This window comes from Kitasatospora sp. NPDC101108 (genome assembly GCF_055584725.1).
In genome coordinates this window covers 1-55,962 of the sequence record NZ_JBVJLM010000012.1, presented here as the reverse complement: position 1 = coordinate 55,962, position 55,962 = coordinate 1, and the positions used below count along the sequence as shown (strand labels likewise).

At 72.7% G+C, this 55,962-nt stretch carries 52 protein-coding genes and 1 tRNA gene (1 of these 53 only partly in view); 17 read left to right on the top strand and 36 right to left on the bottom strand.

The features are described 5' to 3' along the window. From ACZ6Z8_RS24775 to arc, 7 genes are all read right to left on the bottom strand, one after another. On the bottom strand, positions 1-157 hold the 5' portion of the coding sequence (locus ACZ6Z8_RS24775) for an FKBP-type peptidyl-prolyl cis-trans isomerase (RefSeq protein ID WP_465612262.1). Its footprint begins 833 nt before the window's first position; the window shows 157 of its 990 coding nt (coding positions 1-157); it begins with the start codon at positions 155-157; its stop codon lies beyond the left edge, outside the window. Positions 158-284: 127 nt separating this feature from the next. Next, positions 285-1,646, bottom strand: coding sequence for a Pup--protein ligase (gene pafA / locus ACZ6Z8_RS24770; RefSeq protein WP_396537950.1), 1,362 nt, complete (start codon positions 1,644-1,646; stop codon positions 285-287). Positions 1,647-1,767: 121 nt separating this feature from the next. Beyond that, entirely contained in the window at positions 1,768-2,523 is a 756-nt protein-coding gene (gene prcA, locus ACZ6Z8_RS24765) for a proteasome subunit alpha (RefSeq protein ID WP_465612261.1), read from the bottom strand. A 31-nt stretch (positions 2,524-2,554) separates the two neighbouring features. Beyond that, positions 2,555-3,397 (bottom strand): proteasome subunit beta, encoded by an 843-nt coding sequence (gene prcB / locus ACZ6Z8_RS24760; RefSeq protein ID WP_465612260.1) that lies wholly within the window; start codon positions 3,395-3,397, stop codon positions 2,555-2,557. Between the two features lie 161 nt (positions 3,398-3,558). Then, positions 3,559-3,777, bottom strand: a complete 219-nt coding sequence (locus tag ACZ6Z8_RS24755; protein ID WP_030286125.1) for a ubiquitin-like protein Pup — start codon at positions 3,775-3,777, stop codon at positions 3,559-3,561. Between the two features lie 184 nt (positions 3,778-3,961). Continuing rightward, the gene (gene dop / locus ACZ6Z8_RS24750) at positions 3,962-5,473 is read right to left on the bottom strand and encodes a depupylase/deamidase Dop (protein ID WP_465612259.1); all 1,512 of its coding nucleotides are present in this window, start codon (positions 5,471-5,473) and stop codon (positions 3,962-3,964) included. Between the two features lie 228 nt (positions 5,474-5,701). Continuing rightward, the gene (arc, locus tag ACZ6Z8_RS24745; protein WP_465612258.1) at positions 5,702-7,468 is read right to left on the bottom strand and encodes a proteasome ATPase; all 1,767 of its coding nucleotides are present in this window, start codon (positions 7,466-7,468) and stop codon (positions 5,702-5,704) included. A 286-nt stretch (positions 7,469-7,754) separates the two neighbouring features. Here arc and ACZ6Z8_RS24740 point away from each other — a divergent pair, with 286 nt between their 5' ends. Next, positions 7,755-8,060, top strand: a complete 306-nt coding sequence (locus tag ACZ6Z8_RS24740) for a ferredoxin (protein ID WP_402816290.1) — start codon at positions 7,755-7,757, stop codon at positions 8,058-8,060. An 11-nt stretch (positions 8,061-8,071) separates the two neighbouring features. Here the strand turns inward: ACZ6Z8_RS24740 and ACZ6Z8_RS24735 are convergent, their stop codons facing one another. The 3 genes from ACZ6Z8_RS24735 to ACZ6Z8_RS24725 all read right to left on the bottom strand — a co-directional run bounded on the left by ACZ6Z8_RS24735 (position 8,072) and on the right by ACZ6Z8_RS24725 (position 11,034). After that, a complete protein-coding gene (locus tag ACZ6Z8_RS24735; RefSeq protein ID WP_465612257.1) occupies positions 8,072-8,734 on the bottom strand; it encodes a hypothetical protein in 663 nt (220 codons plus the stop codon). A gap of 80 nt (positions 8,735-8,814) precedes the next feature. After that, positions 8,815-9,774, bottom strand: coding sequence for a tRNA (adenine-N1)-methyltransferase (locus ACZ6Z8_RS24730; RefSeq protein ID WP_465612256.1), 960 nt, complete (start codon positions 9,772-9,774; stop codon positions 8,815-8,817). Between the two features lie 48 nt (positions 9,775-9,822). Then, on the bottom strand, positions 9,823-11,034 hold the full coding sequence (locus ACZ6Z8_RS24725) for a site-2 protease family protein (protein WP_465612255.1): 1,212 nt from the start codon (positions 11,032-11,034) through the stop codon (positions 9,823-9,825). Positions 11,035-11,265: 231 nt separating this feature from the next. On the opposite strand from ACZ6Z8_RS24725, the gene ACZ6Z8_RS24720 reads away from it, so the two are divergent. Together ACZ6Z8_RS24720 and ACZ6Z8_RS24715 are read left to right on the top strand one after the other, a co-directional pair. Beyond that, positions 11,266-12,183 carry a RecB family exonuclease gene (locus ACZ6Z8_RS24720; protein ID WP_465612254.1) on the top strand — a complete coding sequence of 306 codons (918 nt, stop codon included), beginning with the start codon at positions 11,266-11,268 and terminating at the stop codon, positions 12,181-12,183. Then, entirely contained in the window at positions 12,183-12,854 is a 672-nt protein-coding gene (locus ACZ6Z8_RS24715; protein WP_396537929.1) for a response regulator, read from the top strand. Before ACZ6Z8_RS24720 ends, ACZ6Z8_RS24715 begins: the two co-directional genes overlap by 1 nt. A 64-nt stretch (positions 12,855-12,918) precedes the next feature. Here the strand turns inward: ACZ6Z8_RS24715 and ACZ6Z8_RS24710 are convergent, their stop codons facing one another. The 3 genes from ACZ6Z8_RS24710 to metH form a co-directional block, all read right to left on the bottom strand. Then, positions 12,919-14,538: an ABC transporter substrate-binding protein gene (locus ACZ6Z8_RS24710; protein WP_465612253.1), complete on the bottom strand. Its 1,620-nt coding sequence runs from the start codon at positions 14,536-14,538 to the stop codon at positions 12,919-12,921. A 255-nt stretch (positions 14,539-14,793) separates the two neighbouring features. After that, on the bottom strand, positions 14,794-15,498 hold the full coding sequence (locus ACZ6Z8_RS24705) for an HAD family hydrolase (RefSeq protein ID WP_465612252.1): 705 nt from the start codon (positions 15,496-15,498) through the stop codon (positions 14,794-14,796). 152 nt (positions 15,499-15,650) lie between these two features. After that, positions 15,651-19,160 (bottom strand): methionine synthase, encoded by a 3,510-nt coding sequence (gene metH, locus ACZ6Z8_RS24700; protein WP_465612251.1) that lies wholly within the window; start codon positions 19,158-19,160, stop codon positions 15,651-15,653. 142 nt (positions 19,161-19,302) lie between these two features. Here metH and ACZ6Z8_RS24695 point away from each other — a divergent pair, with 142 nt between their 5' ends. Next, complete coding sequence (locus ACZ6Z8_RS24695; protein ID WP_465612250.1) at positions 19,303-20,397, top strand: glycoside hydrolase family 18 protein; 1,095 nt, start codon at positions 19,303-19,305, stop codon at positions 20,395-20,397. Positions 20,398-20,421: 24 nt separating this feature from the next. On the opposite strand, the gene ACZ6Z8_RS24690 is transcribed toward ACZ6Z8_RS24695, so the two are convergent. Continuing rightward, entirely contained in the window at positions 20,422-20,943 is a 522-nt protein-coding gene (locus ACZ6Z8_RS24690; protein ID WP_465612249.1) for an SRPBCC family protein, read from the bottom strand. A gap of 357 nt (positions 20,944-21,300) precedes the next feature. On the opposite strand from ACZ6Z8_RS24690, the gene ACZ6Z8_RS24685 reads away from it, so the two are divergent. Beyond that, positions 21,301-22,254, top strand: coding sequence for a PAC2 family protein (locus ACZ6Z8_RS24685; protein WP_402816281.1), 954 nt, complete (start codon positions 21,301-21,303; stop codon positions 22,252-22,254). Between the two features lie 77 nt (positions 22,255-22,331). Here the strand turns inward: ACZ6Z8_RS24685 and mshC are convergent, their stop codons facing one another. The 6 genes from mshC to ACZ6Z8_RS24655 form a co-directional block, all read right to left on the bottom strand. Next, entirely contained in the window at positions 22,332-23,561 is a 1,230-nt protein-coding gene (mshC, locus tag ACZ6Z8_RS24680; RefSeq protein ID WP_465612248.1) for a cysteine--1-D-myo-inosityl 2-amino-2-deoxy-alpha-D-glucopyranoside ligase, read from the bottom strand. Positions 23,562-23,767: 206 nt separating this feature from the next. After that, on the bottom strand, positions 23,768-24,610 hold the full coding sequence (locus ACZ6Z8_RS24675; RefSeq protein ID WP_465612247.1) for a dioxygenase family protein: 843 nt from the start codon (positions 24,608-24,610) through the stop codon (positions 23,768-23,770). 127 nt (positions 24,611-24,737) lie between these two features. After that, positions 24,738-25,667, bottom strand: coding sequence for a helix-turn-helix transcriptional regulator (locus tag ACZ6Z8_RS24670; protein ID WP_465612246.1), 930 nt, complete (start codon positions 25,665-25,667; stop codon positions 24,738-24,740). A gap of 112 nt (positions 25,668-25,779) precedes the next feature. Continuing rightward, a complete protein-coding gene (locus ACZ6Z8_RS24665; protein WP_465612409.1) occupies positions 25,780-26,589 on the bottom strand; it encodes an SCO1664 family protein in 810 nt (269 codons plus the stop codon). Positions 26,590-26,621: 32 nt separating this feature from the next. After that, positions 26,622-27,188 (bottom strand): DUF3090 domain-containing protein, encoded by a 567-nt coding sequence (locus ACZ6Z8_RS24660; protein WP_465612245.1) that lies wholly within the window; start codon positions 27,186-27,188, stop codon positions 26,622-26,624. A gap of 222 nt (positions 27,189-27,410) precedes the next feature. Continuing rightward, positions 27,411-28,103: a histidine phosphatase family protein gene (locus ACZ6Z8_RS24655; RefSeq protein WP_465612244.1), complete on the bottom strand. Its 693-nt coding sequence runs from the start codon at positions 28,101-28,103 to the stop codon at positions 27,411-27,413. 139 nt (positions 28,104-28,242) lie between these two features. Here ACZ6Z8_RS24655 and ACZ6Z8_RS24650 point away from each other — a divergent pair, with 139 nt between their 5' ends. Then, entirely contained in the window at positions 28,243-29,232 is a 990-nt protein-coding gene (locus ACZ6Z8_RS24650) for a magnesium and cobalt transport protein CorA (RefSeq protein WP_465612243.1), read from the top strand. Positions 29,233-29,256: 24 nt separating this feature from the next. Here the strand turns inward: ACZ6Z8_RS24650 and ACZ6Z8_RS24645 are convergent, their stop codons facing one another. Next, positions 29,257-30,306 carry an LLM class F420-dependent oxidoreductase gene (locus tag ACZ6Z8_RS24645; protein ID WP_402816274.1) on the bottom strand — a complete coding sequence of 350 codons (1,050 nt, stop codon included), beginning with the start codon at positions 30,304-30,306 and terminating at the stop codon, positions 29,257-29,259. A gap of 242 nt (positions 30,307-30,548) precedes the next feature. Here ACZ6Z8_RS24645 and ACZ6Z8_RS24640 point away from each other — a divergent pair, with 242 nt between their 5' ends. Together ACZ6Z8_RS24640 and ACZ6Z8_RS24635 are read left to right on the top strand one after the other, a co-directional pair. Further along, positions 30,549-31,529: an aldo/keto reductase gene (locus ACZ6Z8_RS24640; protein ID WP_465612242.1), complete on the top strand. Its 981-nt coding sequence runs from the start codon at positions 30,549-30,551 to the stop codon at positions 31,527-31,529. 57 nt (positions 31,530-31,586) lie between these two features. After that, positions 31,587-33,776, top strand: coding sequence for a helix-hairpin-helix domain-containing protein (locus ACZ6Z8_RS24635; RefSeq protein WP_465612241.1), 2,190 nt, complete (start codon positions 31,587-31,589; stop codon positions 33,774-33,776). A 73-nt stretch (positions 33,777-33,849) separates the two neighbouring features. On the opposite strand, the gene ACZ6Z8_RS24630 is transcribed toward ACZ6Z8_RS24635, so the two are convergent. Then, positions 33,850-34,449, bottom strand: coding sequence for a hypothetical protein (locus ACZ6Z8_RS24630; RefSeq protein ID WP_465612240.1), 600 nt, complete (start codon positions 34,447-34,449; stop codon positions 33,850-33,852). Positions 34,450-34,812: 363 nt separating this feature from the next. Here ACZ6Z8_RS24630 and ACZ6Z8_RS24625 point away from each other — a divergent pair, with 363 nt between their 5' ends. Then, positions 34,813-35,022: a DUF5703 family protein gene (locus tag ACZ6Z8_RS24625; RefSeq protein WP_380421224.1), complete on the top strand. Its 210-nt coding sequence runs from the start codon at positions 34,813-34,815 to the stop codon at positions 35,020-35,022. 127 nt (positions 35,023-35,149) lie between these two features. Here the strand turns inward: ACZ6Z8_RS24625 and ACZ6Z8_RS24620 are convergent, their stop codons facing one another. The 3 genes from ACZ6Z8_RS24620 to ACZ6Z8_RS24610 form a co-directional block, all read right to left on the bottom strand. Then, on the bottom strand, positions 35,150-36,022 hold the full coding sequence (locus ACZ6Z8_RS24620; protein WP_465612239.1) for a chaplin: 873 nt from the start codon (positions 36,020-36,022) through the stop codon (positions 35,150-35,152). A 325-nt stretch (positions 36,023-36,347) separates the two neighbouring features. Further along, positions 36,348-36,593, bottom strand: coding sequence for a chaplin (locus ACZ6Z8_RS24615; RefSeq protein WP_402816269.1), 246 nt, complete (start codon positions 36,591-36,593; stop codon positions 36,348-36,350). 275 nt (positions 36,594-36,868) lie between these two features. Further along, positions 36,869-38,200: a M20/M25/M40 family metallo-hydrolase gene (locus ACZ6Z8_RS24610; protein WP_465612238.1), complete on the bottom strand. Its 1,332-nt coding sequence runs from the start codon at positions 38,198-38,200 to the stop codon at positions 36,869-36,871. Positions 38,201-38,491: 291 nt separating this feature from the next. On the opposite strand from ACZ6Z8_RS24610, the gene ACZ6Z8_RS24605 reads away from it, so the two are divergent. Then, positions 38,492-38,579 (top strand) — tRNA-Leu (locus ACZ6Z8_RS24605). A gap of 87 nt (positions 38,580-38,666) precedes the next feature. Here the strand turns inward: ACZ6Z8_RS24605 and ACZ6Z8_RS24600 are convergent. From ACZ6Z8_RS24600 to ACZ6Z8_RS24565, 8 genes are all read right to left on the bottom strand, one after another. Then, positions 38,667-40,064 (bottom strand): FAD-binding oxidoreductase, encoded by a 1,398-nt coding sequence (locus ACZ6Z8_RS24600; protein ID WP_465612237.1) that lies wholly within the window; start codon positions 40,062-40,064, stop codon positions 38,667-38,669. Between the two features lie 50 nt (positions 40,065-40,114). Then, entirely contained in the window at positions 40,115-40,351 is a 237-nt protein-coding gene (locus ACZ6Z8_RS24595) for an acyl carrier protein (protein ID WP_465612236.1), read from the bottom strand. Positions 40,352-40,425: 74 nt separating this feature from the next. Beyond that, a complete protein-coding gene (locus ACZ6Z8_RS24590; RefSeq protein ID WP_465612235.1) occupies positions 40,426-41,442 on the bottom strand; it encodes a beta-ketoacyl-ACP synthase III in 1,017 nt (338 codons plus the stop codon). A gap of 146 nt (positions 41,443-41,588) precedes the next feature. After that, positions 41,589-42,611 carry an AvrD family protein gene (locus ACZ6Z8_RS24585; RefSeq protein ID WP_465612234.1) on the bottom strand — a complete coding sequence of 341 codons (1,023 nt, stop codon included), beginning with the start codon at positions 42,609-42,611 and terminating at the stop codon, positions 41,589-41,591. 370 nt (positions 42,612-42,981) lie between these two features. Next, positions 42,982-43,809: a thioesterase II family protein gene (locus ACZ6Z8_RS24580; protein WP_465612233.1), complete on the bottom strand. Its 828-nt coding sequence runs from the start codon at positions 43,807-43,809 to the stop codon at positions 42,982-42,984. Continuing rightward, positions 43,793-44,986: a ParB/RepB/Spo0J family partition protein gene (locus ACZ6Z8_RS24575; protein WP_465612232.1), complete on the bottom strand. Its 1,194-nt coding sequence runs from the start codon at positions 44,984-44,986 to the stop codon at positions 43,793-43,795. The genes ACZ6Z8_RS24580 and ACZ6Z8_RS24575 overlap by 17 nt, the downstream gene beginning before the upstream one ends. Positions 44,987-45,242: 256 nt before the next feature. Next, positions 45,243-46,031, bottom strand: coding sequence for an HAD family hydrolase (locus tag ACZ6Z8_RS24570; protein WP_465612231.1), 789 nt, complete (start codon positions 46,029-46,031; stop codon positions 45,243-45,245). Between the two features lie 23 nt (positions 46,032-46,054). Further along, a complete protein-coding gene (locus ACZ6Z8_RS24565; protein WP_465612230.1) occupies positions 46,055-46,762 on the bottom strand; it encodes a ScbR family autoregulator-binding transcription factor in 708 nt (235 codons plus the stop codon). Positions 46,763-46,919: 157 nt separating this feature from the next. On the opposite strand from ACZ6Z8_RS24565, the gene ACZ6Z8_RS24560 reads away from it, so the two are divergent. The 6 genes from ACZ6Z8_RS24560 (at position 46,920) to ACZ6Z8_RS24535 (ending at position 52,794) form a co-directional block, all read left to right on the top strand. Beyond that, a complete protein-coding gene (locus ACZ6Z8_RS24560) occupies positions 46,920-47,912 on the top strand; it encodes a ScbA/BarX family gamma-butyrolactone biosynthesis protein (protein WP_465612229.1) in 993 nt (330 codons plus the stop codon). Then, the gene (locus ACZ6Z8_RS24555) at positions 47,909-49,075 is read left to right on the top strand and encodes an acyl-CoA dehydrogenase family protein (protein ID WP_465612228.1); all 1,167 of its coding nucleotides are present in this window, start codon (positions 47,909-47,911) and stop codon (positions 49,073-49,075) included. The genes ACZ6Z8_RS24560 and ACZ6Z8_RS24555 overlap by 4 nt, the downstream gene beginning before the upstream one ends. A 151-nt stretch (positions 49,076-49,226) precedes the next feature. Beyond that, positions 49,227-49,814: a TetR family transcriptional regulator gene (locus tag ACZ6Z8_RS24550; protein ID WP_465612227.1), complete on the top strand. Its 588-nt coding sequence runs from the start codon at positions 49,227-49,229 to the stop codon at positions 49,812-49,814. Between the two features lie 333 nt (positions 49,815-50,147). Continuing rightward, complete coding sequence (locus ACZ6Z8_RS24545; protein WP_465612226.1) at positions 50,148-50,897, top strand: AAA family ATPase; 750 nt, start codon at positions 50,148-50,150, stop codon at positions 50,895-50,897. A 17-nt stretch (positions 50,898-50,914) separates the two neighbouring features. After that, positions 50,915-51,568 (top strand): NADPH-dependent F420 reductase, encoded by a 654-nt coding sequence (locus tag ACZ6Z8_RS24540; RefSeq protein ID WP_465612225.1) that lies wholly within the window; start codon positions 50,915-50,917, stop codon positions 51,566-51,568. Between the two features lie 59 nt (positions 51,569-51,627). Next, complete coding sequence (locus tag ACZ6Z8_RS24535) at positions 51,628-52,794, top strand: NADH:flavin oxidoreductase (RefSeq protein ID WP_465612224.1); 1,167 nt, start codon at positions 51,628-51,630, stop codon at positions 52,792-52,794. Positions 52,795-52,834: 40 nt separating this feature from the next. On the opposite strand, the gene ACZ6Z8_RS24530 is transcribed toward ACZ6Z8_RS24535, so the two are convergent. Then, positions 52,835-53,188, bottom strand: a complete 354-nt coding sequence (locus ACZ6Z8_RS24530) for an ArsR/SmtB family transcription factor (protein WP_465612223.1) — start codon at positions 53,186-53,188, stop codon at positions 52,835-52,837. 199 nt (positions 53,189-53,387) lie between these two features. Between ACZ6Z8_RS24530 and ACZ6Z8_RS24525 the strand changes: the two genes are divergently transcribed. Next, positions 53,388-54,836, top strand: coding sequence for an MFS transporter (locus tag ACZ6Z8_RS24525; RefSeq protein WP_465612222.1), 1,449 nt, complete (start codon positions 53,388-53,390; stop codon positions 54,834-54,836). A 199-nt stretch (positions 54,837-55,035) separates the two neighbouring features. On the opposite strand, the gene ACZ6Z8_RS24520 is transcribed toward ACZ6Z8_RS24525, so the two are convergent. Together ACZ6Z8_RS24520 and ACZ6Z8_RS24515 are read right to left on the bottom strand one after the other, a co-directional pair. Beyond that, positions 55,036-55,722, bottom strand: coding sequence for a TetR family transcriptional regulator (locus tag ACZ6Z8_RS24520; protein WP_402816816.1), 687 nt, complete (start codon positions 55,720-55,722; stop codon positions 55,036-55,038). A 144-nt stretch (positions 55,723-55,866) separates the two neighbouring features. Continuing rightward, the coding region (locus tag ACZ6Z8_RS24515) for an acyl-CoA dehydrogenase family protein (protein WP_157849844.1) at positions 55,867-55,962 on the bottom strand (96 nt) is incomplete at its 5' end.

The following is a 55,962-nucleotide window of genomic DNA, read 5'->3' as shown; positions in this document are numbered from 1 at the left end:
GAGTGGGCATCGGGGAGGCCTCCGCCACCGGCGGGGGCACCGTCGGCGCGGCGCTCACCGTGGACGGCGTCGCCGGCCCGGCCGCCTTGGGGGAGCTGCTGCAGGCCACCGCGAGCAGCAGCGGCAGGGTGAGAAGCAAACCGGCGGTGCGGCGCACGGTGGTCCTTACTGTCGGTCGAAGTCGGCTCTCCTGACTCGACGGACAGCGTATGCCCGGCACGCGTCCGGCCCCGGTAGACACCACCGGGGCCGGACGCGTGCCGGCGATCGGACGGATCGGGCGATCACATGCCGGCGATCAGCTTCTCCACCCGCTCGTCCACCGAACGGAACGGGTCCTTGCACAGCACCGTGCGCTGCGCCTGGTCGTTCAGCTTCAGGTGCACCCAGTCCACCGTGAAGTCCCGGCGCTGCTCCTGCGCCCGGCGGATGAAGTCCCCGCGCAGCCGGGCCCGGGTTGTCTGCGGCGGGATCGACTTGGCCTCGAAGGTCTTGAGGTCGGTGGTCACCCGCTCGGCCTGGCCCTTGCCCTGGAGCAGGTAGAACAGGCCCCGCCGACGGTGGATGTCGTGGTACGCGAGGTCGATCTGGGCGACCCGCGGGTTGGACATCGTCATCTGGTGCTTCTCGCGGTAGCGCTCGATGAGCTTGTACTTCATGATCCAGTCGATCTCGGTGGCCACCCCGTCCAGCCGCTCGCTGCGCACGGCCTCCAGGGTGCGGCCCCACAGGTCGAGGACCCGGGCGATGGTGCCGGTGTTGATGCCCTTGCGGTCGGCGAACTCCAGGGCCTTGGTGTAGTACTCCTCCTGGATGTCCAGCGCGCTGGCCTCCCGGCCGTTGGCGAGGCGCACCTGGTGGGTGCCGGTGAGGTCGTGGCTGACCTCGCGGATCGCCCGGATCGGGTTCTCCAGGGTGAGGTCGCGCATCACCACGCCGGCCTCGATCAGCCGCAGCACCAGGTCGGTCGCACCGACCTTGAGCAGGGTGGTGGTCTCGGACATGTTGGAGTCGCCGACGATCACGTGCAGCCGGCGGTAGCGCTCGGCGTCCGCGTGCGGCTCGTCCCGGGTGTTGATGATCGGGCGGGAGCGGGTGGTGGCGGAGCTGACGCCCTCCCAGATGTGCTCGGCCCGCTGGCTGACGCAGTACACCGCGCCGCGCGGGGTCTGCAGCACCTTGCCCGCGCCGCAGATCAGCTGGCGGGTCACCAGGAAGGGGATCAGCACGTCGGCCAGCCGGGAGAACTCGCCGTGCCGGGCCACCAGGTAGTTCTCGTGGCAGCCGTAGGAGTTCCCGGCCGAGTCGGTGTTGTTCTTGAAGAGGTAGACGTCCCCCGCGATGCCCTCCTCGTGCAGCCGCCGCTCGGCGTCCACCAGGAGCCCTTCGAGGATGCGCTCGCCCGCCTTGTCGTGCGTCACCAGCTCGACCACGTCGTCGCACTCGGGGGTGGCGTACTCGGGGTGGGAGCCGACGTCGAGGTAGAGGCGGGCACCGTTGCGCAGGAAGACGTTGCTGCTGCGGCCCCAGGAGACGACCCGGCGGAACAGGTACCGCGCGACCTCGTCCGGCGACAGCCGCCGCTGCCCGCGGAACGTACAGGTCACGCCGTACTCGTTCTCCAGCCCGAAAATCCGGCGGTCCATGAGCACTCCATTCCGTGTCGGAGCTGTCCGAAACCGCCTCCACGACGACTGGGCCGCCGCAGGGGCACCGGGGTCCCGTACGACGGCGGTCCGGCCGCCGTACGGGACCCCGCAGGCACTGCTACTCCGGCGTGGTGTCCGCCGGGCCGTCCTCGTCGTCCGCCTCGGCGGACTGGTCGCCGTCGAGCAGGCGACCGAGCTGGTTGCCGAGGATCCGCTTGAACTTGCGCTGCTGGAACCGCTGGCGGTCGAGGACCGCGACCTCCAGCTGTTCCGGGGTGAGGGCCCGCGGGCTGCCGCCGTTGGGGTCGCGGGCGAGCGAGTCCACCGCGACCTTCACGGCCTCGGTCAGGCTCATGCCCACGCGGTGGCGCTGGCCCAGGTAGTTGCCGATCGAGTCGGCGTTGCCGCCGACCACCACGTAGTTCTTCTCGTCGACGACCGAGCCGTCCGGGGTGAGCCGGTAGATCTGGTCGTTGTCCGCGGTCCGGCCGACCTCCGCGACGATCAGCTCGACCTCGTACGGCTTCTCGCCGACCGAGGAGAAGACGGTGCCCAAGGTCTGGGCGTACACGTTGGCGAGGCCCCGGGCGGTGACGTCGGCCCGGTCGTAGGAGTAGCCGCGCAGGTCGGCGTAGCGGACGCCGCCGATGCGCAGGTTCTCGAACTCGTTGTAGCGGCCGACCGCCGCGAAGGCGATCTTGTCGTAGATCTCGGAGACCTTGTGGAGCGCCCTGGAGGTGTTCTCCGCGACGAAGACGATGCCGTCGGCGTAGGTGAGCACGACCACACTGCGGCCGCGAGCGATGCCCTTGCGGGCGTACTCCGCGCGGTCCGCCATGGCCTGCTGGGGCGAGACGTAGAACGGTGTCGACACCGGCGGTCGTCCCTTTCCTGTGAGGTGATGGCTAGATCAGCGGGGCCTGCGGACCGTTGGGCCGGGTCAGGCGCTCGTCGGTGATGGCGACCGCGGTCTCGGCGACCTCGGCCTCGGTGAGCCGGCGGAAGCCGTCCTCGGTGATCACGGAGACGATCGGGAAGATCTTGCGGGCCAGGTCCGGCCCGCCGGTGGCGGAGTCGTCGTCCGCCGCGTCGTAGAGCGCCTGGACGACCAGGGTGACGGCCTGTTCGGCCGTCAGGTCCTCGCGGTACAGCTTCTTCAGCGAGCCGCGGGCGAAGACCGAACCGGAGCCGGTGGCGGCGAAGCCGCGCTCCTCGGAGCGCCCGCCGGTGACGTCGTAGTTGAAGATCCGGCCGCGGCCCCGGTCGAGGTCGTAGCCCGCGAAGATCGGGACCACCGCGAGGCCCTGCATCGCCATGCCCAGGTTGCCCCGGATCATGCTGGTGAGGCGGTTGGCCTTGCCCTCCAGGGAGAGCGTGGTGCCCTCGATCTTCTCGTAGTGCTCCAGCTCCAGCTGGAACAGCCGCACCATCTCGACCGCGAGGCCGGCGGTGCCGGCGATGCCGACCGCGCTGTACTCGTCGGCCGGGAACACCTTCTCGATGTCGCGCTGGGCGATGACGTTGCCCATGGTCGCCCGGCGGTCACCCGCGATCACCACACCGCCGTCGAAGACCGCGGCCACGATCGTGGTCCCGTGCGGGGCCTCCACCACGGATCCCTCGGGGAGCCCGGTGCGGCCGGGGAGCAGCTCCGGCTTGTGCTCGGCGAGGAAGTCGAGGAACGAGGAGGACCCCGGGGTCAGGAAGGCAGCCGGTAGACGCCCGGTGCCACGAGTGTTGGCTTCCACACGATTCCTTCCAGGTAGCTTGAAGCGCGCAATGCCCGCACCCTACCCGCCGACGATCACTGTCCACGCGTGGAGGGGCCGGTGCCGGGCGGTCGGACGGCCACTGCCGTCCGACCGCCCAGGACGGTCGCGACCGTGAATTCCCGAATACCGGGGAAGGGCTATTGCCCACCCTTCTGCACAAAGCCGCGCACGAAATCTTCCGCGTTCGACTCCAGGACCTCGTCGATTTCGTCCAGCACCGCGTCGACGTCGTCGCTCAGCTTTTCCTGGCGTTCCTTGAGGTCGTCGGAATTCTGGGTTTCCGCGACCTGCTCCTCGACCTCCTCGGAGGAGCGGTTTGCCCGCTGCTGGCCGCCGCCGGTGTCCTTGCTCGCCATTTCCCTCACCCCGCTCGAATCGTCTGGCACGGTTTGGTCGGTCGGTCGTTGCCGGTTGGCACCGACCCTATACACAAGGTGCGACTGCCGCTCCCGGTTTGCCGGTGGCGCTCCCTGTCCAACACCCGCTGCCACCCCGGATGATTCCCATTCGGCGGGACGTTCACCCGTGGTGATCGAAAAGTTACCCGCCGGACAGCACGCGCAGCAGGTCCTCCGCCGTGCGGCAGCGGTCCAGCAGCTCCTTGACGTGGTTGCGGGTGCCGCGCAGCGGCTCCAGCGTGGGCACCCGCTGCAACGAGTCCCGGCCCGGCAGGTCGAAGATCACCGAGTCCCAGGAGGCCGCCGCGACGTGCTCGGCGTACTGCTCCAGGCAGCGCCCGCGGAAGTACGCCCTGGTGTCCTCCGGCGGCTTGGTGACGGCCCGCTCGACCTCCTCCTCGGTCAGCAGCCGGTCGAAGCGGCCACGGGCCACCAGACGGTTGTAGAGGCCCTTCTCGGCCCGCACGTCGCTGTACTGGAGGTCGACCAGGTGCAGCCGCGGGTTGTCCCACTCCAGGGCGTCCCGGCTGCGGTAGCCCTCCAGGATCTCCCGCTTGGCGATCCAGTCCAGCTGCTTCGAGAGCGACATCGGGTCGCGCTCCAGGCGCCCGAGGACGTCCTCCCAGCGCGTGAGCACGTCCACGGTCTGCTCGTCGGCGTCGTTGCCGAAGCGGTCCTCGACGTACTTGCGGGCCAGCTCGAAGTACTCCAGCTGCAGCTGGACGGCGGTGAGCTTGCGCCCGTTGCGCAGCGTGATCAGGTGCTTGAGGGTCGGGTCGTGGGAGACCCGGTGCAGGGTGCGCACCGGCTGGTCGACGGCGAGGTCGGAGGCGATGAAGGAGTCCTCGATCATCGCCAGGACCAGCGAGGTGGTGCCTAGCTTGAGGTAGGTGGAGATCTCGGAGAGGTTCGCGTCCCCGATGATCACGTGCAGCCGGCGGTACTTCTCGGCGTCGGCGTGCGGTTCGTCCCGGGTGTTGATGATCGGCCGCTTGAGGGTGGTCTCCAGGCCGACCTCGACCTCGAAGTAGTCCGCCCGCTGGCTGATCTGGAAGCCGTGCGCCGAGCCGTCCTGACCGATGCCGACCCGGCCGGCGCCGGTGACCACCTGGCGGGAGACGAAGAACGGGGTGAGGTGGCGGACGATGTCGGCGAACGGCGTCGCCCGCTTCATCAGGTAGTTCTCGTGGGTGCCGTAGGAGGCGCCCTTGTTGTCGGTGTTGTTCTTGTAGAGGTGGATGTTCTGCCCGTTGGGCAGTTCCAGCGCGCGCTGCGCGGCGGCCGCCATGATCCGCTCGCCGGCCTTGTCCCACAGCACCGCGTCGCGCGGGTTGGTCACCTCGGGCGAGCTGTACTCGGGGTGCGCGTGGTCCACGTAGAACCGGGCCCCGTTGGTCAGGATGACGTTGGCGAGGCCGATGTCCTCGTCGGTCAGCTGGCTCGCGTCCGCCACCTCGCGCGCGAGGTCGAAGCCACGTGCGTCGCGCAGCGGGTTCTCCTCCTCGAAGTCCCAGCGGGCCCGCCGTGCCCGGTGCATCGCCGCCGCGTAGGCGTTGACGATCTGGGACGAGGTGAGCATGGCGTTGGCGTTGGGGTGCCCGGGCACGGAGATCCCGTACTCGGTCTCGATGCCCATCACGCGCCGTACGGTCATGCGGCCCTCCTTGCCCGGTGCACCGCCCCCGACGGGCGGCACACGCTGACGTACAGCTGAACGACACCGGCGCCGGCGGTCTGCCCGCGAACGGTGGGTCGAGCCTAGAACCCGGCGCCGACCGGCGGGCCCCGAGACGCGCCGTCCGGCTGCGGGGCCGCGAGGCGCCACAGCCGGACGGTGTGCGTACAGCTCCGGGGACCGCTGCCGGCCCGGACAACCGCGTGCTTACAGGTACTGCCCCGTGTTGGCGACAGTGTCGATCGAGCGGCCGGACTCGGCGCCCTGCTTGCCGGTGACCAGCGTGCGGATGAAGACGATCCGCTCGCCCTTCTTGCCGGAGATGCGGGCCCAGTCGTCCGGGTTGGTGGTGTTCGGCAGGTCCTCGTTCTCCTTGAACTCGTCCACGCAGGCGGCGAGCAGGTGGGAGACGCGAAGACCGCGCTGACCGTGGTCGAGGAAGTCCTTGATGGCCATCTTCTTCGCGCGGTCGACGATGTTCTGGATCATGGCGCCGGAGTTGAAGTCCTTGAAGAACAGGACCTCCTTGTCACCGTTGGCGTAGGTGACCTCCAGGAAGCGGTTCTCCTCGGTCTCGGAGTACATCCGCTCCACGACCGACTGGATCATCGCCGCCACCGTGGCCTCGACGGAGCCGTCGTGCTCCTTGAGGTCGTCCGGGTGGAACGGCAGCGAGTCCCTGAGGTACTTGGAGAAGATGTCCTTCGCGGCCTCGGCGTCCGGGCGCTCGATCTTGATCTTGACGTCCAGGCGGCCGGGCCGCAGGATCGCCGGGTCGATCATGTCCTCGCGGTTCGAGGCGCCGATGACGATGACGTTCTCCAGGCCCTCCACGCCGTCGATCTCGGCGAGCAGCTGCGGGACGATGGTGTTCTCCACGTCCGAGCTGACGCCCGAGCCGCGGGTGCGGAACAGGGACTCCATCTCGTCGAAGAAGACGATGACGGGTGTGCCCTCGCCCGCCTTCTCCCGGGCCCGCTGGAAGACCAGGCGGATCTGCCGCTCGGTCTCGCCCACGTACTTGTTGAGCAGCTCGGGGCCCTTGATGTTGAGGAAGTAGCTCTTCCCCTGAGGGCGGCCGGTGACCTCCGCGACCTTCTTGGCCAGGGAGTTGGCGACCGCCTTGGCGATCAGCGTCTTGCCGCAGCCGGGCGGGCCGTAGAGCAGCACGCCCTTGGGCGGCCGCAGCTCGAACTCCTTGAAGAGGTCGGCGTGCAGGTAGGGCAGCTCGACCGCGTCGCGGATCTGCTCGATCTGGTTGCTCAGGCCGCCGATCTGGCGGTAGTCGATGTCCGGGACCTCTTCGAGGACCAGCTCCTCGACCTCGGACTTCGGCACGACCTCGTACACGTAGCCGGAGCGCGGCTCCAGCAGCAGGGCGTCCCCCGCCCGGATGGTGACCTCGCGCAGCGGTTCCGCGAGGCGCACCACGCGCTCCTCGTCGGTGTGGCCGATGACCAGGGCGCGCTCGCCGTCCTCCAGGATCTCCTTGAGGGTGACGATCTCGCCGATGCGCTCGAAGGCCATCGCGTCCACGATGTTGAGGGCCTCGTTGAGCATCACTTCCTGGCCGCGCCGCAGTTCGTCGAGGGCGACGTTCGGGCTGACATTGACGCGGAGCTTGCGACCGCCGGTGAAGATGTCGGCGGTACCGTCCTCGTTCGCCGCGAGGAAGGTGCCGAACCCGGCCGGGGGCTGTGCCAGCCGGTCCACTTCCTCCTTGAGGGCCACGATCTGGTCGCGGGCCTCGCGCAGGGTGGAGGCGAGTCGTTCGTTCTGGGCGGTCACGCCGGCCAGGTTGGTCTGGAGCTCGACGATCCGCTCTTCGAGGATTCTCGAATTGCGCGGCGAGTCGGCGAGCTTGCGGCGCAGTACGGCGATTTCCTGCTCAAGGTACGAGACCTGAGCGGCCTCGTCGGAACCACGAGCGGGCCTGCCGGTGCTGCGGTTGTAGTCGTCATCGTGGGCTGCCACGGTCCTCACCTCCTCCGGGGAGCTGGACGCTTCCAGACCCTACCTGGGACCAGGGGTCCGTAAACCCCTAGATCAAGAAAGATGGAACGGGCGTGTCCGATCTTCGCCCCAGCGTGCTTCCCCTCTGCTAAGGGGATACCCACCGCGCACCACCCAAAGCGGGCCAGATGTATCGTCGAGCGAAGTGATATCCGATCGCGACCGCGGTGCTTGGGTCCGATCGTTGTACGAATGGCGGGATTGCTCCAGGAATAGGGGCGACCCGGGACAGAAACGGCAGGGGACCATGTCGGTGAGCGAGCAGACCGCGGCAGCGACCGAGGAGCTGGAGGTGTGGATCGACCAGGATCTGTGCACCGGCGACGGCATCTGCGCCCAGTACGCGCCCGAGGTCTTCGAGCTGGACATCGACGGACTCGCGTACGTGAAGGGCCCGGACGACGAACTGCGCCAGCAGCCCGGGGAGACCGCCCCGGTGCCGCTGACGCTCCTTCAGGACGTGGTGGACTCGGCCAAGGAGTGCCCCGGCGACTGCATCCACGTGCGCCGGGTCGCCGACCGGGTCGAGGTCTACGGGCCTGACGCCGAGTAGGCCGGCTCCGCCTAGGCGGAGCCGGCCGGGGCGGCGGACTGGGAACGCTCCCAGCCGCCGCTCTTGCGCGTCCAGGTGAGGTCGAGTGAGACGTCGGGGCGGAAGCGCGGCACGTCGTCGCTGGAATACCCCTGCGCGCGGCCGGTGATGACGCCGTCGGAGCGCACCGCGAGCCTGCTGAGGGTGAGGTTCGCGCGCTCGGTCAGCAGGGTGGCCACCACCGCCGGGTGCCCGCCCGGGCCGAAGCCGAGCAGGTAGACGGAGTCCGGGGGGTTGCCGGTGTCGGTGGCGCAGTGCGCGGCGACGACCGTGCCGGGGTGCCCGTCGCCCAGGTCGGCGGGCACGCTGAGCACCGTCTTGACCGGGAAGGGGCCGCAGTCCATGGGCAGTTGGGCCGCCGCGGGGTCGGGGGCGGCGCTCGCGGCGAGGGCCCTGGGGGTGCCGCCGGCGGCCAGCGGGGTGCCGGTGGCCGGGGAGGCGGCGAGCCCCGCGGCCACCACCGCGCCGCAGCCGACCAGGGCAACGGCCCAGTGCCAGGGGGCGGTTCGCGCGTGCCCGGGGCCGGAGCGGCCCCGCGGTGTCTGCTGTCCAGCCGTCGCCGTCGTCGTCCCGACCCCGGTCTCCACCAGGCGTCCCCTCCAGAGCTCCAGGAGCTGGTCTGCGTGAGCGAGCATCGTCCCACACCCCGGCGGACGGAAGACGGAAGGGGTGGTGCGAACGTGACGCTCGCACCACCCCTTCTCCAGGTACTGGCTCAGCCCAGGTCGGGCTGCTCGGCCTCGACGTCGCGGGCGGCCTTGCGGGCCGCGGCGCGCTCCTGCAGGGTCGGCTCGGGCGACCCGCTGTCGTAGTCCTCGCCGTAGGCGCCCTTGGCCGGGCGGCGGCGGCGCAGCGGCGGCTCCACGCCGTCCGCCAGGCGGCGGGCGGTGAGCAGGAAGCCGGTGTGGCCGATCATCCGGTGGTCCGGGCGGACGGCCAGGCCCTCCAGGTGCCAGGTGCGGACCATGGTCTCCCAGGCCTGCGGCTCGGTGAAGGTGCCGTGATCGCGCAGCGCCTCGACGGTCTTGGACATCTGCGTGGTGGTGGCCACGTAGCAGCAGATGAGGCCGCCGGGGACGAGCGCCTTGGAGGCGACGTCCAGGCACTCCCAGGGGGCCAGCATGTCGAGGATGACGCGGTCGACGTCGGTCTCGACCAGGTTGTCCTGGAGGTCGCCGACGGTCAGCTTCCACGCCGGGTGCGGGCCGCCGAAGTAGCGCTCGACGTTGCCCCGGGCGATGTCCGCGAAGTCCTGCCGGCGCTCGTAGGAGGCCAGCGAGCCCTGCTCGCCGACGGCGCGCAGCAGGTAGGTGCTGAGCGCTCCGGAGCCGACACCCGCCTCGACCACGCGGGCGCCCGCGAAGATGTCGGCCATCGCCAGGATCTGCCCCGCGTCCTTGGGGTAGATCACGGCGGCGCCGCGCGGCATGGAGAGGACGTAGTCGGGGAGCAGGGGGCGCAGCGCGAGGTACGGGACGTTCCCCGTGGTGCGCACGACCGTGCCCTCGGGAGCGCCGATCAGCTCGTCGTGCGGGAACGCACCCTTGTGGGTGTGGAACTGGTTCCCGGCCTGGAGCGTGAACGTGTAGTGGCGACCCTTGGGGTCGGTCAGCTGGACCTGGTCCCCGACCTGGAAGGGCCCGCGTCGGCGGGCGGCACCGGTCGGTTCGGACATGCGGCCAATCCTAAGGGAAGCGGGCCGCCCCGCCTCACCAGGGCCTGGTCACCTGCCCGAGACGGCGGCGGTGAGGCGCCGCTCGATGTCGGCGAGCGCGGCCACGCCGTACACCCGGCCGTCCGCCTCGACCACCAGGTACTCCCCCGCCGGGGTGGCCTGGACGGCCCGCAGCAGGTCCTCGCCGCCGAGGTCGGCGTCCAGTCGCAGACCGGGTTCGAGGTCGCGGGCGAGCGGGCCCACGGCCACCCAGGGGCGGCGGTGCTCCGGTACGGCGCGTACCGCGGACTCGCGGACGATGGCGATCGGGTCGCCCCGGCCGTCCACCACCACGACCGCGCCGGCCTCGGCCTCGCGGGCCCGGCGCATCGCCTCGCCGAGCGGGGTGTCGGCGGTGACCTCGACGGTGCGGCGGGCGAGGTCGCGCAGCCGCAGCTCGGGCAGCGCCTCCTTGAGCCGGGCGTTGCGCAGGCTGCCGGTGGCGCCGTTCCAGATGATCGCGGCCAGCACGGCGGCGAGCACCGCGTCGACCAGGGAGTCGGTGGTGGTGCGATCGCCGCCGCGGGAGGCGCTGACCAGCGGCAGCCCGACCAGCACCGCGATCGCCAGCGCCCGGCCGATCCAGGCGGCGGCCACCGTGCCGGTCATCGCCCTGCCGGTGACGGCCCAGACCACGGCGCGCAGCATCCGGCCGCCGTCCAGCGGCAGGCCGGGCAGCAGGTTGAAGGCGGCGACCACCAGGTTGGAGACCATCAGGCCGGTCAGCAGCACCCCGGGGACGCTGGACAGCTCGACGGCGCGCAGCGCGAGGTAGAAGACGCCGCCGAGCACCAGGGACAGCAGCGGGCCGACGAAGGCCAGCCAGAACTCGCGCCAGGGGCTCTCGGCCTCGTTCTCGATCTCGGAGACGCCCCCGAAGAACTGCAGCTGGATCCGCCGCACCCCGAGCTTGTAACGCAGCGCGACCAGGGTGTGGGCGAGTTCGTGGACCAGGACGGAGGCGTAGAAGGCGACCGCGAAGAAGAAGGCCAGCAGGTAGCGCACGCCGCTGCCGAGTTCGGGCAGGACGTCCCCGAGCTGCCCGCCGAACACCCAGGTGATCAGCGCGGCGATGACGAACCAGGACGGGGTGACGTAGATGGGCACGCCGAAGGGGCGCCCCATCAGGAGACCGCCGCCGCGCTCCGGGCGCGGCCCGGTCGGGCGCCCGCCGTCCTGCGGTGGCTGGTCGGAGGTCTGCTGCCCCCTGGTGTCGCTCACCGTGATCCCTTCGGTCGTCCGCCCGTCGTGCCCCCGGTGCGCCCACGCTACGTGATCGCGGCCACTCGGTGCCGTGCGCCCCTCTGTCAGGCTTCATACCCACTGGACCGGCGCTGGACCGGCCCGGACCGGCCCGGACCGGCTCGGGGCCGCCGGGGCCGTCGGCCGGTCCGGGAGCCGTGGCAGCACGGTGGCAGCGCGATGACAGCGAAGGGCAATAGGGTCGTAGCCATGCAGCAGACCGACACCAGCAGTGCCGCCGGGGCCCCGGCGCGCCCGGCGGCGCCCCCGACCGGGCTGTCCCCGTCCCGCGCGGGGGACTTCCTCACCTGTCCCCTGCTGTACCGGCTGCGGGTGATCGACCGGCTGCCCGAGCCGCCGAGTCCGGCGGCGACCCGGGGCACCCTGGTGCACGCGGTGCTGGAGCGGCTGTTCGACAGCCCGGCGGCCGAGCGGACGCCGGAGCGGGCGCTGGGCCTGCTGCGGCCGCAGTGGGAGCGGCTGCTGGGCGAGCGCCCGGAGCTGGGCTCGCTGTTCCCCGACGACCCGGACGGCGCGGCGCTGACCCGCTGGCTGGCGGACGCCGAGAAGCTGGTCGGCCAGTGGTTCCGGCTTGAGGACCCGACCCGGCTGCACCCGGTGGAGCGGGAGCTGTACGTGGAGACGGCCCTGGAGTCGGGGCTGCTGCTGCGCGGCTACATCGACCGGGTGGACGTCGCCCCCACCGGTGAGGTCCGGCTGGTGGACTACAAGACCGGCCGGGCGCCCTCGCGGGACTTCGAGGGCAAGGCGATGTTCCAGATGAAGTTCTACGCGCTGGTGGTGTGGCGCTGGAAGGGCGTGATCCCCAAGCGCCTCCAGCTGGTCTACCTCGGCGGCGGCGGGGACGTGGTCAGCTACGACCCGGACGAGGCCGACCTGCTCGCCGTGGAGCGCAAGCTGCAGGCGCTGTGGGAGCGGATCAGCCACGCGGTGGCCACCGGGGAGTTCCCGGCCACCCGCAACCGGCTGTGCGACTGGTGCGACCACCAGGCCAGCTGCCCGGAGTTCGGCGGCACCCCGCCGCCGTACCCGCTGCCCGTGCCGGCACAAGCCCGTACGTCGGATGAGAGCGATCCCACGGGGGATCCGATGAGCAAGGAGTCCTAGTGACGATCCGAGTGCTGCTGGTCGACGACCAGCCGCTGCTGCGCACCGGTTTCCGGATGATCCTGGAGGCCGAGTCCGACCTGGTGGTGGTCGGTGAGGCCGGCGACGGTCAGCAGGCGCTGGACCAGGTGCGGGCGCTGCAGCCCGACGTGGTGCTGATGGACATCCGGATGCCGAGGATGGACGGCGTCGAGGCGACCCGCCGGATCGCCGGCCCGGGGCGGGACGGCCCGGCCAAGGTGCTGGTGCTGACCACCTTCGACCTGGACGAGTACGTGGTGGAGGCGCTGCGCGCCGGTGCCAGCGGCTTCCTGCTGAAGGACGTCCCGGCGGAGGAGCTGGTGCAGGCGATCCGGGTCGTCGCGGACGGCGCGGCGATGCTGGCGCCGAGCATCACCCGACGACTGCTGGACATGTACGCCACCAAGCTGCCCTCGGGCGAGGATGCGCCGCCGCAGGCGCTGAGCGCGCTGACCGAGCGGGAGTTGGAGGTGCTGAAGCTGGTGGCGCGCGGGCTGTCGAACGCGGAGATCGCGGCCGAGCTGTTCGTCAGCGAGACGACGGTGAAGACCCATGTCGGGCACGTGCTGACCAAGCTCCAGCTGCGCGACCGGGTGCAGGCGGCGGTGTACGCCTACGAGAGCGGGCTGGTGCGGCCGGGCACCCTGTAGACACCGCGGCGGCCCGCCGCCTCTCCCGGTCCGGGGGAGGCGGCGGGCCGCCGTGCGCGGGGCGCTACTTCCTGTTGCGGCCGATCTCCCAGAAGCGGAAGACGCCGGTGGTGTCGATGGTCGACTCGACGCCGGTGACGTACGGCTTGGCCGCGAAGAAGGCCTTGGTCTGGAACATCGGGATCAGCGGCACGTTCTCCGCGACGATGCCCTGGACCTGGTTGTAGATCCCGGTCACGGCGCCGCGGTCGGCCTGCTTGAGGCCTTCCGGCAGCAGCTTCTGACTGACCCGCTCGTCCACCCAGCCGGTGCGGTAGACGCTGTCCTCGGCGACCAGCGGCCCGACGTAGTTGTCGGGGTCCGGGTAGTCCGCGGTCCATCCGACCAGGTACGCCTGGTACTTGCCCTCGCTCCGGCCCTTCTGGTAGGCGGCCGAGTCGTTCTCCACCTGGGTGGTGACCTGGAACAGGCCGCCGGTCTCCAGCTGGCGCTTCAGGGTGTCGATCTCGCTGGTGCCGGTGCGCGAGCGCCCCGAGGCGAGATTGAGCTTGACCGGCAAGGGGACCTTGGCGGCTGCGAGGATCGCCTTGGCCTTGGCGACGTCGGGGTCGCCGTACTTGTCGTAGAAGACGGTGTTGTGGCCGGCGATGCCGGTCGGGATCATCGAGTACAGCGGCTGGACGGTGCGCGCGAAGACGTCGCGGGCGAGGGCCTTCCGGTCGACCAGCTGCGCCACGGCCTGACGGACGGCGACGTTCCCGGTGGTGGCGTCCTTGGTGTTGAAGGCGATCGAGTTGGTGTCGGAACTCTCGCCCTGAACGACGGTCAGGTCGCCCTTGCCGCCCTGCTGGTCGTCGAGGATCCGGGCGGCGGTGTTCGGCTCCAGGCTGTTGTCGGTGAGGTCGACACCGCCCTTGTCCAACTCGTCCTTCAGCGCGGTGGGGCTGTCGAAGTACCGCACGGTGAACTTGTTGTTCTGCAGCTTGGCGTCGCCGGCGTACTTGCCGTTGGGAGTCAGCACGACCTTGGCGAGGACCTTGGCGCTGCCGCCCTCGGGGGTCATGGTCTCGACCGAGTCGATCTTGTACGGACCGGAGCCGACGACCTTGTCGTTGTCGAGCAGCTTGTCGGCCGGGTAGACCTCGTGGTCGACGATGGCGCCGGCCGGGGTGGCCAGCTTGGCCGGCAGGGTCGCGTCGGGCGCGGAGAGGTGGAAGACCACCTCGTTGTCGCCCTTCGCCTCGACCGACTTGATCGTGTCCAGCAGGCCGCCCGGACCGTTCGGGTCCTTGATCTTCTTGGTCCGCTGGATCGAGAACACGACGTCGGCGGCGGTGAGGGCGTGGCCGTTGGCGAACTTCTGATCGGGGCGGAGCACGCAGTGGTACTGGGTGGTGTCCCCGCTGACGAACTCGCAGGACTGGGCGGCGTCCGGGGTCGGGGAGCTGGCGGCGGGAGGGAAGGCCAGCAGCGACTGGAACGTGTTGGAGAGCACCAGCCACGAGCCGGTGTCGTAGGCGCCGGCCGGGTCCAGGACGCTGGTAAGACCGCGGGTGCCCATGGTGATCGCCTTGCCGCCGCTGTCCCCCTTGACGGCGTCGGTGACCGATCCGCAACCGGCCACCGTCACGGCGACCAGACCGGCGCAGCCGAGTGCTGCCAGGCGTTCAGCTGAAGTCTTCACGGGAGCGTCCTTCGGGGGTGTCACGAACCCGAGTAGCGTGCCATATCGAACACGCACGACCGCTACCCGTGCAGATGACGTTTGGGACACGGTGCTGGGGGGCATCGCGGCACACCCGACGAGTTGTCAGCCAATGCCCGATTTCTCCCCCGCCGACCGTCCGCAGATTCGGGGCGGGGCCGCCTACCGGCCGGTAGCAGTGATGCGCAATGAGACGACAATCACATCAAGCGCTCGCTGCTCCGCTCGCCCCGGCTACACCCGCGAGGCGACCAGCGAGCGCAGCAGTTCGAGATCGACCTGCTCCAGCGAGGGCAGCACCAGCCGCCCGGGCGCCGCCTCGATCGGCGCCACCGAGGGAACCGCGATCACCGGACAGCCGGCCGCCTCGCCCGCGCGCACCCCGGTCGGCGTGTCCTCGACGACCACGCAGCGGGCCGGCTCCGCGCCCAGCCGGCGGGCCGCCGCCAGGTACGGGTCCGGGAACGGCTTGGTGCGCGGCACCTCGTCCCCGGCGATGCTGAAGGCGAAGCGCTCGGCGCCCAGCGAGCGCAGCACGATGTCGATCACGTGCCGGTGAGAGGCGGACACCAGCGCGGCCGGGACGCCGTGCGCGGCGAGGGTGTTGAGCAGCCGCTCGGCGCCGGGCATCAGCGGCACCCCGCCGGCCAGCAGGTCGACGAAGCGCTGGTTGACCAGCACCCCCAGGTCCGCCGGGGCGATGTCCACCCCGGTCCGGGCGACCAGGTAGTCCATCACCCGGGTCATCGGGCCGCCGACCACGTGCGCCCGGTCCTGCTCGTCCAGCTGGTGGCCCAGCTCGGCGAAGAGCGTGACCTCGGCCTGCCACCAGAAGTCCTCGGTGTCCACCAGCGTCCCGTCCATGTCCAGCAGCACCGCCTGCAGGCCGCGGCCGTCCCCGTGGTCGAGCGAGAGGGCGGTGGTGGAGCTGGTGGTCATGGCGAGTCCTTCCGGCAGTACCCCGCGGTGCGTCCTGGGACGCCCCCGGGGATGGCACAGGCCGGCCCGCTGGTGAGCGGACCGGCCCGTTCAGGATCATCAAGGATACGCCCGCTCCGCCCGGAAAGAGCGAACGCAGAAGGGCATCCGGATTACCGGGCGTTGAAGTACTTCGCCTCCGGGTGGTGGATCACGATGGCGTCGGTGGACTGCTCGGGGTGCAGCTGGAACTCCTCGGAGAGCACCACGCCGATCCGCTCGGGCTTCAGCAGCTCGGCGATCTTGGCGCGGTCCTCCAGCTCGGGGCAGGCCCCGTAGCCGAGCGAGAAGCGGGCGCCCCGGTACTTGAGCGCGAACATGTCCTTGACGTCCTGCGGGTCCTCGCCGGAGAAGCCCAGCTCGTAGCGGACCCGGGCGTGCCAGAACTCGGCGAGCGCCTCGGCCAGTTGCACCGACAGGCCGTGCAGCTCCAGGTAGTCGCGGTAGGAGTTCCCGGCGAACAGCTCGTTGGCCGCCTCGGAGATCCGGTTGCCCATGGTGACCACCTGGAGGCCGACCACGTCCCGCTCGCCGGACTCCTCCGGGCGGAAGAAGTCCGCCAGGCAGAGCCGGCGGCCGCGGCGCTGGCGGGGGAAGGTGAAGCGGGTCCGCTCGGTGCCGTCCTCGTGGAAGACGATCAGGTCGTCGCCCTTGGAGTTGGCCGGGTAGTAGCCGTAGACCACGGCCGCCTCCAGCCAGCCCTCGGTCTGCAGCCGGTCCAGCCAGGCCCGCAGCCGCGGCCGGCCCTCGGTCTCCACCAGCTCCTCGTAGGACGGGCCCTCGCCGTTGCGCGCGGCCTTCAGACCCCACTGGCCCTTGAACAGCGCGTCCTCGTCCAGCCAGGAGGCGTAGTCCGCGAACGGGATGCCCTTGACGATCCGGTCGCCCCAGAACGGCGGGGTGGGCAGCGTGTTGTCCAGCGCGACGTCCGAGCGGATCTGGCCGAGGTTGACCTCGGGCTCCGGCTCCGCCACCTCGACCCGGGCGTGCCGGCGCTGCTTGAGCTCCGGCAGGGTCGCACCGGGCACGCCGCGCTTGACCGCGATCAGCGCGTCCATCAGCCGCAGGCCCTCGAAGGCGTCCCGGGCGTAGCGGACCTCGCCCTCGTAGATCTCGTGCAGGTCCTGCTCGACGTAGGCGCGGGTCAGGGCGGCGCCGCCGAGGATCACCGGGTAACTGGCGGCCAGCTTGCGCTGGTTCAGCTCCTCCAGGTTCTCCTTCATGATCACGGTGGACTTCACCAGCAGGCCGGACATGCCGATCACGTCCGCGTTGTGCTCCTGCGCGGCGTCCAGGATCGCCGAGACCGGCTGCTTGATGCCCAGGTTGACCACGTTGTAGCCGTTGTTGGACAGGATGATGTCGACCAGGTTCTTGCCGATGTCGTGGACGTCGCCCTTGACGGTGGCCAGCACGATGGTGCCCTTGCCCTCGCTCTCGGACTTCTCCATGTGCGGCTCCAGGTGGGCCACCGCGGTCTTCATCACCTCGGCGGACTGGAGCACGAACGGCAGCTGCATCTGGCCGGAGCCGAACAGCTCGCCGACCACCTTCATCCCGGCGAGCAGGGTGTCGTTGATGATCTCCAGCGCCCGGCGCTCGCCCAGCGCCTCGTCCAGGTCGGCCTCCAGGCCGTTGCGCTCGCCGTCGATGATCCGGCGCTGCAGCCGCTCCTCCAGCGGGAGCGCGGCCAGCTCCTGCGCCTTGGAGGCCTTGACCGACGCCGTGGAGACGTTCTCGAACAGCTCCAGCAGGCGCTGCAGCGGGTCGTAACCGTCCCGGCGGCGGTCGTAGACCAGGTCGAGGGCGGCCTCGCGCTGCTCCTCGGGGATCCGGGAGATCGGCAGGATCTTGGAGGCGTGCACGATCGCCGAGTCCAGGCCGGCCTCCACGCACTCGTGCAGGAAGACCGAGTTGAGCACCACGCGGGCGGCCGGGTTGAGGCCGAAGGAGATGTTCGACAGGCCGAGGGTGGTCTGCACCCCGGGGTGGCGGCGCTTGAGCTCGCGGATCGCCTCGATGGTCTCGATGCCGTCCCGGCGGGACTCCTCCTGGCCGGTGGCCAGGGTGAAGGTCAGGCAGTCGACCAGGATCGAGCCCTCGTCGATGCCGTAGTCGGTGGTCAGCTCGGCGATCAGCCGCTCGGCGATCTCCACCTTCTTCTCGGCCGTACGGGCCTGGCCGTGCTCGTCGATGGTCAGCGCGATCAGGCCTGCGCCGTGCTCGCGGGCCAGCGAGGCGATCCTGGCGAAGCGGGAGTCGGGGGCGTTGCCGTCCTCGTAGTTGACCGAGTTGAGCACCGCGCGGCCGCCGAGCGCCTCCAGGCCGGCCTGCAGCACCGGCGGCTCGGTGGAGTCCAGCACGATCGGCAGGGTGGAGGCGGTGGCCAGCCGGCCGGCGATCTCCTTCATGTCGGCGACGCCGTCGCGGCCGACGTAGTCCACGCACAGGTCCAGCAGGTGCGAGCCGTCCCGGATCTGGTCACGGGCGATCTCCACGCAGGCCTGCCAGTCGCCGGCCAGCATCGACTCGCGGAACTTCTTCGAGCCGTTGGCGTTGGTGCGCTCGCCGATCGCCAGGTACGAGGTGTCCTGGCGGAACGGCACCGACTGGTAGAGCGAGGCAGCCGCGGGCTCCGGCTGCGGCTCGCGCCGGGCGATCGGGCGGCCCTGGACCTTCTCGACCACCTGGCGCAGGTGCTCGGGGGTGGTGCCGCAGCAGCCGCCGACCAGCGAGAGGCCGTACTCGCGGGTGAACACGTCGTGCGCCTCGGCCAGTTCGGCCGGGGAGAGCGGGTAGTGGGCGCCGTCCTTGCCGAGCACCGGCAGGCCCGCGTTCGGCATGCAGGACAGGCCGATCCTCGCGTTCTTGGCGAGGTAGCGCAGGTGCTCGCTCATCTCGGCCGGGCCGGTGGCGCAGTTGAGGCCGATGTAGTCGACGCCGAGCGGCTCCAGCGCCGTCAGCGCGGCGCCGATCTCGGAGCCGAGCAGCATGGTGCCGGTGGTCTCCACCGTCACCTGCACCAGCACCGGGAGGTCCAGCCCGGCCTCGGCCAGGGCGCGCTTGGAGCCCAGGATCGCGGCCTTGGTCTGCAGCAGGTCCTGGCTGGTCTCCACCAGCAGCGCGTCGGCGCCGCCCGCGATCAGACCGGCCGCGTTCTGCTGGAAGCCGTCGCGCAGCGTCTCGTACGGCGCGTGGCCGAGGGTCGGCAGCTTGGTGCCGGGGCCGATCGAGCCGAGCACCCAGCGGGTGCGGCCGTCGGCGGCGTGGGCGTCGGCCACCTCGCGGGCGATCCGTGCGCCGGCCTCGGAGAGCTCGAAGATCCGCTCGGAGATGTCGTACTCGCCCAGCGCGGCGAAGTTGGCGCCGAAGGTGTTGGTCTCCACGCAGTCCACGCCCACCGCGAAGTAGGCCTCGTGGACGGAGCGGACGATGTCCGGGCGGGTGATGTTGAGGACCTCGTTGCAGCCCTCCAGATCCTGGAAGTCCTCCAGGGTCGGGTCCTGCGCCTGGAGCATGGTGCCCATCGCACCGTCGGCGACCACCACCCGGGTGGCGAGCGCTTCGCGCAGCGCGTTCGCGCGGCTCTGCTGAGTGGTGGACGGGTCGGCTGCAGTGGCCATGGGGCGTCTCCCTGGTGCGACGGCTGTCGGCTTTGCGAACCCGCTTCGTCGGGCCCGCACGTCGTCAGGGTATCCGGCCGACGGCCCGCCACGCGGGCCCATTCCGTATCCTGAGCGCTCGACCGCAAGGGGGAGCGATCGCGTGGCAGGCTTTCGGGCCGCCGCGCGGCGCGTGGGGCGGGCCGTCTCGGCCCCGTTCCGGGCGCTGCGCGAGCGTTGGAGGGGCTGGTCCTGGTGGCGCCGGGCGCTGCTGGCGCTGGGGCTGGCGGTGGCCGTCCCGGTCGCCGCGCTGGGCTCGGTGTTCGTGGCGATCCGGCTGCACTACACGGGTGAACCCGCCGCCGAGGCGCGCACCCGGGGCCGGGACGCGGTGTGGCTCGGCCACGCCTGGGTGGACGGCCGCAAGACCGACGCGGACGTCGCGGCGCTGGCCCGGCAGCTGGCCGGCACCGGGGTGCGCGACCTGTACGTCCACACCGGCCCGCTGGAGCACGACGGCTCCCTTCCGGCGTCCGTCCACCCGCGGGCCCGCTGGTTCACCGAGGCCGCCCACCGGGCGCTGCCGGGGGTCCGGGTGCAGGGCTGGCTGGGTGACGAGGTCAAGCCGGAGCGGGACGCCCTGGACCTGGACGACGCGCCCACCCGGGAGCGGGTCACCGCCTCCGCCCGACAGGTGCTGGACCAGGGCTTCGACGGCGTGCACTTCGACATGGAGCCGATCCGCCCCGGCTCGGCCGGCTGGCTCGCCCTGCTGGACCAGGTCCGCCCGGTGACGGCGGCGCGTCACGCCGTGCTGTCGGTGGCGGCCCCGCAGATCGACCCCGTCCCCGGACTGCACACCGCGGGCATCCTGCTCACCGACCACGGCAAGTGGTGGGACCAGGCGTACTTCCGGGAGACCGCCCGCCGGGTCGACCAGATCGCGGTGATGGCGTACGACACCTCGATGCCCACCGAGCCGCTGTTCGGCGGGTACGTCGCCCAGCAGACCGAGCTGGCGCTGCGGGCCACCCCGCCGCAGGTCGACCTGCTGATCGGCCTGCCGTTCTTCTGGGACGACAAGTGGGGCCACTGGGGCGACGCGGAGACCGTCCCGGCGGCCGTCCGGGGCGTGCGGCTCGGCCTCGGCCACCAGGACCCGGGGCGGGCCAACTTCGGCGTCGCGCTGTACGTGGACTTCGCCGCGACGCCGGAGAACTGGGCGGTGTACCGGGGCGGCTGGGTGGACCCGGCCTGAGCGGCGCCCCGCGACGGGCGGGGCTCAGGCCGCCATGCGGTGGGCGAGGGCGCCCAGGTAGCGGTGGACGCCGGCGTCCTCGCCGGTCAGGTAGTGGGAGACGGCCCGGTCCAGCGGCCTGCGGACCTCGCCGCGCTCGGTGACGGTCAGCGAGCAGCCGGCCCCGGCCGGGGTGAGCCGGTACGTCCAGGTGCCGCCGTAGGGCAGGTCGGGGTCGGCGATGCCGGTGACCAGGCGGTGCGGGGCCTCGCTGGCGACCACCTCGTAGGTGGTGTGCCCGTGCCGGTCGTACTCGCGCCAGCGCGGGCGGCCGCCGGCCCCGGCGGGCAGCCGTTCGACGTGGGTGAGGCCCGGGCGCCAGGCCGGGTAGAGGTCGATGTCGGTGAGCACGTCCCAGACCGCGCCGGGCGGCTGGGCGAGCTCCAGCCCGCCTTCGGTCACGTGCTCCACCGGCAGCCGGCGTCCGGCGCGGTCCGCCGCCAGCAGCGCGGCCCCGAGCAGCGCCGCCGCGGCCGTACCCGCGCCGATCCACAGCCATCGGTTCATCGGTCGGCCCCTTCCGCCCGGCCCCGTCCACCATCATCGCGCCGCCGGTGCCCGGGCGGCACTCCTGTGCGCTCCGTCGCCGGCCGGGCACCCTGTGCCGCCGTCCCCGGGCGAGCTGACGGGGAGTCAGCCGTCACGGTGCGGATATCCGCTGGATCGCGGCGGCCCGCTCCCCCAGACTGTCCCGGTGCCCGGCCGCCATGCGCATCAAAGCCCGTAGGCTGGGCAGGTAGGGACCATGGGGCGAGCTGTTCCATGGGAGACGAGAGGTTCGACAGGCGGGAGCCGGCCCGTCGGTGCCCCGGCTGGCCAGCCGGGGCGGTGCCGGTCCGACCGCCGACCGGAGGGAGACGCTGGGTGATCGAGCTGGAAGATGTTCCCGAGTTGATCGACCCGGTGATGGTCTGCGCCTTCGAGGGGTGGAACGACGCGGGTGACGCCGCCTCCGCGGCTCTGGCACATCTGGACGACACCTGGGGCGGCAAGGTGTTCGCCGCCCTGGACGCGGAGGACTACTACGACTTCCAGGTCAACCGGCCGACGATCTGGCTGGACGGCGGCGTCCGCCGGATCACCTGGCCGACCACCAGGCTCTCGGTGGTCCGGGTGACCGAGCCGGTGACCAGGGACGTGGTGCTGGTGCGCGGCATCGAGCCGAGCATGCGCTGGCGCTCGTTCTGCAACGAGCTGCTCGGCTTCGCGCACGAGCTGGGCGTCGAGCTGGTGGTGATCCTGGGCGCGCTGCTCGGCGACACCCCGCACAGCCGCCCGGTGCCGGTCAGCGGGGTCACCTCCGACCCGGAGCTGGCCCGCCGGCTGGATCTGGAGGAGAGCCGCTACGAGGGCCCGACCGGGATCGTCGGGGTGCTGCAGGAGGCCTGCACCCACGCCGGGGTGCCGGCCGTGACGCTGTGGGCCGCGGTGCCGCACTACGTCGCGCAGCCGCCCAATCCCAAGGCCACGCTGGCGCTGCTGAACAAGCTGGAGGACCTGCTGGACCTGCGCATCCCGCCGGGCGAGCTCGGCGAGGACGCCCGGGCCTGGCAGCTCGGCGTGGACCAGCTGGCCGCCGAGGACAGCGAGGTGGCCGAGTACGTCCAGCAGCTGGAGGAGGCGCAGGACACCGCCGAGCTGCCGGAAGCCTCCGGGGACGCGATCGCGCGCGAGTTCGAGCGCTATCTGCGCCGCCGGGAGAACGTCGGCCCGACCGGCGAGAAGCCGGTGTCCGGGCACGCGACGGCCGAGCGGCCCGCCGAGCCGGAGTCGCCGGGCACCACCCGGGAGAGCCAGGAGGGCGCCGAGGACGAGTAGTCCTCCCCCGCCGACGCCGAAGGGGCGTCAGGACTTCGGTCCTGACGCCCCTTCGGCGTGGTTGCGGGCGGGCCGGACTACAGCGCGACGCCGAGCAGGGCGTCCACCGTCCGGGTCACCAGGCCGGGCGCGCCGGTGTCGGTGCCGCCCTCGTTCTCCTGCTGGGCGGCCCAGCGGTCGACGGCGGCCAGCGCGGCGGGCGCGTCCAGGTCGTTCGCCAGCGCCGCCCGGACCTCGGCGAGCAGCTGCTCGGCCGCCGGGCCGTCCGGCCGGGAGACCGCGGCCCGCCAGCGGGCGAGGCGCTCGACGGCCTCGTCCAGGACGGACTTGGTCCACTCCCAGTCCTCGCGGTAGTGGTGCGAGAGCAGGGCCAGGCGGATCGCCGCCGGGTCGACCCCGTCGCGGCGCAGGGCCGAGACGAAGACCAGGTTGCCGCGGGACTTGGACATCTTCTTGCCGTCCAGGCCGACCATGCCCGCGTGGACGTACGCCTTGGCGTACGGGTGGGAGCCGGTGGCGACCTGGGCGTGCGAGGCGCCCATCTCGTGGTGCGGGAAGGACAGGTCGCTGCCACCGCCCTGGACGTCGAAGGTCATGCCCAGGTACCGCAGCGCGATGGCCACGCACTCGATGTGCCAGCCGGGGCGGCCGTGGCCGAGCTCGGTGTCCCAGGCGGGCTCGCCCGGGCGGGCGGCCAGCCAGAGCAGGGCGTCCAGCGGGTTGCGCTTGCCGGGGCGGTCCGGGTCGCCGCCGCGCTCGGCGAAGACCGGGCGCATGGCCTCACGGGTGAGGCCGGAGACCTGGCCGAAGTTCGGGTCGGCGTCGACCGAGAAGTAGATGTCCTCGTCCACCTTGTAGGCGGCGCCGGAGGCCAGCAGCTTCTGGACGATCGGGACGATCCACGGGATGGACTCGACCGCGCCGACGTAGTGGGCCGGCGGGAGCAGCCGCAGGGCGGTCATGTCCTCGCGGAACAGGGCCGTCTCGCGTTCCGCCAGGGCCACCCAGTCCTGGCCGGTCTGGACCGCGCGCTGCAGCAGCGGGTCGTCCACGTCGGTCACGTTCTGGATGTAGAGGACGTCGTGACCGGCGTCCTTCCAGACCCGCTGGACCAGGTCGAAGGCGTTGTACGTGGCGGCGTGGCCCATGTGGGTCGCGTCGTAGGGGGTGATGCCGCAGACGTAGATCCGGGCGGTGCCGTCCTGCGGCACGACCTCGCGGATCTTGCCCGCTGCGGTGTCGAAGATGTGGAGGGGGAGCCCCTGACCAGGCAGGGCGGGAACCTCGGAGGCGGGCCAGGCATGCATGGGATCGACTTTAACCTTGAGAACATTTGAAAGCCTAACCAGTCAACAAGATCGACTGATTTCTGATCCTGTCGTTGCCTGAGTGCTTTCCGACTGATAGTGAGCGTTCGGGCCCGGGTGAGCGGGCCGGTCGGACAGGGGTGAGCGCCCGGTCGACCCTGCCGCCGACCGGGCGCCCGGCTCCCCCGGGGAAGCGGCCGGAGCCGCTACGACCGCTGCCAGAGGGCCGGTACGTTCGGCGGCTCCCAGCCCACCATGGCGGTGTGCGCCTGGAGGCAGACGTAGGAGGCGCCGGAGTAGGTGACGCGGTCGCCCGCGCTGTACGACCGGCCCGGGGTCCAACTGCCGCTCGGGGGCGTGGTGGGCCCGCCGGTCGGTCCACCGGTCGGGGTGGCGGTGGCCGTCGGGCTCGGGGTGCCCGGGCTCTGCGGCACGTCCAGCACGAAGTCGTAGGTGGCCGTCTCGCCGGACCCGTTCTGCTGGACGTTCATCAGCAGCCGGGCGTCGTAGATGGTGTCGGTGCTGTTGCGCGGCTCGCCCGGGAAGTAGAGCTGGGTGGTCAGGACCGGGCGGCCGGGGGCCTGGAGCTTGACGTGCAGGTGCCGGGTGCGGCCCGGGTAGAGGCCGGGGACGATGGTGTCCAGCTTGTACGCGCCGTTGGCGTCGGTGAACTGGTGGCCGCGGAAGGTGTAGCCGACGTTGTCGTAGTTGCCGCCGTCGTCGGCCTGCCAGAAGTCCAGCAGGACACCGGAGACGGGCCGGCAGGCTCGGCCGAAGACGTAGCCGCTGACGGTCAGCCGGGTGCCCGGGCCGTCACTCACCATCGAGCTGCGCAGCGGGGAGTTGGGCTTGAAGTAGGGGCCCTCGATCTGCTCGACGGTCGGGTCGTCGCCGTCGTGGCACTCGGGGGTCAGTCCTGGGGTTCGGCCGGTGCCGACCTGCTCCCGGGCCAGTGCGACCCCGCCGCCGACCAGCAGCGGTGCGGCCCCGAGCGCGGCGGCGGCCTTCAGGACGGTCTTGCGGCTGATCATGCCGTCGGACGGGGGCATGCGCCGTCTCCTTCCGGTGGGTTCCTCCTGGGGGTGGGGGTCGGCCCTTGCCATGGTGGGGGCATGACAAGGGCCGAACCGGCCGCCGTCCGCGCGCTGGATCGACCGCCGGTGGCCAGCAGTAAATCTACGGACCGTCCGGTGCGACGGCGATGGACATGATCCGGGGATCGTGGTGATTTCCGTCGACCCGGGACCGGAACTCCCCCGGGGTCATCCCGGTCTCCCGCCGGAAGAAGCGGCAGAAGTACGCCGGGTCGGCGAAACCCGCCTCCTTCGCCACCTGGCGGATCGTCAGATCCGTGCAGGCGAGCAGCCGTTTGGCCTCCAGGGTCTGCTGCCGGCGGATCAGTCCGCCCGGGGTACGGCCGGTGGCCTGCTTGACCAGGGTCTGCAGGTGCCCCGGGGAGACGCCGAGTTCCTGGGCGGTGGAGGCCACCGAGCGCCGCACCCCGCCCGGCTCGGCGATCAACCGGGTGAAGGCGGCGGCCAGTTCGGCCGGACGGGTGGGCACCGCGGGCCGGTCGTCCGGGGCGCAGGCGCGCAGCGCCCGGACGATCAGGATGTGCAGACTGGCCCGCAGCACGCCCTGGTAGCCGGGCGCCCGCGTCCGGTACTCCTGCTCCATGTCGGCGAGCAACCGGGCGACCGCGCCGGCGTGTTCGCCGAGCCCGATCCCGGGGCGGGTGGCCAGGGCGCGCAGCGCGGCCAGGTCCTGGGGGTGGCTCAGCAGGAAGTCCTCGTTGAACAGGACGACCCGGCCGGCCAGCTCCTCGGTGTCCGCCCAGTAGTGCACCTGGCCGGGCGCGATCACGCACAACTGCGGTGGCGCCAGCGGCTGGTGGACCAGGTCCAGGACATGGGCGCCACGGCCTCCGGTGACCAGGACGATCTCGTGGAACGAGTGGCGGTGGGGGAAGTTGGCGCGGGAGAGCGCGCCGATCGCGTCGAAACTGCCGATGGCGAAGGGCAGCAGCTGGGGCAGCGGGACCTGCAGGCGGTGCAACGGCAGGTCCGGCGCGGTCCGGGGGGTGGGGGTGGTCCGTGGCACGTCCATCGGAGCAGTGTGCGACCTGTTCCGGCAACAGGTCCAGACCACCGATCGGTAACCGTGCCGCGGCCCGGGCCCGGACGACCGCACCCCGTCGGACGGGCCCCGAGGACGGGCCCTAAACGGGCGGCCAGGGGATCGCCGGCCAGTCCGCGGAGGGCAGCGGGTGCCGGCCCGAGCCGCGCAGTGCGGCCACCCGGGCGCGGGTGGCGTCCAGTTCGGCGCCGGTCAGGTGCGGGGCGAGGCGCTCGGCCAGTTCCCCGTCCAGTTCCCGGGCCAGCCGGGACAGCACCTCCAGCGCCTCGGCGGGCAGCGGGTCCCCCGCCCAGCCCCAGAGCAGGGTGCGCAGCTTGCCCTCGGTGTTGAAGGTGACGCCGTGGTCGATGCCGTACACCCGGCCGTCCGCGGCGGGGATCAGGTGGCCGCCCTTGCGGTCGGCGTTGTTGAGCACCGCGTCCAGCACCGCGAGCCGGCGCAGCCGCCGGTCGTCGTGGTGCACCAGCAGCGCGGTGCGGCCGTCCTCGATCTCGGCCCGGACGATCGGCAGCCAGCCCGCCTCCGGGCCGTCCGGGTCCTGCAGCGCCAGCAGCGGCTCGGCCTGCGGGTCCGGCTCGACCCACAGCTGCACCATGCCGGGCCCGTGCGGGCCCTCGCGCAGCACGGTGGGCGGGATCAGCTCCCAGCCGGTCGCCGCGGACAGCTCGTACGCGGCGACCTCGCGACCGGCCAGGGTGCCGTCCGGGAAGTCCCAGAGCGGGCGCTCGCCGGCCACCGGCTTGTAGACGGCCTGCGCGCTCAGCGAGCCGTGCTCGACGGTGCAGTACAGCGCGGCGTTGGAGGCCTCGGTGAGGCGGCCGTGCACCGTCAGCTCGCCCTGGCGCAGCAGCGCGAGGGCGGTCGGCACGTCGGCGGCGAGGGCGGCGGCCACCGCCGGGTCGGCCTGCGGCGGGGTCTCGGTGTTCAGCGCCGGTAGCCGTTCGCGCGCGGGCACAGGTGGCCCTCCGGGTCCAGCGGCAGGTTGCAGAACGGGCAGGGCTTGCGGCCGGCCGCGACCAGGTCCAGCGCGCGCTTGGCGAACACCCGGGCCATCGCGCCGGTCAGCCGCACCCGCAGCATGTCCGGGCCGTTCTCGTCGTCCTGGAAGACCGCCTCCTCGGCGTCCTCCTCCTCGTCCTCCACCAGCGCCTGCGCCTCGACCACCAGGCAGGCGTCCACGCTGTCCCAGGCCAGGGCCATCGTGCCGACCCGGAACTCCTGCTCCAGCGGGAGGTCCAGCGGGGCGGTGTCGAGCAGGTCCCTGGGCGCGGTGGCCGGGATCGAGGCGTCGCCGCCGCTGCGCCGCAGCGCCTCGTCCAGGACCTCCTCGATCCGCTCGGCGAGGGCGGCGACCTGGTTCTTCTCCAGCAGCACGCTGGTGATCCGGCCCCGGGCGCTGGCCTGCAGGTAGAACGCCCGGGCGCCGGGCTGGCCGACGGTGCCGGCCACGAACCGTTCGGGCTGGTCGTAGAAGAAGACCTGACGGGGCACGCTCTAGCTCCGGATCGTGTCGGTCGGCGCGGTTCCGCCGTGCGGGACCGCGGGGTTGTCCAACGGGGGCGGGTGGTTCAACGGTCGGGTGGTCGAACTACGGGGCACTCAGAACTACGGGCACTCATCAGTCACCCTACGACCTCCGGGGCCCGGCCGGGGAGCCGAGCCGGAGGCCGCCGGGCGGGGTGGCACCCGCGGGCCCGGGCCGTGCCGCGCAGCTCAGGCCGTTCCGCCGACCACCGCGTCGCCGGCCGGGGTGACCGGGTCGGCGGAGGGCTTGGGCGCCAGCGAGGAGAGGTCGCCGGTGTCGCCCATCCTGAGGACGAAGGGCCGCTGTGGGGTGTAGCGGATCGCGGTGACCGAGCAGGGCTCGACGCTGATCCGCTGGAAGTGGTCCAGATGCAGGCCGAGCGCGTCGGCCACCACCGCCTTGATCACGTCCCCGTGCGAGCAGGCGACCCAGACCGCGTCCTCGCCGTGCTCGGCGGCGATCTTGGCGTTCCACTCGCGGACCGCGGAGACCGTGCGGTGGCTCAGCTCGCGCAGCGACTCACCGCCGGGGAAGGCCGCGGCGGCGGCGTGGTCCTGCACCGTGCGCCAGAGCGGCTCCTTGGCCAGTTCGGCCAGCGGACGGCCGGTCCACTCACCGTAGTGGCACTCCCCCAGCCGTTCGTCCTCGGCCGGCGGGCCCAGCTCCGGGCGGACGGCGAGCAGCGGCTCCATGGTCTGCCGGCAGCGCTCCAGCGGGCTGCTGACGGCCTGTACCAGTGGGATCGCGGCCAGCCGGCCGGCCAGCGCGGCGGCCTGGGCGCGCCCGGTGTCGTCCAGGTCCACGCCGGGGGTCCAACCGGCCAGGGTCCCGGCGGTGTTCGCGGTCGAGCGGCCGTGGCGGACGAGCAGCAGGGTGGGCATGGGGCTCAGCCTACGGCCTCCGGGCGCGGCGGTGGGGCCCGGTTCCCGGTCGAACCGCCGCCGCGAGCACTGCCCGGTCCGTTGCCGCGGCCCGGGTCCTCGCACAGGCTCCCGCATCGTCCGGCGTTCCCGGGGAACAATGGCCCGCATGATCGTCCACTGCGCCGCGTACCAGGACGGCCGCCGGCTCGGGGCCTCCGAGGATCCGACCGACGCGCTCACCGCCGCCCGCGAGGCCGGGCCGGGGGCCTTCGTCTGGATAGGCCTCTTCGAGCCCACCACCGAGGAACTCGACCGGGTCGGCAAGGAGTTCGCGCTGCACCCGCTGGCCGTCGAGGACGCCGTCAGCGCCCACCAGCGCCCCAAGGTCGAGGCCTACCAGGGCTCGCTGTTCGTCGCCCTCAAGACCCTCGGCCACCACGCCGAGACCCACGCCGTCACCAGCGGCGAGGTGATGGTCTTCCTCGGCCCGGACTTCGTGATGACCGTCCGGCACGGCGCGGACAGCCCGCTCAGCGGCCTGCGGGCCCGGCTGGAACAGGAGCCCGAACTGCTGCGGTACGGGCCCAGCTCGGTGCTGCACTCGGTCTGCGACACCGTGGTGGACGGCTACGTGGCGGTGGCCGCCGCGCTGCAGGGCGAACTGGACGAGCTGGAGGCGGACGTCTTCGCCCCCGGCCGGGTCGACCGCGACGCCGCCGGGCGGATCTACGGCTGCAAGCGCCAGGTGATGACCGTCCGGCGCGCCGCCTCCCCGCTGCTGGAGCCGATGCTGCGGCTGGAGCGCGGCGCCCCGTTCGTCCGCCCGGAGACCGCCCCCTACCTGCGGGACGTCGCCGACCACCTGGCCCGGGTGAACGACCAGGTGGACGGCATGGACCGGCTGCTGTCCGACATCCTCGGCGCCAACCTGGCGCAGGTGAGCGTGCAGCAGAACAACGACATGCGGAAGATCTCCGCCTGGGCGGCGCTGGCCGCCGTACCGACCATGATCGCCGGCGTGTACGGGATGAACTTCGACGTCATGCCCGAGCTGCACGAACCCTGGGGGTACCCGGCGGTGCTGTCGCTGATGGCGGTGGTCTGCGTGGTGCTGCACCGGGTGTTCAAGCGGCACGACTGGCTGTAGTGCCGCCCGCTCCTCATGCGGTCGTCACGACGCGAGCCCGGCCCGCTCCAGCGCCTCGACGCCGGTGCGCAGCGCCTGGATCCGCTCGTCCAGGGTGAAGCCGGCCGGGGCCAGGGTGAGCGTGGTGACGCCCGCGTCGGCGTAGGCCTGCATCCGGTCGGCGATCCGGGCGGTGTCGCCGATCAGCGAGGTGGCGTCGATCAGGTCGTGCGGGACGGCGGCGGCGGCGCCCGCGTAGTCCTTGGCCAGGTACTTCTCCTGGATCTCGTCGGCGGCCTGCTCGTAGCCCATCCGCCGGGCGAGCTGGTTGTAGAAGTTCTTCTCCTTGCTGCCCATGCCGCCGATGTAGAGCGCGGCGTAGGAGCGCTGGGAGTCGACGCCCGCCTTGATGTCCTCGCCGACGGCGATGGTGACGGTCGGGCAGAGGTCGAAGCCGTCCAGGGACTTGCCGGCCTTGGCGCGCCCGGCCCTGAGCGGGTCGAGGGAGAGCGCGGCGTGCTCGGGGGCGAAGAAGATGCCGAGCCAGCCGTCGGCGATCTCGCCGGTCTGCTCCAGGTTCTTCGGGCCGATCGCGGCGATGTACAGCGGGATGTGCTCGCGCACCGGGTGGACGGTCAGCTTGATCGGCTTGCCCGGGCCGCCGGGCAGCGGCAGGGTCCAGTGCGCGCCCTCGTGCACCAGGCGCTCGCGGGACATCGCCTTGCGGATGATCTCCACGTACTCGCGGGTGCGGGCGAGCGGCTTGTCGAACTTCACCCCGTACCAGCCCTCGGAGACCTGCGGGCCGGAGACGCCGAGGCCGAGCCGGAAGCGGCCGCCGGAGAGGGTGTCCAGGGTCGCGGCGGTCATCGCGGTCATCGCCGGGGTGCGGGCCGGGATCTGGAAGATGGCCGAACCGACGTCGATCCGCTCGGTCCTGGCCGCGACGAAGCTCAGCACGGTGGCGGCGTCCGAGCCGTACGCCTCGGCGGCCCAGCAGACCGAGTAGCCGAGCCGGTCCGCCTCCTGGGCCACCGCGATGTTGTCGGCATCCATGCCGAGTCCCCAGTAGCCGAGGTTGATGCCGAGTCGCATGTGCCGAACCTTCCAGTCGGGTGGGCTTGGTGGTCGAGCGTAACGGTGTCCGCACGGCTCGGGCTACTGACGGGTAGCAGTGGTCCGGGTCACAGCGCCGCCGTTGATCGTTCTGCGGGTCTGCGCCCCTGTCCGGGTACCGGCCGCTACGCTCAGCCGACGTGGGGAGTGCTCTCCCCACCTGCGCGTTTACTGGGCTACCGGCGCCACCGGTGCCACCCGGCCAGTGGAGGGCCCGTCCGATGGAAAAGCGTCACCTCGGCCGTACCGGCCTGCAGGTCTCCCGCCTCGGTCTCGGCACCATGACCTGGGGCCGCGACACCGACGAGCACGAAGCCGCCGAGCAGCTCAAGGAGTTCGTCGACGCCGGCGGCAACCTGGTCGACACCGCCGACGTGTACGCCGACGGCGGCGCCGAGTACCTGATCTCCCGCCTCACCGACAACCTGATCCCCCGCTCCGAACTCGTCATCGCCACCAAGGCGGGCAGCGTCCCCGAGTCCGCCCGCCGCTTCGACGGCTCGCGCGGCCACCTGCTGGCCGCCCTGGACGCCTCGCTGCGCCGGCTCGGCACCGACTACGTCGACCTGTGGCAGGTGCACGCGTTCGACCCGATGACCCCGGTCGAGGAGACCCTCAGCGCCCTCGACATCGCCGTCTCCTCCGGCCGCGCCCGCTACGCCGCGGTCTGCGACTTCAGCGGCTGGCAGCTCGCCAAGGCCGCCACCTGGCAGCACGCCCACCACGACCGGATGCCGCTGGCCGGGGCGCAGTTGGAGTACTCGCTGCTCCAGCGCGGCATCGAGCGCGAGGCGCTGCCCGCCGCGCTGGACGCCGGGGTCGGCATCCTGGCGGGCTCGCCGCTCGGGCGCGGGGTGCTCACCGGCAAGTACCGGCACGGCGTCCCGCAGGACTCGCGCGGCGCCTCGGCCTACCTGTCCGGGTTCGTCCAGCCCTACCTCGGGGAGCGCTCCCGGCGGATCGTGGACGCCGTCGCCACCGCCGCCGACGGGCTGGCCAGCAGCCCGCTCGCGGTCGCGCTGGCCTGGGTCCGGGACCGGCCCGGGGTGGCCAGCGCACTGGTCGGGGCGCGCACGGTGGCACAGCTGCAGGCGGCGCTGTCAGTGGAGGCGCTTACGCTTCCGGATGAGATCCGCGGCGCGCTGGACGACATCTCGTCCCCGGTGCACCGCTACCCGGACCAGGGGTGGACGGAGCTGTAGCCCCGGGCCGGTCGTTGAGCAGAACGTGCAGTGGAGTGACCTTTGGAGCGGACGACGATGAGTGACACGGGGAACGGCGCTCCGGAGGTGACCACCGGGGCCCAGCTGACCGCGGAGGAGAAGGCGGCGAAGTTCGCGGAGCTGGCGCAGCGGATCCGCGGCATGCAGCCGGAGGACGCCGCGGCGAGTGCCGCGCGGGCGGGGGCCGCACGGGCGCAGGCCTCGATGGCGGAGACTCCGGAGGCCGAGACGGCGGAGCCGGCCGAGCAGGCCGAGCAGACCGAACAGACCGAACACGCCGCTCCGGCTCCTGCTCCGGCGGCTCCGGCTGCCCCTGCCGCTCCGGCGGCTCCGGCTGCCCCTCCGGCTCCGGCTGCCCCTGCGGCTCCGGCCCCTCCGGCCCCGGTGGTGCCCGACCGGCGGCACGGCGACGCGCTCCGCGCCACCGCCGAGGTGCTGACGGCCGGTGGCGCCCCGGCCGAGCTGGCGGCCGCCGCCGTCGCGGAGTTCGGCGAGGACGCCGCCGGACGGCTGCGCGACGACCCGTGGGCGGTCCTCGGGCTGCCCGGCGTGCGCCCCGAACACGCGGACCGGTTCGCCCGCGGCCTGCTCGGGGCCTCGGTCGGGCCGGACGACCCCCGCCGGGCCCAGGCCCTGGTGGTCTGGCTGCTGGAGCAGGCGGCCCTGCGCGGGCACTCCGCCCAGGAGCTGTCCGAGGTGGCCGCCGGGCTCGAACGGCTCCGGATGCCCGAACCGGCCGCCGCGATCGAGGCGGCCGTCGCGGACGGGCGGGTGCTGCCCTTCCAGGAGGAGCTGGGCGGAGCCGAGGCGCACGCGGCCGGCGGCGACGAGGACGAGCCGCCGACGCGCACCCTGCTCGCGCTGGAGACGCTGGCGATGGCGGAGGACAGCCTCGCCGAGAAGCTGCTCCAGCTGATGGCCTCCTTCGTGCCGGGCGAGGACGCCGGGGTCGAGGAGACCGGGATCGAGGAGACCGGGGACGTCGAGGGCACCGAGGACCCGGAGGCGGATGGGTCCGCCGAGGCCGCGCCCGTCTCCCCCGGCCCCGCCGCCTGGGAGGCCGCCGCCGAGAGGGCGCCGTCCTCCTCCGCGACCGCCCTGATCCGGGCCGTCGCCGAGAGCGCCCTGGTGCTGCACACCGGCGGCGAGGCGGCCCGCGCCGAGCCGGCCGCGCTGCTGGCCGCCGCCACGGGGCTCGGGCTGCGCGCCTGGGCCGCCACCTGGACCGACCAGGGCAAGGAGTCCTTCGCCGCCCTCGGCGGGGCCGGGGCCCCGGTGGTGACCCTCGCCGAGCTGCTGTCCGGTACGGCCGGCCCCGGCCGCGCGGCCGACGGCACGCTCGCGCTGGATCTCCTGATCGTGCTGGACGCGCCGCTGCTGGACGTCGAGCTGGCCGCCACCGTGCTGGAGTCGCTCGCCGACGGCACCCGGCTGGTGCTCAGCGGGGACCCGGGCCAGCTCTGGTCGGCCGGCCCCGGCCGGTTCTTCGCCGACCTGCTGGCCGCCAAGGTCTGCCCGGCGGTCGCCTCCCGCACCCCGGACTTCGGCCCGATCGGCGAACTGGTCTCGGGGGTCGGCATCGGCGAGCTGCAGCCCGTCGAGGCGCCGGACAAGGAGGTGGTCATCCTGACCGCCAAGGACGGCGGCGAGGCCGTCCACCGCGCCGTCCAGCTGCTCACCGACTCCATCCCGCGCGCCCTCGGCATCCCCGCCGAGCAGGTGGTGCTGCTCACCCCCGGCCACGGCGGACCGGCGGGTACGCGTGCGCTGAACGCCGCCGCCAAGGCCCGGCTGAACCCCGGCCCCGGACGGTTCGGCGGCTTCGACCCGGGCGACCGGGTGGTGGAGTCCCCCGCGCCCGGGGTCGTCCGCCCGGCCCGGGTGCTGGACGGCGACGCCGCCGGGCTGCACCTGGAGTACCCCGACGGCTCCCACCGGACCGTCCCGCCCGCCGAGGCCGGCCGGCTGCGGCACGGCTGGGCGCTGACCGTCCACCAGGCGCTGGGCCGTCGCTGGCCCGCCGCGGTGGTCGTGGTGCCGGAGGACGCCGGGCCGGCGCTCTCCCGGCAGTGGGTCTACACCGCGTTCGGGCGCGGCGAGCGGCACCTGTCCGTGGTCCACGCGGCGGGCCCGGCGCTCGTCCAGGCCGTCGCCGAGCGCCCGGCGCAGCCGCGCACCACCCGGCTGCGGGCGCTCCTCGCGGAGAACGCGGTCGCCGCGGACTGAGGCGCGTCCCGCGGATCACGCGCGGAGGGCGGGCCCGGAGCTCCCGGGCCCGCCCTCCGCGCGCGGGGCGACGTCAGTCGTCGGGGTCCTCGTCGTCGTAGACCTCGCTCACGTCGAACCGGCAGATCAGCAGCTGCGGGTCGGCGTGCTCGAAGGGCTCCGGCAGCCACTCCCCCGGCTCGCTCGGCTCGGTCGCCGCGACCCAGAGCGTCGAGTCCGCCTCCTCCAGGCCGAACTCCTCGCTGCGGGCGGCGATCTCGTCCGGTTCGTACTCGCCGAACAGCACCCCGATCGCGGCGTTCACGCCGCCGGCGCCGCCCGGGGTCAGCGACTCGTCGAGCCGCTCGGCCTGCGCGCGCAGCCGCTTGGGGTCGACCACGTGGTAGTCGCGGCGGATCAGCACGCTGATCGCCTCGGGCTGTTCCGGGCCGTGGTAGCCGCCCGGGCCCTCATCGCCGGGGATCTCGAAGGGAGTGACCTCGTCGTAGACCTCGTACAGGAGTTGGTCGTAGGCGATGGCCGCCGTCGCGAGCTGCTCGTAGGCAGCGGGCACGGCGGGATCATCGGCTGCGTTGGGGCTTGACACCGCTTCCAGATGACGGTCGATGGCGGCCTTGACCGCCTCAGCGGCGGCGCGTACCTCGGCAATGGTGGGCTGCGCGGCATCAGACATGGTGCAGACGCTATCTCCCCTCGGCGCCGGTACGCACAGCGGTTGTCACCTACACCCGCGATTTCACCGCAACTTCCCCCCTGATGTCCGATTCGGGGGTTTCTGTCCACCGGCAGAACCGGCGCGGGCCGGGCGCGAAGAGCGTACGGCCGGTCCGCCGGGGCCGTCCGGGTGCGGCCGCGCGCGCCGGTATCGGGATATTCGCTCCACAACGGCAACAGAACTGATGGACTGTCAGACGAGTGCCCGGGGCGAGGGCCGTCGGACCGCAGCGGCGGGGCGGGAGGACGGCCGGAAATCTTCGGGCCGACTGTCCGGGGCAGGCCGTAGGCTTGCGTGCAGGTGATCCTCAGGAGGAGCGTTTTGACCCCACCGAAGCCGGTCCGGCAACCGGAGTACGAGTACCAGTCGCTGCGCATGCCGCGCGGGACGTCGCGCAACGCGGCACGCCAACTGCTCACCGAGCACGCCGAGTACGGGCACTGGGAGCTCGACCGGCTGCGGCTGTTCCCCGACGGGAGCCGGACGGTCCGGCTGAAGCGGCGGATCATCCGGCAGGTCCGGAGTTGGTGACGGACGGGGCGATGGCACGACGCACCCGCGGCCGCCCGTGGAACAACGGGCGGCCGCGGGTGCGTGCCGGGGGCTTTCCGGCGGCGGGTGCCGCTGAGCGGTCGGGGAGCTCAGCCGGCGGGAGGGCTCAGCGGGCGCCGGCGCGGGCGCGGCGGTAGAGCACACCGCCGCCGACCAGCAGCGCGAGCCCGGCGGCACCGAGCACCTCGACGCCGCCGGCGCCGGTGTGGGCCAGCTGACCGCCCTCGGCGACGCTCTGCGCGGCGGGGGCGCTGGTGCGGGCGGCGGCCGGGACGGCCTGGGTGCCGTGGCCGGCGGCCGGGGCGCTCGGGGTGGCAACGGCGGACGGGCCGCCGTTGCGCGGGCCGCCCGTGCCGGTGTCGCCGGGCGGCGGGGTGGACGGGCTGTGCTCCCCGGGGCAGTCGTCGGTCGGCTTCGGGGCGGGGTGGGCGACGTTGCCGCACTCGTTCCCGAAGGCCGGGTTGCCGACGCCGACCACGTTCACGGAGTTGCCGCAGGCGTTCACCGGGACGTGCACCGGGGCCTGGACGCTGTTGCCCGAGACCACCCCGGGCGAGCCGGCGGTGGTGCCGGCGGCGGAGGAGCCCGAGGCGGAGGAACCCGAGCCGGAGGAGCCGCGGCTCGCGCCGGTGCTGGAGCTGTCGCTGCCGCCGGGGTGGCCGGTCTGGCCGCTCTGGCCGCTCTGGTCGGTCTGGCCGGTCTGGCCGGGCTTCGGGGCGGCGTGCCGGCCGCCCCCGCTGACATTGGCGCACCGGTTGCCGTAGGCCGGGTTCAGCGCGCCGACCACGTCGACGGTGTTGCCGCAGGCGTTGATCGGCACCTCGACCGGCACCTGAACCGAGTTCCCGGAGGCGACACCCGGTGATCCCACCGCGCCTCCCTGCGCCTCGGCGGCCGCGTAGGCGTAGCCGGCGGTGGAGGCCAGCACGCTGCCGGTGGCCACAGCGGTGAGGATCCCCTTCTTGGCTACATTCCTCATTTTTTCCCCTGACGTTTCGAGAAGGCGTGGCGATCTTGACGTGAACCTTATGAAAGTCGGAATTTCTGTATATCCGGCAATCGCGCAAGGTCTTTGACTGCACAGGAGTTAACGAGAGGCGAACGGCCAGGTTGGGCCGAACGAAGCAGCTTCACCCGATCGAGCGATCGGAACGTCAGGGCCTTGCCGGCCCGCGCGGCCGGACCGGGACCGGATCCGGGCACACCCCGGTCCGGAGTACGCGAAGGCCCCCGGTGCGGCGCGTCCGCCGCCCGGGGGCCGTACCGAGCCCGGCTCAACGGGCCTCGTCGGCCCGGAGGTTGACTCAGACGTTGGCGCAGTGGTTGCCGAACGCCGGGTTGATCAGACCGATCACGCTGACGGTGTTGCCGCACACGTTGACCGGCACGTGGACCGGGATCTGGATCTGGTTGCCCGCCACGACACCCGGGGAGCCCGCGGCCACGCCCTCGGCACCGGCGCCGCCGTGAGCGGACGCGACACCGGCGGCGGCGAGCACCAGGCCACCGGTGGCGGCGGTGACGGCGGCGATCTTCTTGACCTTCATCATTCCTCCTGTATGGACAACGCAACCCGTTCGGCGGGCTGCACAGGAAGAAACGACGCTGCGGCGAACGGGGTACGGAACAGATTTCCCATTCACCCGCACCGGTGATGCTTCGCACAGATAAGCGGCGCGGAATTCCGGGAAGAATCGTTTCTGTTGATCTCCTCGGACCCGTCCCACAATCATCCGCTCCGACAATGCGGTCGGCCCGCCCCCGGCAGTCCGGGAGCGGGCCGACCCAGTCGCCTGATCAGGGGCACGAAGGGATCGCCGGGCGCTCAGCAGGCGTCGATGAAGCGGTCCAGGACCCGGACGCCGAACTTCAGCCCGTCCACCGGCACCCGCTCGTCCACGCCGTGGAACATCCCGGCGAAGTCCAGCTCCGGCGGCAGCTGCAGCGGCGCGAAGCCGAAGCAGCGGATGCCGAGGTCCTGGAAGGACTTGGCGTCCGTCCCGCCCGACAGGCAGTACGGCACCGCGCGGGCGATCGGGTCCTCCGCGCGCAGCGCGGTCTGCATCGCCTCCACCAGCGAGCCGTCGAAGCTGGTCTCGATCGCCCGGTCCGAGTGCAGGCTCTCCCGCTTCACGCGCGGACCCAGCACGCTGTCCAGCTCGGCCAGGAACTCCTCCTCGTAGCCGGGCAGGAAGCGCCCGTCCACGTGCGCGGTGGCCTGACCGGGGATCACGTTCACCTTGTAGCCCGCGCCGAGCATGGTCGGCTGGGCGGTGTTGCGCAGCGTGGTGCCGATCATCTTGGCGATGCCACCGAGGACGCGCAGCGTCTCGTCCATGTTCTCCGGGTCCAGCTCGACCCCGAGCGCGTCGGACAGCTCGTCCAGGAAGGCCCGGACGGTCTTGGTGATCCGCAGTGGGAACTTGTGCCGACCGAGCCGGGCGACCGCCTCGCACAGCTCGGTGATCGCGTTGTCGTCGTTCTCCATGGAACCGTGCCCGGCCCGGCCCTCGACCGTCAGGCGCATCCAGTGCATGCCCTTCTCGGCCGTCTCCACCAGGTAGAGCCGCACCTGGTCGTTGACCGTGAAGGAGAAGCCGCCGACCTCGCCGATGCCCTCGGTCACGCCCTCGAACAGCTCGGGGTGCTTGTCCACCAGGAAGCGCGCGCCGTACGTGCCGCCCGCCTCCTCGTCGGCGAGGAAGGCCAGCACCAGGTCGCGCGGGGGCTTGCGGCCGGTGCGCAGCCGGTCACGGACGACCGCGAGGGTCATCGCGTCCATGTCCTTCATGTCGACCGCGCCACGGCCCCAGACGCAGCCGTCGGCGATCTCGCCGCCGAAGGGGTCGTACGTCCAGTCCGCGGCGTTGGCCGGCACCACGTCCGTGTGGCCGTGGATCAGCAGACCCGGGCGGGACCGGTCCTCGCCCTCGATCCGGATGACGGTCGAGGCCCGGCCCTTGGCCGACTCGAAGATCTGCGGCTCCACCCCGAACTCGGCGAGCTGCTCGGCCACGTACTCGGCCGCCTTGCGCTCGCCCGGGCCGGAGCCGTCGCCGTAGTTGCTGGTGTCGATCCGGATCAGATCGCGACAGATCTCCGCGACCTCCGACTCAGCCGTCACCTTCGGCGCCGCCGACTCGCTCCGCTCGCTCACGGTCACTCCTCGTCTTGGGCCCGCACCGACGCACCAGCGCGCCACCCCCAGGCTCTGCACCCGGGCCGTACGAGCACGTCCGCCCATCCTCCCCCAGCGCCCGATCCCGTTCCACCCCCCGTGCCGCCCCGAAACCCGCTGGTCACGCCCCCGCCACAGGCCGGCCCCCGCTCCCGCCACCGGCCCGGCCACCCGGTCCGGAGCCGTTTTGGGAGGCCCAGCCGATCTTTGCTACAGTTACATCTGTCAGCGCGACGGACGAGAGATCGGAAGCCGCGAGGACGACACCCGGTCCGGGTGGCGGAATGGCAGACGCGCTAGCTTGAGGTGCTAGTGCCCTTTATCGGGCGTGGGGGTTCAAGTCCCCCCTCGGACACCAGTGAAGGCCCCAGTTCATCTGGGGCCTTCTGCGTTTCCGGGCCGGGGCGGGAGCCACGGCCCGGAAACGTTTCGGGAGCCCGGCGGGTCAGCTGCGGGCCGGGTCGGCGGGCTTGATGTTCTGGTTCACCCGGAAGACGTTGGCGGGGTCGTACTTCGTCTTCAGTTCCGAGAGGCGCCGGTAGTGGTCGGCGCCGTAGGCCGCGACGATGCGCCGCTCACCCTCGTCGAGCAGTTCGTTGACGTAGACGCCGCCCGAGGTGAAGCGCTGCATGGCGTCGTAGACCTCGCGGCACCAGCTCGTGTTGGCCGCGTCGTCCTCCTCCTCGGTCCAGCCGCCGAGCAGGGTGACCAGGAAGCCGGGCTCGCGGTGCGGGTAGGCGGTGGCCTCCGGGGCGACCCGGGCGACCTGGCCGCCGAGGAGCATCATGCCGATCTGGGACAGCTCCGACTTCCGGGTGCGGAACCCGTCGATCAGACCGGCCAGCGCCTCGGCCGTGACCGTCTCGATCATGAAGGACCGGGTGTAGTAGCGGCGGTGGTGGGGCATGTCCGCGTCGGCGAGCTGCTGGACCTTCGGGTACGGCATGGTCTCGGAGGTGCGCAGCACCGGCTCGGGCCCGAAGCCGGCCAGCGCGTCGACGAGCAGGTCGGTGTCCTCGGCCGGCGCGGTGTCGACGTAGCGGACGGCGATGCCCGTGTCGCCGTCCTCCAGATCGAAGAGGCCGACGGCCAGGGCCAGCCGGTCCGGGGCGGTGGCGGCGAAGGCGGACAGGCCGGCGGCGACGGCCGCGTGGTCTCCGGCGCGGTAGGCGACGATGCCGGTGCGGCAGGCGCCCTGCGGGTGGAGCCGGTACTCGAAGGACGTGACGATGCCGAAGTTGCCGCCGCCGCCCCGGATCGCCCAGAAGAGGTCGGCGTCGTCCTCGGCGCTGGCCCGGCGCACCTCGCCGTTGGCGAGGACGACGTCCGCGGCGACCAGATTGTCGACGGTCAGGCCGCGGGAGCGGCACAGCCAGCCGATGCCGCCGCCGAGGGTCAGCCCGGCGATGCCAGTGTGCGAGACCTGGCCGCCGGTCACGGCGAGGCCGAACCGGTAGGTCTCGTCGTCGAGTTCGGCCAGCAGCAGGCCGGGCTCGCAGATCGCGACACCGCGCTGGAGGTCGACCCGGATACCCTTCAGCCCGCTCAGGTCGACGACCAGGCCGTCGTCGATGGTGGAGTGGCCGGGGTAGCTGTGGCCGCCGCTGCGTACGGCGAGCTGGATGTCGTGCCGGGTGGCGAAGCGGACCGCCTCCACCACGTCGGCGGCGCCGGCGCAGCGCACGATCAGGCCCGGGTGGCGGTTGAAGTAGCCGTTCCACACCAGCCGCGCCCGGGCGTAGCCCTCGTCGCTCCGGGCGAACACCTCGCCGCGCACCGTGGCGCGGAGTGCGTCGACGTGCTCGGGCGCGACGGCTTGTCCCGAACGGTTCTTCAGCGTCATGGGGAGAACTTCCTGTTCGTCAGAAGGGGGCCCGCCGGAGGGGCGGCGGGTCAGACGGCGGCGGAGTGCGCGGTGATCAGGGCGGCGACGCCGGCCGCGGTGCCGGCCTCGGCCAGGTCGTCCTCGGAGACGCGGGCGCCGTACTCGCGCTCCAGGATGACCGAGAGCTCCAGCAGGACGAGGGAGTCGAGGCCCAGGTCGGCGAAGGGGGTCGTGGGGGTGATCGTGCCGTCCATGGAGAACTTGTCCACCAGGAGGGTCATGACGCGCTCGGTGATGCGGTCCATCGGGTGTCCTTTCGCACGGGGCGGGCGGGTGGTGCGGGAGGGGCGGATTTCGTGGGCCACCGGGGCCGCGCGGGTCATACGGTCTCGATGCCGGACACCTTGAGATCGGGCCAGCTGAGCGCCGCCGAGCCCCAGCTGAGCCCGCCGCCGAAGGCGGTCAGCAGGACCCGCTGCCCGGGTTCGAGCCGCCCCGCGGCGGCGGCGTCGGTGAGGGCGAGCGGAATCGAGGCGGCCGAGGTGTTGCCGACCTTGTCGAGGTGCACCACGACCTGGTCCCGGGGCACGTTCATCACGTCGGCGACGGTGTGCAGGATGCGGACGTTCGCCTGGTGCCCGACGAACCAGTCGACGTCCTCGGAGCTCCAGCCGATCGAGTCCAGCAGGGCCTCCGAGGAGCCCGCCATCCGGTCGACGGCGTGGGTGAAGATCTCCTTCCCGCGCATGGCGAGGTAGTTGTCCTCCTCGCGCAGCGGCTCCCGGGCGGAGCGCTGGCGGGAGCCGCCGGCGGGCAGCACCGCGAGGTCGCGGTTCGCGCCGTCGCTGCCGAGGTCGAAGCCGACCAGGGCGCCCGGCTCGTCGGCCTCCCCTGCGCGCAGCACGGCGGCGCCGGCGCCGTCGCCGAAGATGATGGCGGTGGCGCGGTCGGCCGGGTCCAGCCGGGTGGACCAGATGTCCGCGCCGATCACCAGGACGCGTTCGGACAGGCCCGCCGCTATCGAGCCGGCCGCGGCGTGCAGGCCGTAGACGAAGCCGGCGCAGGCGGCCGAGAGGTCGTAGCCGGGCACCCCGGCCATCCCCAGCCGGGTGGCCACTTCCGGGGCGGTGGCGGGCATGGGCTGGTTGGGCGTGCTGGTCGCCAGGATCACCAGGTCCACCGAGTCCACGCCGGCCGACTCCAGGGCCCGTCGGCCGGCCACCACGGCGAGGTCGCCGGTGGCGGTGCCGGGGGCGGCCCAGTGGCGTCGGCTGATGCCCGTCCTGGTCCGGATCCACTCGTCGTCGGTGTCGATCGTCAGGGCGATCTCGTCGTTGTCCACGACCCGTTCGGGCACCATGGCGCCGAGGCCGGCGAGGACGGCGGTGCGGCTCACGGCCGGCTCGCCGGGGCGGTGGGGCGGGGTGCTGTCATGTCCGTGCTTCCTGTCCGTGCGGGGGCGTTGGGTGGTGGGCCTGTTGGGTGGGGCTGCCGTCGAGCGGTGGGCCTGTTGGGTAGGGCTGCCGTCGGGCGGTGGGGCCGTCAGGGCAGGCGGTGGGCGGCCGAGCACCTGACCGACAGGTGCCGCAGGCGGCCGACGATGTCGACCAGCCGCCAGGACTCGCCGTCGCGCGAGGTGAGGAGTTCGGTGCCCTCCAGGTGCACCGACAGCGGCTCGGGGGCCGTCACCGGCCGGTGCGGTTCGGCGATGTCGAGGACGGTCTGCCGCATCCACAGGGTGTTGCTCTCGGAGCGCGGCACGCCGTCGATCTCGTAGAGCAGGATCTGGCCGAGCTGGATCGTGGCGACGAAGACGTCGAGGATCGAGGTGGCCCGGTGGCTGAGGGTCTCCAGTCCGCGGACCGGGGCGTCCGCCGCCTCGCTCTCGCGGAAGTGCGAACTGACGGTGGCGGAAGCCGAGTTGGACGGGAAGTCGACCGCGAGGTGCTCGATCAGCTGGTACTTGGCCTTGTGCGCCGCGCCGTACGGGCGCAGCGCCGCGCTGCCCAGCAGGGCGTCCGGGCCGTCGTAGGCACCCGGCTCGGACCGTACGACGCCGGCCGGGTGCTCGATCTCGCACTGCACCCGCAGGGCACCGACCAGGCAGTCGGCGACCGACACGCGCATGCCCTGGTCGCTCGCCCCGTAAGGGAGTTCGGTGACGGTCGCCTCGACGGGGAACTCGTCGAGCTGCTCCTCGACCGGGCTGGTGCCGGCCTTCATCCGCACCCGGCGCAGTCGGGCGGTGCTGCGCTGCTCGGCGTCCAGGCCGAGCACGTGGGCGAGGTGGATCTCCGCGGTCTCGCCGGCCAGCAGCAGGGCGTCGATGCTGCTGAGGTGCGGGCGCTGGTTGCGCTTGCCCTTGCGCGACCAGTCGTCCGGGTAGCTGACGCCGGCCCGGGCCCGGACGTGTCCCACGCCGTCGGGGCCGACGCCGACCCGGATGTCGGTCAGCCACTGTTCCGCCCGCTTGTAGCCCTCACCGAAGAACCGTTTCTCTCCTGGCCCCAGGTAGTCGTCGACGGTGGCTCGGCGGGCACGGGTCTGCTCTGCGATGTCTGTCATGGCTTCCTCGGAGAAGGTGGCAGGGCGGGTCGGGGCGCGCCCTGGGCCCAGGTCGTGAGGCGCTTCGGCGGTTCCGGGACGACGGCGGTGTCGACGGGCAGCTCCACCGAGGACGGGACCTGACGTCGCGTCACTTCACGGGCTCGGCCTGCGGAGTGGGTACGGGCTCACGGGCGACGGCCGGCCCGGTCGCGCGGTGCCGGAGGATTTCGGCTCCCGTACGGGGATCACTCTGCCCGCCGCCCGGACCGTCAGGCAAGCCCGGAATCCCCCCACCCGTACCGGTCGGGGTGATTGCGGCACCGAAAGGCCGGAAGCGCGCGGGAAAAGGGAATGCCCGGGCCCGCGGGAACGCGCCGGGACGGCCGGTTCAGACCGTCACCGGCGGGGCGATCAGGCCGGTCAGACAGCGGAAGAAGGCGTCCTTGGATTCGGGTGACTCGCGCGGGAAGAAATGGCCGCCGGGAAGCCGGTGCAGCTGGAAGCCCCCACCCGCGTGTTCGGCCCAGGCCGCCGCGCTCCCGGCCGTCACCAGCGGGTCGTCGATTCCGGAGAACACCTCGATCGGGCACGGCAGCGGCCGGCGCACGGCGCTCCCGGGAGTCGCGTCGCACAGGCCGATCTCCGCCCGGACGAGGGCGATCCGTTCCGCCAGCCAGCGGGTGTCGGTGCGCAGCGATTCCGGCAGCGCGCCGAAGTCGACGAGCAGGCGCACCAGTTCGGCGTCGCCGAGCCGCAGCGCGCGGTGCAGCGGGTGCGGCAGGTGGGGCGCCGGGTAGGCCCCGAGCAGCAGCCGCTCGGGCAGTCGGCGGCCCTGCTCGGCTCTGCACAGGGTGAGCCGGTGGGCGAGCAGCGCACCCATGCTGTGCCCGTAGAGGAGGTACGGCCGGTCGAGCAGCGGGCCGAGGTCGCGTTCCAGGGCGGCGACCAGGCTCGGCAGGCCGGCCCGGCAGTGGGCACCGGTGGCGTCCCGGCCGGGGAGCCGGACCGGGACGACGCTCGCCCGCTCGCCCAGGGCGCGCTGCCAGCCGGTGAAGAAGGCCGTACTGCCGCCGGCCGGGTGCAGCCCCAGCAAGGTGAGCGGGGCGTCGTCCGGTCCGGGCTCCGCCGGGGCGGGGTGTGCGACCGGGGACCGGCCCCGGTTGCACACCCCGGCCGTCGTCGCACCACTGCCCGGGCGGTCAGGCTGCCGGAGCATCGGCCCTCCCGGCTCCGTGCGACCGCTCCGGCGAGGCGGCCGCGCCGGAGGCCCAGCCCTCGGGCGCGAGGTCCGGCCGGGCGGTCTCCACCAGCCGCGCGAACTCCTGCCAGGCGGCCGCGCATTCCAGGGCGAGCTGGGAGATCCGCCCGGCGCAGTGCGGCGGGACGCTGCGCACCAGTTGGTCCCGCTGCTCGACCGGGGGCAGACTGCTGGTCAGCATCCGCAGCAGGTGCCGGCCGCTCTCGGTCAGCCGGAGGGCCGGGTCGCTCATCAGGCGTTCCATGGTGCGGGCGAGGTCCTGGCCCGGCTGCTGCGGGGCGTGAGCGCGGCGGCGGTCACCGCCGCGCCGGTCGCCGCCCCGCACGTCACCGGGAAAGGATGCGGGTGCGGGTGCGGGTGCGCGTGCGGGCTCGGGCACCGGCGAAGGCGCGGGCACGGTGCGGATCGCCGTGGGGCCGGTCGGGCGACGGCCGGCGGGCACCGGGTCCTCACCCCGTCGCAGCCGGTCCCGTACGTCCCGGACCGTCCCCGGGGAGATGCCCGCCTGGTCGGCGATCGCGCGCAGCGAGGCCCGGGGGTTGGCGGCGATCAGCTCGCCGGCGCGCAGCCGGCCGGTCGCGCTGTCCAGCGGCCGGGCGCGGCCGTCCCGGCCGATCCGGGTCGCCGGGTGCGGGATCGCCCCGCCCATCTCCCGTCGCAGCGCCCGTACGGTCTTGGTGGACAGGCCGGTGACCTCGGCGATCATCCGGTCCGCCCAGTCGGCGTGGGAGCGCAGGATCCGGCCGGCCGCCGCCGTCCGCTCCGCCCGGGACAGCGGCAGGCCGTGCCGGATGTTGCTCTGGACCGAGAGCACGAAGGCGTCGCGCTCCGATCCCTCGAAGAAGCGGACGGGGATGTCGGGTCTTCCTTCGGCGGCCGCCACGCGCAGCCGGTGCATGCCGTCGATCACCCGCATGGTCGAACGGTGGACGATGATCGGCGGCAGGTCGCGGCCGAGTTCGGCCAGCGCCTTCAGGTGCTCCGGGTCCTCGCCGCGGGCGCGCGGCGAATCGGCCGGCAGCAGTGCGGCGACCGGGACGGTCACGACCTCGGACAGGGCCGGGGCCCATTCCGCGGACGGCGTGCGGGGCGCCGGAGTCTCCTCGGCGCGGACGGTTGCGGTTTCTTGCTTCACGGCGAGTCCTCTGACGTGCAACACGGGAGCGTGGCCGGGCGAACGGAGCCGCGGTCCGCGTCGCTCGTCCGGCCTCGGGGACCGTGCCGTCCCGCTCCCTGGGTCTGCTGGGGCGTCTCCTCGTCGAGACAGGCCAAAGGGGAGGCATGCTTCGCAGCGATCGTAGGACATCCACATACCTTTGAGAAGGTTTTTTAATGCGGCCGCAACATGCGGAAGCGAGACCTTTACGTCGAGGGCCGTGGAACCCCGGCGATCAGCGGGCCGCGGCCCCGGCCGTCAACTCGCCGGGCGTCACCTCACCAGGCGTCACCTCACCAGGCGTCACCTCACCGGCGGCCGGGGCGCCCGCCGTCAGCGCACCGGCCGGAAGGGGCCTGCCGACCGGCAGCAGCCGGGCCCCGGGCACCCGGTCGACCAGGTCCGGGTCGCCGACCACCACAGGGTGCCCGACCTCGGTCAGCATCGGCAGGTCCGAGACGTGGTCCCCGTAGCCGTAGCAGTCCGCCGGATCGACGTGCGGGTACGCCCGGAGCAGGGCGCGCACGGCCCGGCGCTTCTCCTCGCCGATCACCGGCTCGCCGACCAGCTCGCCGGTGAACACCCCCCGGCGCACCTCCGGCCGGCTGCACACCACGTGCGCCGCGCCGATGTCCCGGGCGACCGGCTCGACCAGCGCCGGGAAGGACCCGGAGACCAGCACCACCGGATCGCCCGCCACCCGATGCCGCGTCAGGGCCTCGCGGGTCGCGGCGATGTAGAAGCCGGCGACGCGCGAGCGCTGGGCGAACCACTCCCGGCCGGCCGTCCGGACCGTCTCCTCCCGCTCCCCGGCCCAGACCCGGTAGTAGGCCCGGTTCGCCTGCTCGCGCGGGGTCCCGGCAGCCGCCAGGGCGACCAGCTCGGCCCGCACCCGGGCGGCCCGCCGGACGCCCGACGGCCCGTACCGGCCGCCGAGGTAGAAGTCCAGGAAGTCGAACATGCTCTTGCAGTCGATCAGCGTCTCGTCGAGGTCGCTGAACGCCAGACGGTCGGACTGGACCACGGAGGGCTCCTCGGGGGCAGCGGTCACCCGCGGGTGACGGGTCGGTCGGGGTCGGCGGCGAGGCTCGGCCGGGCGCGCAGGGCGGGGAACAGGGTGTCACGCACCTCGCGCCAGCGCTCGGCGAAGTCCGCGCGGCCGTTCAGGTTGTCGGAGATGTGCTGGGCGCCGAAGAACGCCGCGACCGCCACCCGCGCGGCCACGTCCGGATCCACGTGCCGCGCCAACTGGCCCTGCTGGTGGGCCTCGCGCATCAGCATCGAGATCAGGTTCGTCCAGTCCACGTAGGGCGGCGGCAGCTCGACGTCGACGGCGTCGCGCTCGTTCTGCAGTCTGGTGCCCGCCTGCATGATCGGGTCCTCCAGGAACGCGGCGGTGGCCGCGTTGAACATCTCGATCACGGTGTCCAGCGGTGAGAGGCCCTTGCCGCGCACCGCCTCCAGCGTCACCGGCCAACGTGAGTACAACTCGTCCACCACGGCGATGGCAAGGGCCTGCTTGTTGGGGAAGTGGAAGTAGACGGCGCCCTTGGTCATGGCCACCTCGTCCGCCACGTCCTTGATGCTGGTCTGCTGGTACCCGCGGTCGGCGAAGATCCGCGCGGCACAGTGCAGGATCTGCTCCCGGGTGCGTTCGGCGCGCTCCTGGCGCAGCAGCGGCCCGGCCGTGCCCGAACGCTGGATCTTGGGGGTCGGCCACAACGGCTCCACGGCAACACCCTTGTTCTGACTCACTGCTCGCCCTTTCTCTCTACACCGAGCACTTCTGGCTATATACCTTCTCCCAGGTATATTTTCGGCCCGGGATCAACGGTCACCTGACATGACCCTCGCCCGCAGATGGGGTGGCACCACCTTAGGGAACGGCACACCAACGGGGAGACGTGCTCGCATGTCCATCATCACCGCACCGCCAAAGTACCTGCCGTCGGACCAGGCAGCACCGCTGCCGACCGGCCCCAGGATCTCGTTCACACACCGCCTTCCGGCCGCTTCCGTCCACAAGACCTCCGCGGCCGAGGTCCTGCTCACCGACGCGGCCCGCGACGGCGACGGCCGGTTCACCGTCGGCGCCGTGTGGCCGCGCGACCGCTTCCTCCACCACAGCGGGGAGGGCCGGTCGCCGGATCCGCTGCTGCTGGCCGAAACGGTCCGTCAGACCCTGATACTCCTCTCGCACCGCTTCCACGGCGTACCGCACGGGCACCCGTTCGTCCTCGACCGCCTCGACCTGGAACTGACGGACGGCGCCGCGCCGCTGCGGCCCGGCGCCCCGGCGCACGTCACCCTGGACGTCACCTGCACCCGGACGGTGACCACCCCGCGCCGCACCGGCCTCGCGCTGGAGGCGGCGGCGTCCGTGGACGGTGCCCTGATCGGCCGGGCGGGCATCCGCTGGGAGGTCCTGCACCCGGCCTTCTACCAGGTGGTGCGCCACCGCGAGGCCCGTCCGAGGGCGGGCGGGGCGCCCGAGCGCCCCGAGGCCCCGCTCGGCCCGCTGCGGCGGCTCGCCCCCGACGAGGTCGGGTACCCGGGCGACGAGCACGTCCTCCTCGCCCGGGACTCCTCCGGCCTCCGCGGCGGCTTCTGGCTCGACCCGGACCCGGGCCACCCGGTGCTCTTCGACCACCCGTCCGACCACGTCGCCGGGATGGTGCTGCTGGAGGCCTTCCGGCAGGCCGGCCGCGCCATGGGCGCTCCGCTGCACCCCGCCGGACTCTCGGCGACCTTCACCGCGTTCGCGGAGCCGGACCTGCCGGTGGCCGTCACGGTGACGCCCGGGCCGGAGCGGACGCGGACGGCCGAGGTCACCGCCACCCAGCGCGGCGTCGTCCTCGCCGCGGCCCGGCTCGCCTACCCGACGGACCCTCAGGAAGCCTCGTGAAGGAGCCCCTCGTGCACGCCCCCGCCCCGCCTCCCGTCCCGCCCTCGCCCGATGTCCAGCCCACCGCCTTTCCCGCCGACGCGATCGGGCGAGTGGTGGACGCGGCGCGGAACGACCTGTCCGGCGTGGAGGAGCGGCGCCGGCTCGGCCCGGAGGCGGTCGGGGCCGTGGTGGCCGCCGGGTTCTCCCGCCACTTCGTCCCCCGCGAGTTCGGCGGTACGGCCGGCACCTTCGCCGAGCTGCTCGGCGCGTCGGCCGGGATCGCCCGGACCTGCCCGTCCACCGCCTGGTGCGCCACCCTGTTCGCGGCGCACGGCCGGCTCGCCGCCCACCTCCCCGAGGAGGGGCGCAAGGAACTCTGGGGGGCCTCGCCCGACGTGCTGATCTCCACCTCGATCATGCCGCCGCAGGGCGAGGCGGTCCGGGACGGGGCCGGCTGGCGGATCCGCGGGCGCTGGGACACCGCCAGCGGGGTCGACCACGCGGACTGGCTGCTGCTGGCCTCCCGGACCGGCTCCGCGGAACGACCGGAGCACCGGATCTTCGCCGTCCCCCGGTCGGACTGGACCGTCCTGGACACCTGGCGGAGCCTGGGCATGCGCGGGACGGGCAGCAACGCGGTGGAGGTGGCCGGGGCGTTCGTCCCGGACCGGCTCTCCTGCACCCTCGCCGACCTGCAGCGGCCGCCGGGGCCGGACGCGGCCCGCTGCCACCGGGTGCCGGTCCACCTGGCCGGGGCGCTGATGTTCGCGGCGCCGGTCCTGGGAGCGGCCGAGGGCGCGCTCGACGCCTGGCACTCGTCCGTGACGCCTCGCCTGCCCGTCCTCTCCCCCGCCCGGCGGGCGGAGGCCGAGCTGGCGCTCGGCGAGGGCTCGGCCCGGATCGCCGCGGCGCGGCTGCTGCTGGAGCGGGTCGCCGAGCGGGCCGACCTCGCCGAGGTGACCCCGCTGCTGGTGGCGGAGAACCGCCGGGACGCCGCGATGGCCTCGGCCTGGTGCGCCGAGGCGGTCGACCGGCTCTTCCGTGCGGCCGGATCGCAGGCGCAGCGGGACGACTCCCCTTTGCAGCGGTACTGGCGCGACGTCACCACCGCGGCCTCGCACGGGGTGCTCGGTCCGGCGGCGGCCGCCGCCGACTACGCCGCGGCCGTGCTCGGCGGATAGCCGCGCCACCCGCCGCGCCGTCCCGGCCGGGGGCCGATCGCCCGTCAGATCGGCGATCGGCCCCCTGGTGCCGACCGTTCATCACCGCTCGACAACATACCTTCGCATAGGTATGTTTCTATGGCATGGACACAGTTGCGAGGCTGCCGCGGTGGTGAAGCAGGCCAGGGCATGGGTGACCCGGGAACGCGTACTGGACGCCGCGGCGGCGGAGTTCGCCGCCCACGGCTTCGCGGCCACCAAGGTCGAGGCCGTGGTGGCCCGGACCGGCATGACGAAGGGCGCGCTCTACGCCCACTTCGGGTCCAAGCACCAGCTCGCCGTCGCACTGGTCGACGAGAGCACCCGGCGCTGGGAGCTGATCCGCGAGCCCCCCGGTGAGCCGCCCCGCCCCTCCCCCGGATCGGCGCTCACCGAACTCATCCGCCGGATGCGCGTTCAATTCGAATCCAATGTCCGGTTCCGGGCCGCCCTCCGGCTCGCCGCGGACTGCGAGCGCCGTCCCGGCGATTCGGTCGGGCTTTTCGCCGATATCCGCCAGGAAATGGTGACCAGCATCCGGCGGGCGCAGGACGAGCTGGACGTCACACCGGTCCACTCCCCGGAATCCCTTGCCTATCTGGTTCTGGCCGTCCTCTACGGTTCCTCGTACCTGCCGTCCGGAGGGGCCGGCCAGGACGGGGCCGACGAGCCGGACGAGGCCTGGCGCGTCCTGCACACCGTGCTGGGACTGGGCTGACCAGGGGATTCCTTCCGCCCCGGCGCGCGCCGGCCCGCCGCCGACCGGCCGTCCGCTGTGCAACCGAGGCACCGGCCCCAGTCGCACAGCCTGTGCAAACGGGCACCTGGAAATTCCCGTTCCACCCCCGCTAGCCTTTCTTCCGCACCGCTTCGCCGCAGGCCTGGAATTCACGAACCGGCCCGCCGGAGAACGGTCCGAGAGCCGAAAGCCGTGCTCTCCACTGATATCTCCCCACGCGCCCCGCGGCCGTTCCCCGCTGATCCTCCGGAACGCCGCGCGCGTTTTCCCCGACCGTCCTCGCGACCGTCTCCCCGCTCCGAGAGGTAAACGATGAAGCTCGCCATCTCCGGGACCTACTCCTCCGGCAAGACGCTCACCACCATGGCGCTCGCCCACCTGACCGGCATCCCGCGCACCCACGCCAAGACCATGCGCGAGATCCTGCCGCACGCCGTCCCGGGCAAGACGCTGGAGGAGTGCAACGCCGCCGAGCTCATCCAGCTGGTGATGCGCCGCTACGTCGAGCGGGCCGTGCACGAGAGCCACCTGCCCGGCGGGTACATCTCCGACGGCTCCTCGCTGCACGAGTGGACCTACGCCACCGTGCGCGTCACGGTCGGCATCAACCCCAACGAGTCCATCGGCCTGGAGTCCGTGGAGAAGACCGACGAGATCCGCTTCTACGAGCAGGTCGTCGCCCAGCTCGGCGTGGCGCTGAAGCAGTACGCCAAGGAGACCTACGACGCCTTCGTGCACCTGCCGATCGAGTTCCCGCTCGACCCGAACGGCCACCGCCCCGTCAACGAGCGCTTCCGGGTCCTCTCCGACGAGCACCTGCTGAACGTGCTGCGGGACGAGCTGAAGATCCCGACCCACATCATCGGCGGCACCATCCCCGAGCGGCTGGAGGCCATCACCGAACTCTTCGGCTTCCCCCGGGTGATGACGATCGAGGAGGCCATCGAGGCGGCGAAGCAGGACTACGCCGAGCTCGACGTCCGCAGCGAGTCCGAGCGCAACGCCGCGGCCGCCGCGGCCGCCGGCACCGTCACCGCCGGCACCGCCGCCGTCGCGGCCTGAGAGGGGTGCCCGCCGCCATGACCGAGACCACCACGCCGCTGAAGCTCGGTGTCCTGGGCGCCGGCCAGATCGGCCGACCGGTCGGCCGCCACTGGCTGGCCGCCGGCCACAGCGTCACCTTCGGCTCCCGCACCCCCGAGCGGCTCGCCTCCTTCGTCGAACCGCTCGGTCCCCGGGCCCGCGCCGCGACGTACGTCGAGACCGCGCGGACGGCCGACGTCGTGCTGCTGTCCGTCCCGTACGAGGCGGTGGACGGGCTGCTCGACACCGTCCGCGAGCACCTGGCCGGGAAGGTCGTCATCGACGCCACCAACCCGGTGTCGCTCACCGAGGACGGCCGGGTGGTGTCCACCCTCACCCCCGGGGTGACCCAGGGCCGGCACGCCGCCGAGCTGCTGCCCACCGCCACCGTGGTCCGGGCCTTCACCCACGTCATGGACGAACTGCTGTGGTCGCGCGGCACCCGCCAGCGCCACTTCTGGGCCATGGCGGTCGCCGGCGACGACGCCGCGGCCAAGGCCACGGTGTCCGGGCTGGTCCACGACGCCGGCTTCACCCCGGTCGACCTGGGTGGGCTGGACCGGTCGGCGCCGCTCGACCCGGGCGGGGTGCTCTTCCCCCACATGTTCACCCCGGGCGAGATGCGGGCGCTGATCGGCCCGGCCGGCTGACCCGAGCCCGCCGGACGGGCCGTCCGCGGCCCTGCGAACCCAAGACGAAAGGCAGTCACGTGCGCACGACACCGCCGGAACCGGCAACCGCGGCGCCGCTCTTCGAGCCGTTCAAGATCGGCGGGCTGGCGCTGGAGAACCGGATCGTCATGGCCCCCATGTCCCGCGACCTGTCGCCCGGCGGGGTGCCCGGCGCGGACGTCGCGGAGTACTACGCGCGCCGCGCCCGGCACGGGGTGGGGCTGATCATCAGCGAGGGCACCTTCGTGGGCCACCCCTCGGCCGGGAACCGCCCGTCCGTCCCGCGCTTCCACGGCGTCGACGCACTGGCCGGCTGGGCCGGGGTGGTCGGCGCGGTGCACGCGGCCGGCGGGCGGATCGTGCCCCAGCTGTGGCACGTCGGCCAGGACCCGCTGCTGTGGGGCCGGTCGCTGGAGGAGGCCCGCCGCACCGCGCCGAAGGGCGTCGAGCTGTTCGAACCGCCGGGCGGGCTGATCAACCCCTCGGGCCTGGAGCCGGGCCGACCGGCCGGGCGCGCGATGTCCGAGTCCGACATCGCCGAGGTGGTCGAGGCCTTCGCCCGCGCCGCGGCCGACGCCCAGCGCCTCGGCTTCGACGGGATCGAGCTGCACGCAGCGCACGGCTACCTGTTCGACCAGTTCTTCTGGGACGTCACCAACCGCCGCACCGACGGCTACGGCGGCGACCCGGCCGGCCGGACCAGGTTCGCCGCGGAGGTGGTCCGGGCCTGCCGCGCGGCCACCGGCCCCGACTTCCCGGTCATCCTGCGCCTCTCGCAGTGGAAGGTGGCGCACTACCGGGCCCGGCTCGCGGACGACCCGCGGGAGCTGGAGACCTTCCTGGCACCGCTGGTGGACGCCGGGGTCGACGTCTTCCACTGCTCCACCCGGCGGTTCTGGCAGCCGGAGTTCGAGGGCTCGCCGCTCAACCTGGCGGGCTGGGTGAAGGAGGTGACCGGCCGCCCCACCATCACGGTCGGCTCGGTCGGCCTTCGCGACAGCGACTACCTGGGCTACGTCGAGGGCAAGGGCGCGGAGGTCGACGACGTCGGCCTGGTGGCCGAGCGCCTCGCCCGGGGCGAGTTCGACCTGGTCGCGGTGGGGCGGGCGCTGGTGGCCAACCCGGACTGGGCGGAGCTGGTCCGCACCGGGCGGACGGACCGGCTGCGCCCGTTCGACGCCGCCGAGTTGGCCCGACTCGACTGAGCCCTCGTCCCGTCCTCGTCGCCGCGCCCGACCGGGCCGGTCAGTCCGCCCCCGGTCGGCTGGCTTCCCGGTCGGCGGCGGCGATGAGGGCGTCCAGCAGGCCGGGGAAGGCCTGCTCCAGGTCGTCGCGGCGCAGGGTGTTCATCTTGGACGTGCCGACGTAGTACTGCCGGATCAGCCCGGACTGCCGCAGCACCCGGAAGTGGTGGGTGCCGGTCGACCGGGTGACCGAGATGTCGAAGGTGCCGCAGGCGGTGTCCCCCTCGGTGCGGGCGATCTGCCGGACGATGCTGCGCCGCACCGGGTCGGCGAAGGCCTCCAGGATGCGCTGCAGGGTGATGTCCGCGGCGTCGGGGTGGTCCCCGATGCGGTCGACGGCGGCCTGTGCGGTCACGGTGCACCTCTCTGGTTCGCGGCGTCCCCAATCGTACGACCACGATCGTACGACGGCCACTTTATGACGACTGGAATCAAATTTGACAGCCATCGTCATATGCCCTTCAGTGGGAATCCCGCCCCACCCGCCAACTCGACCGTCGCCAGCGCGAGTTGCCCGCCCGGGCAGCCGCCGTCCGCAAGAGAAGGAACCAGTGATGACCACCGCCGAGACCCGCCCGGCGCAGACCGGCGCCGCCCCCGCAGCCGCCCCACCGGACTCCTCCAGCGGCCTGAAGATCGCCGCGCTGGCCACCGGTTTCGTGATGGCCACCCTGGACGTCACCATCGTCAACGTCGCGGGCGCGACCCTCCAGGAGAAGCTCGGGGCCACGCTCACCCAGCTCACCTGGGTCGTGGACGGCTACATCCTGACCTTCGCCTCACTGCTGATGCTGGCCGGCGGCCTGGCCAACTGGCTCGGCGCCAAGAAGGTCTACATGGCCGGCATGGGCCTGTTCCTGCTGGCCTCGCTCGGCTGCGCGCTCGCGAACACCCCCGAACTGCTGATCGCCGCACGGATGTTGCAGGGCGCCGGCGCCGCGCTGTTCATGCCGAGCTCGCTGTCCCTGCTGGTGTTCTCGTTCCCGGAGAAGCGCCGGCGCACCAAGATGCTCGGCCTGTGGTCGGCGATCGTCGCCACCTCCTCGGGCGTCGGCCCCACCCTGGGCGGCCTCATGGTCGGCTCGCTCGGCTGGCAGAGCATCTTCCTGCTGAACCTGCCGATCGGCGTCATCGGCATGCTGATGACGCGGCGCTTCATCGCGGCGCCGGAGGCCCGCGGCGACCGGCCGGCCCCGTTCGGCCACCTGGTCTGGATCGTCACGCTCGCCGCGGTCAGCTTCGCGCTGATCGAGGGCCCCCAACTCGGTTGGGGCGCAACGCCGGTGCTGATCTCCTACGGCGTGGCGCTGGTCGCCACCGCCGTGCTGGTGCGGCGCGAGCGCGGCAGCGACAAGCTCGTGATGCCGTGGACGCTCTTCCGCCGCCCCGGCTTCTCCGGCGCCAATCTGGTCGGCTTCTTCTTCAACTTCGCGCTCTTCGGCACCATCTTCATGCTCGGACTGTTCTTCCAGCACGCCCAGGGCGCCAGCCCGTTCGTCGCCGGGCTGGAGCTGATCCCGATCACCATCCTGTCGCCGGTGGCCAACGTGGTGTACTCGAAGATCTCGGGGCGCTACGCCAACGGCCCGCTGCTGACGGTCTTCCTGCTGGTCGCCGGGGTCTGCTCGCTCGGCCTGACCGCGATCTCCGCGTCGACCCCGTACTGGATCATCGCCATCGGCATCGGCGTGGCCTGCCTCGGCTCGGGCATCATCTCCCCCGGCATGACGGCGGCCATGGTGGACTCGGCCGGCCCGGAGCACGCCAACGTCGCCGGATCCGTCCTGAACGCCAACCGCCAGATCGGCTCGCTGGTGGGCATCGCCGTGGTCGGCGTGGTGCTGCACGCCACCCCCGACTGGAGCCGGGGCGCCTCGGTCTCGTTCGTCCTGGTCGGCGTCGCCTACCTGCTCGGCGCGGTGTTCGCCTGGCGGCTGGTCGCCCGATCGGAGCGCCGCACCGAGGCCGCGGCCGAGGCGGCGACCGCCCCGGCCCGTACCTGACCCGGCCGTACCTGACCCCGGCCGTACCTGACCTGCCCGTACCTGACCGACCCCGCGATCCGGGAGTCCGTCACCCGTGTTCCCGCGCCGCTCATCCCCGTACGGCGGGGCGGGAACGCCGAACGGCCCCTCCGGCCGGACCACGAGTCCGGCCGGAGGGGCCGTTCGGCAGGCTGCGCCGCGCTCGCGCCGGGCCGGTTCAGAGCCGGCGGGTGTCGCCGATGGCGCTCTCGATGCCCTGGACCATCCGCCACAGCGGGGCCCGGCGGCTGGCGACCAGGACCACCACGTCGTCGGCCGCGTCCTCGCCCGCCGGGGCGGAATCGGCGGGGCGGTCGCTCCAGGTGGAGGTGACGAAGGCCATCGCCGCGTCCACCTCGGCCACCCAGTCGCTCTCGCCGCCCGAACGCAGCCAGGTGCGCAGGGCGTGGTTGTGGGCGGCGACCACGGCCGCGGCGATCACGTCGGCGCGCAGCGGGCCGTCCGGGCGGTCGGCGAAGCGGCCGCGCAGGTAGGCGGCGAGGGTGTGCTCGTAGCGCCAGACCACCGAGAGCTCGTACGCCCGCAGGCCGGGGACCTTGCGGGTGAGGCGGTAGCGCTGGACGGAGAAGGAGGGCTGCTCGGCGTACATCCGCAGGACCAGCCGGGCCGCGTCGCAGGCGTGCTTGACCGGGTCCTCCTCGCCGGTGCCGGAGTCCAGGAACTCCGTCATCTCGGCGAGGCTGCGCTCGTGGTCGGGGAAGACCACGTCCTCCTTGGCCGGGAAGTAGCGGAAGAACGAGCGCCGGCCGACGCCGGCGAGCGAGACGATGTCGTCGACCGTCGTCTGCTCGAAGCCTCGCTCCAGGAAGAGCTCGAAGGCCGCGGCCACCAGCGCCTCGCGCATCGCCGGCTTCGAGGGCCCGTCGTTCATGGGCAGGTCCTGCTCTTCCTTCTCGCTCATTCTCCGGAACTTAGCATCGGCGCAAGACGTCGGCCCCGACGGCCGGGGGGATCTCCCGCCCGGCCGCCGGGGCGCCTCGGGCCGCCGTTACGGCAGGTTGCGGGCCATGACGATCCGCTGGACCTGGTTGGTGCCCTCGTAGATCTGGGTGATCTTCGCGTCCCGCATCATCCGCTCCACCGG

Excerpts from the sequence above, each read along its gene's own strand:
- ACZ6Z8_RS24520 (WP_402816816.1), bottom strand. The coding sequence starts at position 55,722 with ATGCGCGAGGCGCTGGTGGCCGCGGCCTTCGAGCTCTTCCTGGAGCGA.
- ACZ6Z8_RS24600 (WP_465612237.1), bottom strand. The coding sequence starts at position 40,064 with ATGACGCTGAAGAACCGTTCGGGACAAGCCGTCGCGCCCGAGCACGTC.
- dop (WP_465612259.1), bottom strand. The coding sequence starts at position 5,473 with ATGACCGTACGGCGCGTGATGGGCATCGAGACCGAGTACGGGATCTCC.
- ACZ6Z8_RS24635 (WP_465612241.1), top strand. The coding sequence starts at position 31,587 with ATGAGTGACACGGGGAACGGCGCTCCGGAGGTGACCACCGGGGCCCAG.
- ACZ6Z8_RS24560 (WP_465612229.1), top strand. The coding sequence starts at position 46,920 with ATGTCCATCATCACCGCACCGCCAAAGTACCTGCCGTCGGACCAGGCA.
- ACZ6Z8_RS24675 (WP_465612247.1), bottom strand. The coding sequence starts at position 24,610 with ATGCCCCCGTCCGACGGCATGATCAGCCGCAAGACCGTCCTGAAGGCC.
- ACZ6Z8_RS24735 (WP_465612257.1), bottom strand. The coding sequence starts at position 8,734 with ATGCTCGCTCACGCAGACCAGCTCCTGGAGCTCTGGAGGGGACGCCTG.
- ACZ6Z8_RS24690 (WP_465612249.1), bottom strand. The coding sequence starts at position 20,943 with ATGAACCGATGGCTGTGGATCGGCGCGGGTACGGCCGCGGCGGCGCTG.
- ACZ6Z8_RS24705 (WP_465612252.1), bottom strand. The coding sequence starts at position 15,498 with ATGACCACCAGCTCCACCACCGCCCTCTCGCTCGACCACGGGGACGGC.
- ACZ6Z8_RS24650 (WP_465612243.1), top strand. The coding sequence starts at position 28,243 with ATGGCCCGCATGATCGTCCACTGCGCCGCGTACCAGGACGGCCGCCGG.
- metH (WP_465612251.1), bottom strand. The coding sequence starts at position 19,160 with ATGGCCACTGCAGCCGACCCGTCCACCACTCAGCAGAGCCGCGCGAAC.
- ACZ6Z8_RS24545 (WP_465612226.1), top strand. The coding sequence starts at position 50,148 with ATGAAGCTCGCCATCTCCGGGACCTACTCCTCCGGCAAGACGCTCACC.
- ACZ6Z8_RS24730 (WP_465612256.1), bottom strand. The coding sequence starts at position 9,774 with ATGTCCGAACCGACCGGTGCCGCCCGCCGACGCGGGCCCTTCCAGGTC.
- ACZ6Z8_RS24540 (WP_465612225.1), top strand. The coding sequence starts at position 50,915 with ATGACCGAGACCACCACGCCGCTGAAGCTCGGTGTCCTGGGCGCCGGC.
- ACZ6Z8_RS24640 (WP_465612242.1), top strand. The coding sequence starts at position 30,549 with ATGGAAAAGCGTCACCTCGGCCGTACCGGCCTGCAGGTCTCCCGCCTC.
- ACZ6Z8_RS24620 (WP_465612239.1), bottom strand. The coding sequence starts at position 36,022 with ATGAGGAATGTAGCCAAGAAGGGGATCCTCACCGCTGTGGCCACCGGC.
- ACZ6Z8_RS24645 (WP_402816274.1), bottom strand. The coding sequence starts at position 30,306 with ATGCGACTCGGCATCAACCTCGGCTACTGGGGACTCGGCATGGATGCC.
- ACZ6Z8_RS24615 (WP_402816269.1), bottom strand. The coding sequence starts at position 36,593 with ATGATGAAGGTCAAGAAGATCGCCGCCGTCACCGCCGCCACCGGTGGC.
- ACZ6Z8_RS24740 (WP_402816290.1), top strand. The coding sequence starts at position 7,755 with ATGTCGGTGAGCGAGCAGACCGCGGCAGCGACCGAGGAGCTGGAGGTG.
- ACZ6Z8_RS24595 (WP_465612236.1), bottom strand. The coding sequence starts at position 40,351 with ATGGACCGCATCACCGAGCGCGTCATGACCCTCCTGGTGGACAAGTTC.
- ACZ6Z8_RS24630 (WP_465612240.1), bottom strand. The coding sequence starts at position 34,449 with ATGTCTGATGCCGCGCAGCCCACCATTGCCGAGGTACGCGCCGCCGCT.
- mshC (WP_465612248.1), bottom strand. The coding sequence starts at position 23,561 with ATGCATGCCTGGCCCGCCTCCGAGGTTCCCGCCCTGCCTGGTCAGGGG.
- pafA (WP_396537950.1), bottom strand. The coding sequence starts at position 1,646 with ATGGACCGCCGGATTTTCGGGCTGGAGAACGAGTACGGCGTGACCTGT.
- ACZ6Z8_RS24585 (WP_465612234.1), bottom strand. The coding sequence starts at position 42,611 with ATGACAGACATCGCAGAGCAGACCCGTGCCCGCCGAGCCACCGTCGAC.
- ACZ6Z8_RS24720 (WP_465612254.1), top strand. The coding sequence starts at position 11,266 with ATGCAGCAGACCGACACCAGCAGTGCCGCCGGGGCCCCGGCGCGCCCG.
- ACZ6Z8_RS24655 (WP_465612244.1), bottom strand. The coding sequence starts at position 28,103 with ATGCCCACCCTGCTGCTCGTCCGCCACGGCCGCTCGACCGCGAACACC.
- ACZ6Z8_RS24755 (WP_030286125.1), bottom strand. The coding sequence starts at position 3,777 with ATGGCGAGCAAGGACACCGGCGGCGGCCAGCAGCGGGCAAACCGCTCC.
- ACZ6Z8_RS24670 (WP_465612246.1), bottom strand. The coding sequence starts at position 25,667 with ATGGACGTGCCACGGACCACCCCCACCCCCCGGACCGCGCCGGACCTG.
- ACZ6Z8_RS24580 (WP_465612233.1), bottom strand. The coding sequence starts at position 43,809 with ATGCTCCGGCAGCCTGACCGCCCGGGCAGTGGTGCGACGACGGCCGGG.
- ACZ6Z8_RS24525 (WP_465612222.1), top strand. The coding sequence starts at position 53,388 with ATGACCACCGCCGAGACCCGCCCGGCGCAGACCGGCGCCGCCCCCGCA.